The following is a 57671-nucleotide window of genomic DNA, read 5'->3' as shown; positions in this document are numbered from 1 at the left end:
GGTTCGAGTCGATCCATCGCACGCAAATGCGCGTCGGCGAGATCTTCCACGTGAATATAGTCGCGAATGCATGTCCCATCGGGTGTGGGATAATCGTCGCCGAAAATCGTGATGCTTTCACGTTGGCCCAAGGCGACTTGCAGGACGATCGGGATCAGGTGCGATTCGGGGTCATGATGCTCGCCAATGTGGCCATCGGGGTGAGCCCCAGCCGCGTTGAAGTATCGCAGTGCCGCGTAGGCGAATCCATAGGCGTGTGCGTAGTCGGCGAGTGCTCGCTCGATCACAAGTTTGGTGAACCCGTAGGGATTGATCGGATTTTGCGGGGTCGATTCCGCGATCGGCACCGTGTCGGGTTGCCCATAGGTCGCGGTCGTGCTGCTGAAAACAATCTTTTTGACGTCGGCCCGCCGCATCGCTTCAAGCAGTGACAGTGCAGCGACCACATTGTTTTGATAGTACGCAGCGGGGTCTTTGACGGATTCCCCGACTTCGGCAAAGGCTGCAAAGTGCATGACAACATCGATCGAATGGTCGCGCAGCGTATTTTCGACGAAATCGGTGTCGTTCAAGTCGCCGCGAATGAGCGCCCCGTCAGGTACCGCTGCGGCATGACCACGTGAAAGATTGTCCAACACAACGACTTTGTGGCCGGCGGCGATGAGCCGTGCAACGGCGTGCGAGCCAATGTATCCAGCACCACCTACTACCAAAACGTTCATCTACTTCATTCCAAGCAAAAGTTGGGTCGATAAGAAGTAGCAGAGGATAGCGAAATCACACGCGAGGGACTACTGATGGCCAAACGAATCACGAAGCTGCAGCAGCTCCAAAACGGTGGCTCGGCCCCCAAAAAAGTCGATGCGAGCGACTCGATTTGCGCCGATTTTCTGACCTATCTGAAACGCGAGTGCCATCTGGCTAAGAACACCATCGCTGCGTACAGCCGCGATATGAAACAATTTGTCGCATGGTTGGGGGGGCGTAAACCGGCCGAAGTGAACGTAACCGAATTGTCGGACTTCGTCGGTTTTCTTCACGACCGCGATCTCGCGCCAGCGTCGATTTCGCGCAACATCGTCGCGGTGCGAATGTTTTACAAGTATCTCCAGCTCGAGGGTCTGGCGACCGAGAATCCCGCCGAATTGATTGCCACCCAAAAGGCTTGGCAGCGGATGCCAGGCGTGATGTCGCCGTCAGAAGTCGATGCATTCCTATTCGCGGTTAAGAAGAGCGACTCGTTCTGGGAACGTGATCGAGCCTTGCTCGAAGTACTCTATGCCACGGGGTGCCGCGCCTCCGAGGTCTGTTCATTGCGAGTTCGAGATCTTTCGCTGGGTGAGAAGCATTTACGCTGCCACGGGAAAGGGGATAAACAGCGGATGGTACCGATCGGCGGGCGGGCGATCGCTGCGATCGAACTGTATCTGTCGCAGTCGCGTGGAATGCTCGCTGCACGGGCTCCTGCGCTCTGCGACGAGTTGTTTCTCTCTCGGGGTGGCCGCCCCTTAGATCGCATCCAATTGTGGAGACTGGTGAAACGATATTCCCAGCGCGCCGGAATTCTCTCGGAGATCAGCCCACATTCACTGCGGCACAGTTTTGCCACACATCTCCTCGCTGGCGGTGCGGACCTCCGTCAGGTCCAAGAGATGCTTGGCCACGCCAGCATCCAGACCACTCAAATCTATACCCACGTCGAACATAGCCGCCTGCAGCGTGTCCACCGCGAATTTCACCCGCGGGCGTGAAGGCCGTCTAGCGACAATTTCCTGGCAGCGAAACATTTCGCCGGTGGCGTGCGCAGAGGCCGAGAATTGCGTACTATTGTGAAATCATTCAATCCACAACGTCTTTTTTACTGGACCATGAGCAGTACCTCGAACCTCGATGCCGCGTTTTCATTGGCGACTGAGCACTACCAAACGATCGGCGTCGATGTGGACGCAGCATTGAAAACGCTCGCCCAAACCGCAGTTTCGATGCACTGCTGGCAAGGCGACGATGTCGCGGGATTTGACCATGTTGGAGAGCTGGGCAGCGGTCTGGCGGTCACTGGAAACTATCGTGGTCGCGCCCGCACGGCGGAGGAGCTTCGCGGCGACCTGGAGATGGCTTATTCGCTGATTCCGGGGCAGCAGCGTTTGAATTTGCACGCCATGTATGGCGAATTCGATAGGCCTGTTGATCGTGACGAAATCGGCGTTGAACACTTCCAAGGCTGGATGGATTGGGCACGCGACCAGCACGTGTCACTGGACTTTAACCCAAGCTTCTTCTCTCACCCCCAGGCCGCCGATGGCCTCACGCTCGCCCATCCCGATAAGGGCATTCGCCAGTTCTGGATTGATCACGGGATCGCCTGTCGCCAGATCGCGGCTGCGATGGGCGATGCACAGGGCAACGCCTGCATCAACAACGTGTGGGTCCCCGATGGTTATAAAGACACTCCTGCCGACCGGACGGCACCGCGGCAACGTTTGACTGACTCGCTTGACAAGATGTTCGCCGATCCGATCGACAGTTCACGCATGCTCGACGCCGTTGAATGCAAACTGTTCGGAATCGGATCGGAGAGTTACGTCGTCGGCTCACATGAGTTCTACATGGGCTACGCGATCACACGCAACAAAGTCTTGTGTCTCGATGCAGGACATTTCCATCCTACTGAAGTCATCTCGGACAAGATTTCAGCGACGCTGCTGTATGTTCCCGAGCTGCTGCTGCATGTCAGCCGCGGCGTTCGATGGGACAGCGATCACGTTGTGACCATGACGGATGAGTTACAAGCGATCATGCAGGAGATCGTTCGCGGTCAATACCTTGATCGGGTTCATATCGGGCTGGACTTCTTTGACGCGAGCATCAACCGAATCGCTGCTTGGGTGATCGGTACCCGGAATACTCTCAAGGCGATTTTGATGGCGCTCCTCGAACCGACCGCAGACCTCCAACAACTCGAGCGAGAAGGTGACTTTACCGCTCGCCTCGCATTGATGGAAGAACAGCGAACGATGCCGTTTGGTGCCGTCTGGGACTACTACTGTGACGCGTCGGGTGTCCCCGTCGGACGTCAATGGCTGACGGCTGTCCGGCAATACGATGCGGATGTATTAGCCAAACGCTAGGATAGATGCCTCGCGAACGAGTGAAGCAAGTCCCGGGAAGCTGTTCGGCATGTGCCGGGACGCCAAGCAACCATACCGTGTGATCCATCAATTGAACTGCCACGAAGTGCCTACTACCAGAGCGAACCCCGTCATGCCCCAGTCTACCACCACCCCCTGTCTCCAGTGGACGCATCCTCGCGACGAGATTATCGCCACAATGCAGCGGATCTATCGCTCGCGGATGACAACGACGTCAGGTGGTAACCTGTCGATTCGTGATACCAACGGAGATATTTGGATCACGCCAGCTCGGGTTGATAAAGGCCGTCTGAAACGCGAGGACATCGTATGTGTCAGGGCGGATGGTTCGCTCGATGGGAAACATCCGCCGTCCTCAGAGTTTCCGTTTCACAAAGCGATCTACGACGTGCGCCCGGACATCGGGGCCATCGTCCACGCCCATCCGGTCGCCTTGGTGGCCTTCAGTATTTGTGGTCGTACACCAGACACACGAATATTTCATCAGGCCAACGCGGTCTGCGGTACGACCGGGTTTGCGCCCTATGCCTTGCCTGGCAGTGACCGACTCGGCCAATCCATCGCGACACAATTCAAGACAGGTTGCGATAGCGTGATTCTAGAAAACCACGGTGTGGTCGTGGGTGGTGAAACGTTGTCGCAGTCGTTCGAGCGTTTCGAGGCCTTTGAGTTCTGTGCCAAAACACTGATCCACGCTGGGCAGATCGGAAAGATCAACTACCTCGACGAAGCGCAATTGAAACTAGCCCGCGAGCGCAGCGTCCAGCTTGAATCTCTCGACAACCATCAGCCGACATCCGAAGAACTCGAGCTTCGCCGCACGCTGCGTGAGTTCGTTCGCAGGGGTTGCCGGCAGGGACTGTTAATCAGTACCGAGGGGAGCTTTTCCGCCCGGGTCGCCGACGATGCCTTCGTGATCACGCCGACGCAGCGTGATCGGGAAACCTTGGTGGCTGGTGATCTGGTCTATGTGGCGGGTGGGGCACGCGAGGCAGGCAAGAAAGCCAGTCGCGCCGTGCTGGCGCACCAAGCAATTTACCAAAAACATCCCGATGTTCACGCCATTGCGTTTGCTCATCCTGTTGCTGCGACAGCGTTCAGTGTCACCGACGCCATCTTTGACTCGAAAACAATCCCGGAAAGCTACGTGTTTTTACGAGATGTCAGCCGCGTGCCGTACGGCATTCAGTATCGCAGCGATGGCTCGATAGCTGATCATATTTCCTCGTCATCGCCCACCGCGGTGTTGGAAAACGATGGCGTCTTGATAACAGGATCGAGCATTTTGGCGACGTTCGATCGCTTGGAAGTCTTTGAGTCGACGGCGGAGGCGCTTGTTCAATCCCGGGCCATCGGACCACTTTCGGCGATGCCCAACGATGTGATCAGCGAACTGCGAGAAGCGTTCGGATTGAACGATTAGGCCCGCGCTGCTTCACACGCGAAGCCGTGGAAGTCATCGACAATAAGTGAAGACTCTCGTTCCCATTAAAATCGGCAGGCGAAACTCCCGGCGAGTTCCGCCTCACGAAAACTCAGATTGAATCGAATGATTCAAATTCTTTTAGCGACCAACACGCGGAAGAGCGAAAGTGGATTGTTCTTGTGGCAACTTTCGACTTCGATGGGTAGTTCCGTCAGCAGTTCATTGACTTCCAGATCGGTGCGCCAACCCAAGCGGCGGGTGATTCCGCCGGCCGAATCGACGACACGTGCGATCAGGGGGTTTCCGCTACGGAAGTGATTGATGACGAGGATTCGCCCGCCAGGTTTGCATACTCGCACCATCTCGCGCATCATTTTGTCTGGCCGCGAGACCACGCTGATCGTGTGAAACGAGGTGACCAAATCAAAGCTGGCGTCGTCAAACTCGAGTTCCTCGGCGTTCATCGGCCGCACCTGGACGTGGTTCCACTGATTTTTTTTAATCAGGACTTCGGCCTCGGCCAGCATCGACTCCGATAGATCCACTCCGAGAACGTCCGCATGACGCGGGTAGGAGTCGAGGGACAAACCCGTCCCCACACCAACTTCAAGCACTTTTGCCCCCGATGGGATATTGAGGGCGGTCAAATTCGTCTGGATGCGTCGCTTCGCCACCGCTGGCCATACCGCTTGGTAGGCAGGGACCAAGTTATGATAAAAGTGACTTTCGTGAGGCTGCGGTGCAGTCTCCTCCGTAGTTGATTCCATTTTCAGCATGAATGCCCTTTTCCCGATGCGTTGATCGGTGAGCGACCGGCTCACGGATGTACTTGTTGAGTTACCAAGTTTTTAATCGAAATCGAGGCCCGTGTCCTCGGCTCGAGAGCCATTTCTTAGCGAATATTGCGCCACGATTACACTCCGGCTACCATTCCGTCCCACCACGCGATCGAGACTGTCATCGAAAGCAGTATTTTTAGCCGCTCTTCACAGGGGATCCGCCCGTTTTGCCTGTGTGAGTGTGTCCTCAATGTGGATCCGATAAAGCAGGGCACCTGACTACCGTTCCACGCCGCAGAACACGAAAAACCGCATCGGCAGGTACCTTCGGGTACGTGTCGATGCGGTTAATCAGTGTCCGCCAATCAGTGTCCGCCAATCGGTGCCAGACATGCAGGTGCTCCGTGGCGTATGGTGGACGGCCACCGACTGCGCCTCAGCATGAGATTCTTCGGCCCCTCAGCTTTCACCTAGTGCTTGTGGTCCGCATGATCTTGATCGCCACCGTTGCGAGTTCCCGCCGTATTCAGCTCCTTCACCTTGGCCAGCGTCGCGACGGGGTTGGACTGTGCCCTGTTGGTGCACCCGCTGCAACACAGGTACACGGGGGTGCCGTCAATTTCTAGCTTGATCGGTTCCCCCATCGCACCGAGTAGACTGTGGCTGGCAACGGCACAATACTTCTGTGCTTCGATTGCTTTGCGTTCTGCCACTGGCAATTTCGCCAGCGTGTGTGTCGAGTCGCGCAGCTTCGCGACTGTTTTAACCGTTGCGGCGCCACCGGCAACAGCTTTATCGACGCAACCCTTGCAGCATACGAACACCGGCTTGCCTTCGATCGTCAGTTTCTGCGGTGTACCCATCGCACCGAGACGATCGTGCGTCCTAATCGGACAGAATCGCTGACTCATCGCCAGTTTCTTGTCTTCCGGTGTCAAGCCGGACAAGGCTGCCGAAATTTGCTTTTCGGCCTTTGACACCGTCGCATGTTCGTGGCTCGCAGGATGTTCGTGGCCGTCATCGGCGGAACTCGACGTCGCTGTGAATCCGCCCGCGAATACGGCCAAGGCGAGGGCGATGTTAGGGAATCGTGCTACTTTCATCTGTGATTTGTCCTTCCATTGGGGAACTTAAGAGGTGCAATGCAGGCGATCCGGTATCCCGCGTGAGATCCCGCATCCCTGAGTCGCACTTAGCGTTGAACGTTGCTCTTGAGAGGCTTCGGCAGCACCGTTTCTTCACGGAAAGTCAGTGCTTTCCGGTAATAGGCTTTCTGCCCTTCCAATGATTGTTGGGGACCGCTCCCTCGATCCGTTGTCCTGGGGCGAGCTCATCGTGCAAATGCAGTGCTCGCGTCGGTCGGTGGGGCGATCAACGACTGCTTGCAGATGCGGCTATGTTTTTGTGGCCGCGTTTTAGTTGGCTGCTAACAAACGATCCATCTCATTGAGATCGCGCAGGCCGATGGCAATTTTCCGCGTTTGATTGGCGGTCCATGCCACAGCCAGCCCCTGTTCATTGCCGGTTACATGCAGCTCATGATCGCCATGCTGGACCAGCCGCACAGGCAGTTCGCCAAAATCCACACTCTGTCCACTGCACTGTTCGATGACTAGAAACGTTGATCCGTCAGGACGTTCGCAGACGCACGCGACGCAGTTGCAATCGCCAGGCCCACACATACACTCGCCTGCAACGCAAGCGCATTGCGGCAGCGTCAGCAATTGCGTTGAAATCAGCTTGGCCCCGCTAGGCAGAGGCGACTGCACCAAGGTTCGGAAGCCGACCTGTTTGACCACTTCATCAGCCGAGGCTTCGCGACCCGCATACTTTTTTGCTAATGCTCTCATCGCCAGTTCCGTGTCTTCCTGTTGCAGCGAAACAGTGTCTTGAAAACTGATGGAGGTCGCATGTAGCGGCCGTTCCGCCAAGTGCCGATGGCCCGCATCGGCGACCTGTTCAGGTGCTGGGGAGGCTCGCCACGACCAGGTGAAGATTGCGATCGATGCCGCCAACGACGCGGCGATAATTAGAATATCCTTGACCATCGACTGCCGTTTCCGAGCAGCAGGCGAATTGCCTGACACGTTCTCTGTCATCGCATGCTCGGTCTGCAACTTCGCCGCGAACGCCGCCCACGGCGGTGGCTGCGATCCATTCCAATCCTGACCGACCAATCTACTGATTCGAGCGTAACTATCGAGCTCCTCGCGACACGTCGTGCACTGTCCAACGTGCAAGTCGATCTCGTGAGACAGGGTCTGCGAAAGCTCGCCGTCGAAGTGCGCGGAAAGCTGTTCTGAAACGGATTCGCAACGCATCGCAGTTATCTAATTCTGAGTAAACATCGGTCGTGGGACGGGGTTTGCGTTCAATGTGGAAACGCGTCAAAGAGGGCCAGGAAGCGATCGCCATTACGCCTAAACTCATCACGTCGGTACTCATCGGTCCTGCCGACGTTCAATTTGATGCCTGACGACGCCGTGCTCTTCACGAAAACCTTACTATCTCAACTAAATATGAGCGTGGGGCCTCTCCGTGTCAGCACCAATGGATTCACTGACCGAGAAATTCTCCCACATCCCACCTGGTTGGCAAGTCGGAAGTCGCGAGGTAATGGCTCGCACTCGTCCCAGCCGCGATCTGCTGCCGTCAAAACTTCCGTGAGCGGGGGGCTGTGCAGCGGCTTTTCCAACACGCCCGAGAGACGCGAGCATCTTTTTCTCAGAATTGTGCATGATTTCGCGAAGGACCACTGCTCAGTATGCATCCAAGCTAGCCAGACCAGCCCGGGGAATCGGGCGTTGAGCGATTCACGATCACGGACGATCCAATGAACCCAATGTTCGATAGCCTGATGAAACTCGCCACACTGATCGCCGTCGCTCTGTTCTCCGCTGGGGCACCGCGGTCAGCGAACTGCGTTTGTGCACATCACCCGTCACCACTGGATTTTTCGGTAGCCGGTACTGGGCCCACTGCGGGTACATGGGGTGCGGTCGAGTCGTGCTGCTCGCCTGAGCGTTGCTGTGCAGCGGAGTCTTTGCCCCGCGGTGAATCCTGTCCCTGGGGGTGCCAGCAGGGCTCTCCCGACCAAGGTGTAGAGCCCCAGCAAAAGTCATACGCGCAAATCTTGGCGAGCGAACCGGCTTGCCGCTGGCATATCAGCAGTCGTGCTCGATCTCGCTTGGCCGCGGAGGGGGCACCCAATGTGCTCGCTGGTGCATCTCTTTGCGTGTTCTTGTGTCGTTTTCGTTTGTAGGGGATGTCCTTTGGATATTCGCCCCACCCAATCAAACCAAACGACATTCTCCACCGGAACGTGATTTCTAAATGATCATGCAAGAACTATTTGCGCCCGTCGCGACACCGAGATACCAGCGCACCTCGACAGATCCATTCGTGATGAACTGTCCCGTTTGCGGGCACCCGGCGCAGGTACCGCAGCAATTCGATCGCGAAAGCGTCGCGTGTGTTCACTGCAACGGCACATTCGTCGTGACCGAGCAATCCAACGGAATCAGGACTGCGCGATCCATTTCGACCGTCATTCAAGGAATGCAAAGGGCTGCATCGCGCCGTCCACCGAGGCAGACCGACGAGTCGCTTCCCGAGGCATATCGACGTCGCTCACCGTACGGACGTCCCATTGCATTTGTGATTGAACCCCGTGATGAGGTATTCGCTCGGTTGACCGGTGACTTGCGGGAGTTAGACCATCGCGTGGTGCGAGCCACCTCCGCTGCTGAGACGCTCAGAGCCTGTGGGACACATCATCCTCGATTGGTCGTCGCATCACTTCACTCTCCCGATGTAGATGCATGGAAGCTATCGCCGAAGCTTGCCGCGTTCAGTGGAGACACGCAAGTCATCCTTTATGGTGCTGAAGTCGCGGTCTATGACTACGCGATGGCCGACTTTCTAGGTGTTACTCAATTGATCGAGTATGGTGGCGACGTCTTTCGACTGTCCACTCGCATTCGTCAAACGCTTGGTTGTCAAGCTGCGACGCTAGAAGCGAAGCACCGGCATGTCGCGTAACGGTTCAGTCGCCAGGACTTGATACCCTTAATGGGTATGCCTAGACTGGTCCACCGTACTGCTCCTTGTGCCCTCGAGGACGCACACTCTTGTCAGCCCAAAAGTGCCACTTGTTGAGCCACCCACGCGAATCGAGCGATGACGAATTGAGTGGAGTTTCGGATGATTCTGTCGCTACCGACTACATGGTTCGGCAGTGTCTGGCGGGTGACCGCAATGCGATGGCGCGGCTGTACGATCAATGTAGCGGCCGCGTCTACGCCTTGATGGTTCGCATGGTGGGGCGACAGGACGCGGACGATGCATTGCAGTTGGCATTCATGCAGATTTTTCGCAAGCTAGATTGCTTCCGTGGTGAGTCAAGCCTCGATACATGGATTTATCGAGTCGCGACGAACGAGGCATTGCAATTACTGCGACGTCGCAAGCGACGTGACGTTGACACACTTAGCGTTGAGCCTGAGTCCAAGATCAGTGATCTCGGACTCCGGCTGGAGGACGCTGAAATCTTGGAGGCTGGACTCGCCAAGCTCGAACCGGAGTTGCGTGTGGTGCTGACGTTGAAAGAGGTGCAGGACCTCTCCTACGCCGAGATTGCGGAGGTCATGAACATCCCGGAGGGCACAGTCGGCTCGCGATTGAATCGGGCCAGACGTGAGTTAAAAGCACACCTGGAGCGGCTTGGATGGGGGTGAGGGACGGGAGAACAAAAAGAGGAGTGAGGCGTGGAGAACGCGAGCTTTCGCTCCCTCCGTCTTCATGTCTCAGTAAGGGCAGCCAACAGTGCGGTCGATCTGCGCGATTGTGCCCGCAAGTGTGGCGTGAATGCGAGCCAGTTGTGTTTCGAACATGAGGAGCTCTCGGTAGGTTTCGATGAGCGTGTAGAAGTCGGTGCGTTCTCCCCGATAGTCCGCGACCGCCAACCTCAGCGTGTCTTCCGTCCGCGGTACGAGGCGCGTTCGGTAAAGTTCATCCTGCTCGACGAGCGCATCGGCTTGAGAGAGAAGTCGGCGAAGACGCCCATAAATCTCATTTCGCTCGGCTTCGAGACGTTGTTGAGTGCTGCTGGTGCGGCGACTCGCTTCACGGATTCCAGCATCGATCTTTTCACGCCAGATTGGCAGTGTGGTGCCGAATGTCAGGCTGAGTTGATCATTGCCGTTGGCAACTGGGCTAAGCACATCGTGGTTGTCGCTGACGATGCCCCAGTTCAACCCCACCATAAAATCAGGATACTGTTGCAAACAAGCTAATTTTTGCTGTTGGCGATCACGCTGAATTTCAGCTGCGAGCCCCCGGAGACTGGGGTTGCAATGCTCAGCTTGCGCTATCAACGCCGCTAACTGAATGGGTGCGTCAGCAATGTCGAGTTCTTCGGTTGCTTCGGCCATCAATGCGATCGGCTGCTGCATGAGGGCGGCCAGGTCGGCCTGGGAGACCTCCTTTTGTCTGCGAAGCTGGATCAATTGGTCATCCAACCGATCGATTTCAAGTTGAGCACGGAGGACGTCTTGCTGAGTTCCGCCGGCGCGATAGCGGGCTTCAGCGACCCTATTGAGGTCGTCGACGAGCTCTCGCGTCTGTTCGATCACTTGCATCGCCCGGGTGGCGTACCACACCTCATAATATGCAAGACGAACGGATTCGGTGACCTGTCGTTCGATGCGTTCGAGTTCCGCCTGGGCCATTTGCGCTTCGCGGCTGACAATTGCTCCTCGGGTGCGAAGTTTGTCTGGAAACGGCACTCCCTGTTGCAGCGACATCTGGTTGGCGACTCGGCCGGCGGCGGTTTGCGTCGCGTTGTTTTCCAATGGCCAGAAGGTGTTGTTGAACTGCGGATCGGGGAGAGCGGTTACCTGTGGGATTCGATCCTGTTCCGCATAGACGCGCTGCCGGGCCGCTTGAATGCTGGGGTGCGTGGCGAGTGCCTGCTGCACAAAATAGCCGACTGGTTGGCTGGTGTATGAGCGGGCGGGAGCGAGAGAGTCTGCGGTTCCTAATCCCGGCCTGTCTCCTGGTTGCACCAGCTCGCCGTCAGACTCATCTCGATCTCTCTGATTGCCGTTGTCGAAATCGATCGCAAGGAGTCTGTTAAATGGTTTCGCTGTGGCCTCTTCGTTCAGATCAAGTTGAGTGGGTGTTTCGGGCGCATCAAGAACTGCAGCATCTCGGTCGCTGCGGTTCACCATCTGGACGTCTTCGTAACCGACCGAGCGCAGGTCGGATGCCTCCTCACTGGAGTGTTCAAGGGCGATCGTTCCGGACGTTTCCGGCCCGGCGTGGGTGACCGCTGGGGGCAACACCGCGTGCGTCCCCCATGTGGATTTTGGTCGCCTGGTAGCACAACCAGCTGTGCAGGACGCGATGATCGATAGCGCTAACAAATGACGCGCTCGCCGGCTGGAATTGTCCCGATTTTGAGTTCGCGCCATGACAAACTGGCTCCATCCAGTTACTCTGTGAGTGGATCGTTCAAAGCGAGTTTCTGACTTGCCTTGAACTTTCCGGCCCGATTTGCGATATACTTCGTATACCGGGTCTAGGTATCAGTTTCGGAAGGGGAACGTGTTTCGCTCGCGTCTAATTCGTACCGTCGTTAATCTTTCACTGATCGTCGCAATGATGATTCAGCCGGGGATGGCGTTGGCTCGGGCGAGTGAATGTGGTGCGAAGGATTGCGGTGCAACATGTGCATCCACTGACACGTGTGATGGCTGTGGATGCTGCCAAGTCGCCACGCCAGAGCTGAAGTGTTCCTGCTGCGACGTTGGCGAGCGTTCAGCAGACAAGAATGATTGCTGCAGGGAAGAAGCCGACTCGGATACACCGGAACGGATTTCACTGTCCGGTGGAACGCTGGAACTGAAAACCATCGTGATCAGTACAGCCGAACCCTCTCTAGATACTCGCCTGGGGATCGCAATTCCCAACTCGACGGGCGATGTTGACATCAGCTCCACCTGTCACTGCGGAGTCGAGAGCTCTCCTCTGGGTGAACCTGCGCCGACCCGCCCAACCATTCCTCCTCGGGATGCGGTTGCGATTCGGCACTCCGACTTGGCCGACCTGTTTGGTGGTCAGCACCTTCCACGGCGCCCTCGCAACGATCGTGGTGTGGATTGCGTACGACCTCACTTCTCTCAGATCCAGCTCTGCATGTGGCGGCTGTGATGGGGGCTGCTTCGGCAGTTTTCTTTTCGCTGCATAGTGATTCTCGCAGCTGCGTGGACTGACCAAGTCGACGACGCCAGCAGTATGTTTCTGTATACGCTTCGACGCACATCGGCGTAGTTTAGCCCCGTGGGCAGGCATCAAGATACGTAACACCGCGGCACCGATGCGGTTTGCGCGAGTAGGAACGAGTGTCCCTGCATCCAATTCGAGAAGAACGAGGTCTCTATCATGAAAGACGAAATACCCCACGGCGATATCGAGCCTGATCACATTTGTAGATCGCAATCATCTCAGTCGAGCTTGAACGTAGCGATCAACGCTCAAATTGATGAGGAAGCTGAGGCGACAGAGTCGGAGAGTAAATTGACGGCCGAAGCTCCGGCGGCCGGGGCCGAACCAGCGGAGAAACCCCTGGTTCCTGATCCATCTGCGGAGTCGTTAGCAGCTGGTTTCCGATGGCTGCTAGGTGTCGGGGTGAATGCGGGCGTGGTCGTCGCGGTTGCCGCTTTGATTCTGTTTCTGATCGGCGTGGCTCAGCGGTCTGAATGGGTCACGGCAACTGGGTTTTCAGGTAGCGACAATCTCGAAGCCGTGGGCTCTGCCATCAATGGTGAAAAAAAACGCTACATCTGCCCCATGATGTGCACGCCACCATCGCACGAGCCAGGACGATGTCCGGTGTGCGGAATGGAATTGGTCGAAGCGGCTAGCGGCGGCGGTGGCGACGGGATCTCGGTTACGATCGAATCCGCGGCACGCCGTGTAGTAGGAATTCAAACTGCAACCAGCAGATTGGGGGAAGTGAATCGGACGATTCGCACGATTGGTTCAATCGATTTTGATGAGAGCCGGTTGTCGACGATCTCCGCCTACATCGACGGACGCTTAGAAGAGTTGTACGCGGACTATGTGGGGGTCAAAGTCACTGAGGGTGATGACCTCGCACTCATCTATAGCCCCAGACTCTACTCAGCACAGACCGAGTACACCACCAGCCTCGAAAGCAGATCCGTGGGGCGTTTCAGCGCGAATAGCCCGGACATGCAGGCGATGGCCCGTGAGAATCTGAGTGAACTTGGAATGACCGCTGATCAAATCGATGATCTGCGTGAAACCAGAAAGGCCCAGTCTCGCATCCGTATCAAGTCACCCCAGACCGGAACGGTGCTGGAGAAAGCAGCTGTCGAGGGCGACTATCTGAAAACGGGGCAGAAAATATACCGCATCGCTGACCTCACATCCGTTTGGATGATGCTGGATTTATTCCCGGACGACGCCGCATCGGTGCGATTTGGCCAGCAAGTCGAAGCTGAGATCCAGTCAATGCCCGGCGAAGTGTTTACTGGCCGGGTCGCGTTCATCGATCCGACAGTGGATCCCAATACCCGCACCGTTCAAGTACGCGTGGAAGTGCTGAATCTCGATGGCAAGCTGCGGCCCGGAGATTTTGCGACAGCGCGCATCCGTGTGCCCGCCATTCCGACCGATACCGTCTACGACCCTGCGTTGGCAGGCAAGTTCATCAGCCCCATGCACCCTCAGATCATCCGTGACGAACCGGGCGAGTGCCCGCTATGCGGAATGAAGCTTATCGCGACGTCACAACTGGGCTATGCATCCAAGCCAGTGGAGGCGCAACGGGTGGTTACGGTGCCTCGTGAAGCGGTGCTGTTAACCGGGCAATACGGCGTCGTCTATGTCGAAACGGAACCGGGTAGGTTTGAGATCCGCCGAGTCACCGTGGGCGCGATGAATGACCACGACGCGATCATGGTCGAAGGATTGGCGGTGGGTGAGACCGTTGCCACGAACGGTAATTTCCTCATCGACTCTCAGATGCAGCTCACGGGCAATCCGTCTTTGCTGGACCCCAGCCGAGCGCCGAGCTATTCGCCTGGTCCGCTCCGCCTCACCAGTCGCGAACCCGTTTCGCTAGCGGGCGAGGCCGGTAAGCAGTTCGATCGAGCCTACGAGGCTTATTTTGAGATCCAACGCTCCCTGGCGGCCGACTCAACACCGCCACCGGTCACGCTCAACACGTTGCTGGATTCACTGCACGAATTGGAGTTGCTGGGGAATGTTCCCGATGATGCCCAGTTGCAGTTTGCCGCAGCCAGACGTGGTGTTCGTCGCATGGGCGGCTCCTTGGAATCAGATCGCATGGCCTTTCGGAGCGTCAGTCAAGCGCTGTTGCGAGCCACCGTATCAGCGATGGGGCCACAATCCAGAGATAGTATTTATCACATGTATTGTCCCATGGTGCCCGGAGGAGGTGGGGACTGGATGCAGTCGAACGTGGAACTTCGCAATCCCTATTGGGGCAGTGAGATGCTCGAGTGCGGGGAAGTTGTGGGAGGGTTGAGCGAGACAAGGTAATAGGGAGTAAGGGCGGAGGTTTTTCTTGAAAGGGACTTGGACCAAAAGGGTTTGAAATGAGTGACCGGATTTATAGCTATTGTGATCTGATCGTTTACCAGAAGACATTTTCTGCGGGTGAGCGGAGTTTTGAATTGTCGAAAGAAGTTCCACAGGAGGAGATGTACTCGCTGACGGACCAGGTGCGACGCTCATCGCGACGCGTGAGTGCGAACCTGGCTGAGATATGGCGAAAGCGACGCTACGAAAAGTTTTTCTGCAGCACGCTCAATATCGCCAACGCGGAAGCTGACGAGACGCAGGTTTGGATTGACGATGCCGCTGCGCATGGGGACCCGGACGCAAGCACCCTTAAGAAGGCGTGCGAATACTACGACGAGATCCTGCGAACGATCGTGCAGATGATTGCATCACCCAAAACGTGGTGTATCCGGAAGAGCCCACGAGACGAAGACGCTGAGAGTAGGAGGCAAGGTGTGCAGGGGAGTTTTGACCGGCATGAAGCGGAGGAAGCCCCCATCATCAACCAACCAGAACTGCTCCTCTAGCTCCCTTCGTGTTTCCCTATTTCCTTGTCTCCCCGTCGCTCTGTCCACATGCTTAACTTGCTCATCCGCTTCTGCGTGAAAGAACCATGGCTAGTCGTATTGCTAGCCATTGCCGCGTCGGTCGGTGGGTACTTCGCGTTCCAAGCCGTTCCCATCGATGCGATACCTAACGTTGGCGAAAACCAGGTCATCGTGCTGACACCGTGGCCCGGCCGTTCGCCGAAAGATATTGAAGATCAAGTCACCTATCCCCTGAGTGTGTCTTTGCTGGCGGTTCCCGGCGCAGAATCGGTTCGGGGTAAGAGCATGTTCGGTTACAGCTTCGTTCAGGTGACCTTCAAAGACGAGATTGACTTCTACTGGGCTCGCAGTCGCGTTTCCGAGCAAATCGGCTCGGCCGCGTCGCAGTTACCCGATGGCGTCGTTCCGCAGCTTGGGCCAGACGCCACTGGATTGGGGCAGATTTATTACTACACGCTCCAGCCGCCAAAAGACGGGATGAGTTTGGCGGAGCTTCGCAGCATGCAAGACTTCGTTATCAAATTCGAACTGCAGGCCGTCGAGGGAGTGAGCGAGGTGGCGTCGATCGGCGGCTACATCCGCCAATACCAAGTCGAAGTGGATCCCGACAAATTGCGGTATCACAATGTTCCCCTCGATAAGCTGGCAACGGCGATCAAGGCGTCCAACGTCGACGTGGGAGCCAAAACGGTCGAAACGACGGGTATGGAGTTCATCGTCCGCGGTAAGGGCTTTCTAGGTACCGGCGGAGAAAAAGAGAAAGCAATTTCCGATATCGAAGACACGGTGATCCTGCAGCGCGGCGGAGTTCCCATTCGCGTCCGTGACGTCGCACGAGTGCAACTCGGCCCCGACTTCCGTCGTGGTGCACTTGATTACAACGGATCCGAAGCGGTCGGCGGTGTGGTCGTGATGCGATACGGCGAGAATCCTCGCGTCGTGATTGAGCGGATCAAGGACAAGATTGCGGCAATTACACCGGCACTCAATGGTGTTCGAATCCACGGAGTCTACGATCGCAGCGGTTTAATCGACGAGACCATGGCGACTCTCACTCACGCTTTGCGAGACGAGATCATCATCACGGCTATCATCATTTTGCTTTTCTTAATGCATATCCGCACGAGCTTTGTAGTCGCGATTTGCTTACCTGCCGCCGTATTAATGTCTTTCATCGCCATGCATTTGGTCGGCGTGGGCTCCAACATCATGTCGTTGGCTGGCATTGCGATCGCGATCGGTACCATGGTCGATATGGGGATCATCGTGTCGGAGAACATTTATCAGCATCTGGCTGACTGGGAGCGGGAAGAAACCGAGCGGGGCAGCCCAGCGGACATGGCACGTGAGAGACAAGGAGACGCTGAGAGCAGCGGTTCCTCGATTTCTGATCTCCCGGTCTCCTGTGCTCCTCCACTCTCTGCTCCTCCACTCTCTGCTCCTCGGTCGCGAAGCGACGTGGTCTACGAAGCAACGATCGAAGTGGCGCCTGCGGTGGTGACGGCCGTGGCAACAACGATTGTGAGCTTCCTGCCCGTTTTTTTCCTGACCGGGCGCGACTACCGGCTATTCTCTCCGCTGGCGTACACGAAGACGTTCGCGATTGCTGCCGCAATGATTACAGCAGTCACGATCGTGCCCGCGCTCAGTCGACTCTTGCTCAAGAGTGCAAGCTATCGAAAGCGGACTGCCTTCGCTGCAGGAGTTTCGTTCGGCTGTCTGTTGACCGCGACGTCGTACTTCATGTGGGGAGACGATGTGGCAGCTTACCTGGGTGTCGCCCCTTGGGTCATCACTGCCGCGACAGGGCCGCTGGCATTCTTTCTCGGTTGGCAACTGCTTCGTGAACGCATCCGGCCCATCGAAGAGATTCCCTCGAGTCGATTCGTCCACTGGCTGTACGCAGCACGATTGAAGCATGCCCTCCACCACAAGGTACTTGCCCTTTCATTCCCGGCGATCTTGCTATTGATCGGCGTTGGCGCCTTTTTTGGTCTGCCGACGGTCTTGCAACCCGTGGAGCGACTTGCTCGCGTGTTGGGTGCCGAATTGAATGAATTCCCAGGATACGTCGATGCCAAGCATGTCTTTACTGGCTTGCAGAGCGATGATTGGATCGCCCTTGATGAAGGGAGTTGGTTCTACATGCCCACCCTCTATCCTGCCGCCAGTTTTTCTCAGGCGATGCAGGTGCTGCAGACACAGGACGTCCTGATTGGACAGATTCCCGAGGTCAAAGATGTGCTCGGTAAGATTGGTAGAGTTGAGTCGGCTCTGGATCCCGCACCCGCGGCGATGGTGGAGACCTATGTGATGCTGAAGCCGGAAAGCGAGTGGCGAGAGGGAGTCACGTCGCGGGACATCTGGGACGAGATCAATCGTGTGGCAACGCTTCCTGGCGTCACGCCCGCATCTGCCTTGCAGCCGATCGAAGGTCGCGTGGTGATGCTGCAGTCCGGGATCAAGGCATCGATGGCGATTCGTATTTACGGCGACGATCTGAGTGAGTTGGCGTCCGCAGCGATTGATGTCGCGGCGATCTTGAAAAAGTTACCACTGGTGAATGCAGGTACGGTAAATCCAGACATCGTCATGGGAAAGCCTTACATTGAATTCACCGTCGATCGAAATGCCGCATCCCGTTATGGCATGAGTGCGGAGATGGTCAATGAAGTGATCGAGACAGCCCTCGGTGGCATGAACCTGATCAAGACCGTGGAAGGCCGTGAACGCTACCCAGTTCGATTGCGGTATAACCGCGAGCTGAGGGAGCGAGTTGATCAATTAACCCGGCTACCCGTTGTCACCAACAGCGGCGCAGTCGTCCCGCTCGAAGAGCTCGCCCAACTTGAAACGACCTGGGGACCCGGTGCCATCAATAGCGAGAATGGACGGCTGGTCGCGCATGTCGCTTTCATGACCAGTGGAGCAAAGGGCGATCTGGAGTCCGTCGCTGCAATCGAGGAACAGTTGCGTCTAGCACAGTTGGCAAGCACGGACGAAGGGAGGAAGGAGAGAGGGGGGGAACGTCAGAGCACGAGACGAGGCGATCGGGGGACACGGTTTTCTGGAGACACGGAGACACGCGAAACATCTCCCGTGCGTCCCCTCTCCCTGTCTGCGACTTCCCCGGTCGCGGAACCTCTCTCTCTCGACTTACCGGCCGGTTATTCCCTGGAAGCGGTCGGAAGTTTCCGGAACCAGATTGAAGCGAACCTGCGGCTCATGTGGATCATTCCATTAGTGATTCTAATCAACCTTCTTTTGATCTACTTCGAATTCAGAAATTTGCCGATCGCGATGGCGGTGTTCACAGGAATTCCAGTGGCCTTTGCCGGCGGGATGGTGTTGGTCGCTTGGATGCAGGTGGAACTGAATACCGCGGTGTGGGTTGGGTTCATCGCATTGTTTGGTTTGGCGGTCGACGACGGCGTGGTGATGGCAACGTACATCCACCAACTCTTGCGGAAACGCCGGATCACCAATGTGCAGGACATTCGGGAGACGGTTTATGAAGCCGGTCTGAAACGAATTCGTCCCTGCATGATGACGACCGTGACCACGCTCGCGGCCCTGATTCCCGTGCTGCTCGCTACTGGTCGCGGTGCCGATGTCGCCCGCGCTATGGCGATTCCGGTGTTCGGTGGCATGCTCGCCGAACCCTTCACATCATTCATCGTTCCCACGCTCTATAGCGGATATCTGGAGATGAAAATGCGGTTCGGCATGCACGACGAACTTTGGGAGGGTACGGAGGAAATGCCTCAGGAGGGACTCACCCAAGCAGCTTGAATTGTCAAAAACTTCGTGAAGAAATCAACCGATCGAAGCATCGAACCCCCAATCAATGAACCCTGCGACCGAACGGATTGGCCGCGAAAAAACTAACGGAGTCTCAATCATGAAACGCAAAATTCTACTCTCCCTCGCCCTGCTCGCCTCCATGTCGGTGTCAACCGCCATGGCCCAACATATTCATGCCGAGCGGAATCACGAGATGCCTGGTGATGCGGCAGTCTCGCAAATAAGTGAAATCTCGACGGGGCCACACGGGGGCTCGCTCAAGCAATCGGAAACCATCCAGCTTGAGACGGTAGTGTCTCAGTCTGGCATCGAGGTGTTCGTCTTTGATCTCGACGGGCAACCCGTGGCGGTCGATGGTGGTCGTGGTGCAGCGTCATTGCGAGTGGAGGGCAATGCGAAACGCTATCGCTATGACCTGCTGCCGGACGGCAAGGGTGGCTTGATCGCGCCCGTCGACCTGTCTGAAATCGCGGGACTTCAAATTGAAATCCAGATACAGTTGGTTGGCCTCCATGCGGTTGGTAGCCGAGCAGTTCGACTGAACGAAGTCGCGACGGTGCCCATCGGTGCTCTGCAGCTGGCATCCGCAGCGATCACTCGCCAGAAAATTTGCCCAGTCACTGGTAAACCGCTTGGTAGCATGGGTGATCCTGTCGCAGTGGATGTGAATGATCAGCGTGTTTTTGTTTGCTGTGCTGGCTGTGTTGGTGCCCTAGAGTCGGAGCCAGCAAAATACGTAGGGGGACGTCCGCAGATCAAGATTGAGACTGCAACTGCCGCTGACGTCGACGCGATCGAACGCCAACAGGTTTGTCCCGTGATGGACGAGCCACTCGGCGGCATGGGCACGCCGGTCAAGGTGCTCATTGGCGACAAGCCCATCTTCTTATGTTGCCGGGGCTGCATCAAGAAACTCGAAGCCGAACCCGCGAAGTATCTAGCCATGATTCAAGGAACTAGGAGCGTATCTATGGACGATGCGGATAGTGGGAGTGTGCCAGCAGGAACAGAGCAAGTCCGGGCAGGGGTCTTCAGAATTACCGCAGCCGACGAGCCCTTCGTCGCTGCTCAGAAACAGTGCCCAGTCATGAATGAGCCGCTCGACGCGATGGGCGGACCTTACAAGGTGCATGCAGGCGGCAAGGCAATTTATATCTGTTGCCCCGGCTGTGCCAAGAAAATTATTGCGGAGCCTCAAAAGTGGCTTGCCGAACTTGCCCGGCAGGGCGTCGACGCGCCGCGGCTTCGATAGGAGCAGCGACGACCGCGAGACATTCGAATCTGAACACAATTTACGTTCGGTCGCTATGTCTCGGCACTTGAAACAGCGCGGGGGCGGTGTCACCGGAAAAACGCGGCTTGTCCGCGGCGGAAGGTCACGCCGTCCCTGCCCTTTTCTATCTTCCGTGATGGTGATGATCGAGTGTCTTTGCCTGTGCTCAGTCAATCACACTGGCGTACTTGCGAAAGAGGGTTAAGAGTTCTTCGAGTTTTTGGTCTCGGTCTGCCGACGGGCCGGATTCCATCGCCTCGGCCACGCACGTTTTGAGATGGTTTTCCAGAACAATCTGACCTACTTTTCCGAGCGCGCCTGTCGCGGCTGATAGTTGCATCAGAATGTCCACGCAGTACGCATCCTCCTCGATCATTCGGTTGACTGCCTCGACTTGCCCAACAACACGCCGCAAACGGTGATTCAGCTTTTTCTTGTCGTCTTCGGAGTGCATAGCAATTCGTTCGTGAATAATCAAACGCCTTTCGCCTAGCGTTTTGACAGCGGGAAAACGGTAATGTAGCGAGTTTTTACCATCGTGCAGCGGCCTGGAGAACGACGCGGGCGGGCTGACTCCCCGATGTCCTACATCTTCATTCCCGGCATGCCGCCCATTTTTGCGGGCTGGTAGTCGGCTGGATTGCCGAATCGGTTGACAATTTCCTCAAAAATACTTCCGGGGGGGATCTCTGCGTCAGTCTCCATCACGCGGTGGTAAAGATCGTCCGGTAGGACCCGCAGCGTTGTCATCAGCCCCATGACCGACATCGGCCACGTCGCGCGCATGCCTTGGACTTCGCGACGATTCCAGATCGTTTTCATCATCGCTTCGGGCATCTTCATCGATTTCATTTCTTGCGGGTACCCCGGTGTCGCAAAACCTGGATCCGTTCGCACCGCATCGACCGCAGGCCGGCTCGCGAGGTTTGCAAGGTAGCTGTCCACCGAGGAGTCTTGACGGATCCTGGGGCCGACTTGCCGAGTCATGTGGTTCATCATGTGATGGACCATGTGACAATGAAACATCCAGTCGCCGGGATTATTTGCGATGAATTCGAAGTCTGTGGCTTGCGCGATCCCAATCAACTCGGTATTGCGAGGGACCCATGCCGATTTAGGAATACGAGCACCCTCGTGCCCGGTCACCCAGAATGTGTGCCCATGTAGATGAACCGGGTGATGCTGCATGGGGGAGAAATCCATGATGCGAACACGCACCCGTTCTCCATGCTTGACAACCAGCGGCGTGGTATAGGGGCCGCTGCGTCCGTTGATCGTATGCCAGTTCCAGTCCATCTGCCAACTATCAGCGATGTTTTGGTTACTGTCGATGAAGAAGTTTTGGAAGATCAGCCCGAAGTCTCGATCAACTGGTGGATCAAATACTTTTTTGGGATGGACAATGAACCATCCGACGCTCCCGAATGCTTCCTGCATCGGAACGTGGGAGTGATAGAAGTACGTTCCTTCCTCGTGTACATCAAACTCGTAGACGAAAGACGCACCCGGTTCGATCGGGTTCTGAGTCAGCGTTTCGCTGCCGTCGTACTGCACAGGCAACTCGAATCCGTGCCAGTGCGTTGTCGTTTGCTCGGGAAGCTCGTTGGTGACGACGATGCGAACACGGTCTCCTTGAGTGACTTCGATCGTGGGGCCTGGCATACTACCGTTGAAGCCGTACACATTCATTTTATAGCCAGGCAGAAACTCGCGTTCGACTGCCATCGGGACGAGGTGAAACTCCTTCGCGCCACGGACCATTTTCCATGGCAGTCTCTCTAGGTCAGGTGCTTCGAGGGGGGCTGGTCCGTCTGCGGTACTGCGAAAGCCCGGGATCATTTTGCCGAGGTAGTAGTCGCTGTCAGGATCGTTCCCTCGTGAAGGCTTGAATCGGGAGAAGCCGTCGTATTCGTCTCGTACGGGCGGGTGGGAAGTGCGAGCTGGTGCTTGGGCGGCGGCATCGCTGCGCATCCAGTTTCCAACCAAGCCCGCGGCTGCGGCAATCGAACCGGCTTTCAAAAAATGACGGCGTCTTTCTGGCTGAGACATGATTGTTGGAACTCCCCCTGAATAATTGAAAATTGTTGTCCGCGGAGAGTCAGGAGAGGTCGAGTCCTCCGCGTTCCCTTTCGGACGCCATCCCCGGCTCGCCACCTGCCCCACGCTCTCCCTATCTCCCTACCCGCTGCCCTCCCCTACCTCGGTTTCGCTACCGCGTCGATGTGGCCGGGAGGTGTCGGGCCCTTGGCCGCCATCAATCCGCCTTCAAGTAGGAAGCCGTCGATCATCACCTCTTGGATCCGTACATCACGGAACTGGTCCACCTGCTGTAGTCGCGCTGCAAAGTACTCACCTTGGGCGTGCAGTACGTCAGGCCAGTCGACGCGATTGTCGCGATAGCCTTCCAGCAGCTCTCGATAGGCGACCTCGCGTTCTGGAATGATTACGCGTTCGTATTCCGTCGCGTGTTGCAAGGCGGTTGCATACATGCGATAGGCCATTGCTAGCCGTTCACGCAGTTGCAATTCGACGCGGTGGATCTCTGCCTGTTGACGTTGCAGGTCTCGCCGGGCTTGCAGAATCGTGCCTTGGTTTCGATCATAGATGGGTAACTCCATCTGGACGGCAGCGTTGTAGACTGGGTCGTTATTGGTAAAGTTGTATCCGGGACCGCCGGTGACCACGATGTCTGGTACCCACTGTACCGACTCTCTTTGCAGTGTTGTTTGATCGGCCACGAGCTTTGCTCTGGCGGCGAGCACCTCGGGACTATCCTGTATCAAGCCGGCGTAGACTGTTTCAAACGATGGGATGGTCTCGTCAGGACGCAGGCTGCCCTCGACTCGTCCCATTGGCAACGTACAGCCAACGATCGATGTGAGTTGCCGGAAAGCTTCTGCAAACTCATTCTGGGCGTTGAGGAGGGCAAGTCGCCGTTGCTGCAGTTCGACGTTTGCACGATGGATGCCTGGCAGATTCGTTTGCCCTTGGTTGTAGAGTTCTCGAGAGGTGACACTGCCATCTTCGGCGGTTTTTAATAATTCCGATTGCAGATTCACTCGCTCCATGGCTGCGAGGACCTGATAGAAGTGTCGCTGGATATCGTTGCTCACGCGAAATTGCTGCGCGACTGCTAAGTGTTCAGAGACCCGAGCGCGTTGGCAGTATTTTAAACGGCTGAGTTGCAGTTTGTGGGCTGTCACAAAACGCTGCTGAACTTCAAAACCTTGGAATTCGCCCGCAGTCCCATCACTATTGATCTTCTCGCCCACGTACATCAAGACTGGGTTGGGATACAATCCGGCCTGCAATGCTTTCGCCGTTTCACCTCCAATTTGCAGTCGTGCCTGCCGAATCGTGGGGTTATTCGCGGCCGCTAAACATAGTAACTCATCGAGCGTATAGCTCGCTATCGCGTGCGGACTCGAGTCGGCAGCCGCCAGATCGTTGTCGATGAAACCCGATGGCATTTCGGGAAGTGGGGGCAAGTCGCGTGGAGGTAGTACGTGACGCCCGGCACTGTTTCCCATCGAATCTTGACGAATTGACAGGTCCTGGGCGGAAGCATGCGTACCACCGACAACCAGCACGACAGCCGCTAGCAGTTTTGATCTTGCGAAGCTTCGTTTCATTCTCGTTCGCTCCTGCTTGGATTGGGAACCTGCGATCAAACGAGTAGCGATGTTATTACGAACATGTTTCACTCCATGTCGCGACGATAGGGGCCACCGCTTCGACGAGTTATCCGAGCTCGCTGACGCACAAGTCTTTTCGGCTGGATACCCTCTAGGGGTACATTGAACCTATCTGGAATCAGGCGAGCCTCCCATTGGAATTACGGTTATTCTGACTGGGCAATCTGTGCTAGTTGGTCAGCTTTGCTGCTCGGAGTCGCAGTGCGTTCGCGATAACGGACACGCTGCTGAAGCTCATTGCCGCAGCGGCGATCATAGGACTCAGTAGCACACCCAAAAACGGATACAGCAGTCCGGCAGCGACCGGGATTCCCAAGGCGTTGTAGACGAATGCAAAGAATAAATTCTGCCGAATGTTACTCATGGTCTTGCGGCTGAGGTTTGCTGCCGCCGCAACACCGCGCAGATCACCTCCGACCAGCGTCACTCCCGCTGATTCGATAGCGACCCCCGTTCCCGTACCCATGGCGATCCCGACGTCTGCGGCCGCCAACGCTGGTGCATCATTGATTCCGTCACCACACATCGCCACTGTTTTGCCACTACTCTTCAGCTTTCGCACAAATTCATGCTTTTCTTCGGGGGAAACGCCCGCATGAAATTCGTCGATCCCAAGTTTCGCCGCGACAGCCTTGGCTGTGGGCTCGGCGTCGCCCGTCAACATCACGACACGCAGGCCCAGTTCGTGAAGCGTAAGCAATGCGGCGGGGGTCGACTCTTTTATTGGATCGGTAATCGCCAGGGTGGCTGCTAAGGCATTATCAATGGCAACGAATACGACTGTCGCGCCTTCTGACTGTTGAGCTGCTGCTTGCTCGCGTCCTGCGTCCACTCCATCTATTTTTCGATCTGCCAATAAGTCAGCTTTGCCGATCAGGACCTGGCGCCCGTCCACCGATGCGTGCACACCACCGCCCGTGATACTGTCGAAATTAGTAGCTTCGCAAACGCTGAGGCCATCGTGTTTAGCGCGTCGAACGATCGCCTGTGCTAATGGATGCTCGCTCTGAGCCTCCACCGCAGCGGCGAACTTTATGATATCCGCCTCCTGCCAGTCACCGTAAACTTTGATGGCGGTCAGTTCGGGACGCCCCTGCGTCAGAGTTCCGGTTTTGTCGACGACTATCGTGTCAACGTTCTCCATCACCTCGAGTACTTCGGCGTTCTTGATCAGTACGCCCTCCTGGGCTCCCCGTCCCACACCCACCATCACGGACATGGGTGTTGCCAGTCCCAATGCACACGGGCAGGCGATGATGAGTACCGCAACGGCGGCGACAAACGCGTGGGCGAGTTGCGGTTCGGGTCCAAAAACGGCCCAGCCGATGAAGGCTGCCATGGAGCACGCGATCACGGTCGGAACAAAATACCGAGCGACCTGATCGACTAGTTTTTGGATGGGAGCCCGACTTCGCTGCGCATCTGCGACCATTTGAACGATGCGGCTAAGCACCGTGTCGCCCCCGACTCCCACCGCTTCAATCACCAAGGCGCCGGTTTGATTCAGCGTGCCGCCAGTGACGTCATCACCTTCAGCCTTTTTTATCGGGAGCGGTTCGCCAGTGAGCATGGACTCATCCACACTGCTCGAACCACTGAGTACCCGTCCGTCGACAGGTACTTTTTCACCGGGTCGAACACGCAATTGATCGCCTTTGTCAACCGCATCGAGCGACACCTCTTCTTCGCCGTTTTCCGTAATCCGGTGCGCAGTGTCGGGCGTGAGCTGCATCAATTCGCGAATCGCGCCGCCTGTCTGTTGGCGCGCTCTCAGCTCGAGCACCTGGCCCAGCAGTACCAGCGTAATGATCACAGCGGCAGCTTCGAAGTAAAGCGGCGGAACCCCATTTTCAAAAAAAGCTTCAGGGATCGCAGCGGGGAACAAAACAACCGCCAAACTAAATAGATACGCAGCAAGCGACCCCACCGCAATCAAGGAGAACATGTTGAGGTTCATGCTGCGAAACGATTTCACACCCCGGACCAATAGCGGCCAACCGCACCAGAACACCACTGGCGTCGCCATCGCCAGCTGTAACCAACCCACAGCGGAATGGCTGATCTGGTCGGCAACATGCAGCCCCACCATCGGCCCCATCGCGATGATGAGAAGTGGTACAGAGAATGCCACACCGAACCAAAATCGTCGCCGCATATCCGTGTATTGCCCGTCATCACCCTGGTCGGAAACGTTGACGATCTTGGGCTCTAAGTCCATGCCGCAAATTGGACAGTCTCCCGGACCGATTTGTTCGATCTCTGGGTGCATGGGGCAGGTGTAGACGGCCTGCGGGTCGGCAGAGGCGGAGGTGGGAGCCCGAGAGCTGGAGCTGCAGCAGCTGGAGTCGTTATCATTCGTTGTGCTCGTTGATCCGCCACAACACGAATGCCCCTCAGCTCCGCCTGCCGCCGCCTTCCTGTCTTTCTTTTCTCTCGCCGCCAACACAGCCTGGGGAGCGTCTGCGAACTTCCTCAGGCAACTATCGCTGCAGAAAACGTAGGTCGTACCGTCAAAATTTGTCGTCCGCGGACTGTCCGCGGGTACCGTCATCCCGCAGACGGGGTCGATTTTTGACTGCAAATCGGCGACCGGCAACGAGCTACTACGTCGGTCATGGTCCATGTTGGCTTCCTCAGCTGTCAATTAGGCATTTTGCAGTATACCCTATGGTGGTATGCAATTCGCATTCCAATTAACGTGGCTCGTCCCCCACACTCTAGCGGGCGTCGAGTTGGGCTGCCGCGGGTTCATCGAGCACAAACAGGACGTCCGCGTGCGACTGTAGGTATGACGCTGGATTGTCCGCGGTAATTGGGCCTTGGATCGCTCCGGCGACCGCGGCAGCCTTGGCCGCACCTGTCGCTAACAGCACGACTTTCTTAGCTCGCAGGATACTGGCGATGCCCATGGTGATTGCCTGCCGCGGTACCTGCTCCGCGGACTCAAAGAACCTTGTGTTGCTACGAATCGTGCTGGGCGCCAAGTCGACAACTCGGGTCAAAGACTCCAGCGTTGTGCCGGGTTCATTGAAGCCAATGTGTCCGTTAGTGCCGATGCCGAGTAATTGCAGGTCGATACCTCCCGATTCGGACAGCTGATGTTCGTAGTGCTCTGATGCCTGCTGCACGTCATCGGCATGCACGTCCGGAAAGTGTGTTCGCGGTATGTCGATATCGACCTGGTCAAAGAGTTGTGTCTGCATGAAATGTCGATAGCTCTGCGGATGCCCCACCTTCAGACCCAAGTATTCATCGAGGTTGAACGTGGTGACGTCACCAAAGGACAAGCCATCTTCGCGGTGTCGCCGACACAGTTCGCTGTAGACCTGCAGCGGCGTCGAACCGGTCGCGAGACCAAGGACGCAGGAGGGGTGGGAAGCCACCGCCTCCGCCATGAGGCTGGCCACTTGGTGAGATGCCGCTAAGTGATCTGGATAAACGCTGTACGCAATGCTCACGCAGTCAACCTTTTCTAGGAATATGTTTTGCTAGGCTTTCCAAGCCGCGTGCGGGTGTTTCGTCGCGACGTCTCAGAGCCCCCAGCGAGACTAATGGTCCATGATGGTCCTCAGTGATACCAGATGCCGGCGGTATCGAGGAGAGTGCCGGGTACATCTCGAGTTGCTCTGGTTGTAAAATGCCCCGCTATTCCCTTCCACGACCGCTATGGGCCGTCCAGCATGACTATCAGCACTACGCCTTTCGGCCAGACCAGCGACGGATCGCCCGTCACCAAGATCACCCTCACGAACCGACACGGCAACCGCGTTAGCCTGATGAGTTGGGGGGCCTCACTGTTCGAGGTAGAAGTGCCCGACCGCGCGGGCAAACGCGCAAACGTGAATCTCGTCTTTGATTCACTCGAACCCTATCTGGGGAAACATCCCGGTTTCGGCAGTACGATTGGTCGATTTTGTAACCGTCTCGCGTACGGCAAGTTCACGATCGATGGTGAGCCTTACCAAGTCACCGTCAATAGTGGTAAACACTGCCTACATGGTGGCGCGGTGAATTTTTCACATCGTAACTGGAGCACGGAATTGATCCCTGGCGATCCAGCGGCTAGCGAGACCGATGCGCGTGCCGATCGTGTGCGTTACACCCTCGTCAGCCCCGACGGAGACGAAGGTTTTCCTGGCGAGCTAACCGTAACTACCGAGTATCGTTGGAACGACGACAACGAATTGGCAATCACCTACACGGCGTCAACAACGGCTGTGACGCCAATCAATTTAACCAACCATAGTTATTGGAACTTGGGCGGAGTCGATTCGGGGACGGCTCTCGATCATGTCGCCATCGTCCATGCCGATGAGGTTTTGCAGGTGGATGATGATTTGATTCCCACTGGGACACTCGTCAACGTTACTGGCACACCGTTTGATTTTCGCGAGCCCACTGCGTTTGCAAAACGGATTGCTTCGTTGGCAGCGACGAAGGGCTACGACCACTGTTACGTCATCGCTGGAGAGAGCGGGGAGCTGCGACCGACTGCACGCGTTACTGACCCGGGGTCCGGCCGCGTGCTTGAGATTGAAACGACTCAACCCGGAGTCCAGCTCTATACCGCCAATCATTTACGCGGCAACGAGAGTTCGAATGATCATGGGCCGCATGATGCATTTTGCTTGGAAACTCAGCACTTCCCGGATTCCCCGAATCACGCGAACTTCCCGTCCACGCTGCTTCGTCCGGACGAGGATTTTCAGGAAATCACTGTCCTGCGGTTTTCCTGCTAAGCCGACAGGGGACAAACCGTGGGAGGATATCGATGGGACCGCACGGGATGTACCGCGCGATGACGGTACCGCGCGATGACGGTACCGCGCGATGACGGTACCGCGCGATGACGGTACCGCGCGATGACGGTACCGCGCGATGACGGTACCGCGCGATGACGGTACCGGCGCGGCCGGTCCAGCTCGGTGGGATAGAAATCATTTGTCATTGACGATTCACCTCACACGCGTCCCCCAAATAGCGTAGAACTACGCAGCTATCAGCCAGTAATAATCACTTTGTCTCGTGTCGTTGTCAGCAAGCTATGAACATTCTTGAAGTCGTGTTGTTTCTCGGATCCGTCATTGGCGTGATCGCGTTAGGGATATGGATGGCGAAGGAACCCGATGATGGGGATCCGAGTGATGACGCGTCGGATTATTTCTTGGCTGGCCGTGGGCTGACATGGTGGCTGGTGGGCTTTTCACTGATCGCGGCCAACATTTCGACCGAGCAGTTCGTGGGCATGTCGGGGTCGGCAGCCAACTGGCTCGGAATGGCGATCGCGTCATATGAATGGATGGCGGCCGTGACATTGGTGCTGGTCGGTTTCTTCTTTCTGCCTCGCTTTCTCAAAGCGGGCTTGTTCACGATCCCAGAGTTTCTGGAATACCGTTTTGACTGGATCGCCCGCCTTGTCATGGCAATCCCGGCTGTCGTCACCCTCGTCTTCGTGGCCACATCGTCAGTGATCTATTCGGGGGCAAAGTTCATCTCGGAGTACTATCACCAAGTCCCTGTGCTCAACAATCTGACCGCGATGTGCTGGCTGATCGCGATGTTCGCAGCCGCTTACGTATTTGTGGGCGGCCTCAAGGCTTGTGCTTGGACGGACTTGGTGTGGGGGTCGGCCCTGATTCTCGGCGGCGTGATCGTGATGGTGATGGCATTCGTTCAACTCAGTGAACGACCAGCCGACGATTTGATCAAGACGAAGGTCGCCAACTCGAATGCCACGGTCGAGGATCTAGAGAATGCAGGATTTTGGCGAAGATTCATATTGCTCAACGATGGTGTTGATAACGAAGCCGTCGCTGTCAATGGAGAGAACGGCAGCGGTGGCAAGACTCACATGGTTCGCCCAAAAGAAGACTCAGACATCCCCTGGACCGCGTTGCTCGTCGGGTTGTGGATTCCCAATTTCTTTTATTGGGGACTCAATCAGTACATCGTGCAGCGAACGCTGGGTTCCAAATCACTGGCCGAGGGACAGAAGGGGATTGTATTCGCAGCGTCCATGAAATTGATCATTCCCTTTTTAGTCGTGATCCCGGGGATCATGGCGTTCAACCTATTCAGCGGCGATCTGCATCAATCAGCATCTCAGCGCAATATCAACACGGTAGAGACAGCCGGTGCGTCGACAGTCTTCACGGTGGACAATTCATTTGTGGAGTTGCAACCGGACCTGGCGTGGCAGGCATTGCAGCAGAACGCGGGTCTGGCCGGTGAGAGCCTTGACGTCACCCCCACCGACCCGCCTGAGAAAATAGGCGACCAGATTAATGACTACGCCAAGATCGCTGTGGTGAAGAATGCTGAGCTGCAGCAGGCTAACAAGTTGGTGGGATATGACTATGACTCCGCGTTCCCCGTGTTGGTGCGGAACCTGATCAAACCCTACCCCATGATTTCGTGGTTTATCTTGGCTGCGTTGTCTGGTGCCGTGATCAGTTCGCTGGCATCAATGCTGAACTCTGCCTCCACCCTGGCGACGATGGATCTCTATGCCAAGGTTACCAAGGAAACCAACCAACAGCGTCTGGTGGTGGTAGGCCGTGTCTTCGTGGTGCTGTTCGTGCTGTTATCGGCGACGGTGGCTCCCTATCTCGATAGCTTCGAAAGCATCTTCAAGTTCATCCAAGAATTTCAAGGTTTCATCTCACCAGGAATCCTGGCAGTATTCTTGCTCGGGTTTTTCTCACCTCGCACGCCACGCTACTTCGGTTGGCTGGGCATTCTGATCAATGTGATTGCCTATGGAGCATTGATGCTGTTTCTGGGAGACTGGATTGTGCAGGGCGGGTGGTGGTATGGCGACCAGATTGCGTTTCTCGACCGCATGGCAATTTGCTTCTTTACGGTGCTGCTGACCGGAGCGATTGTGACCTTGGCCAACCCCTTGAAAACACCCGTGAAGATGCCTGTCAACGAAGCGATGAACATGACTTCCTCGCGGGGAGCTCAGATCGCCGGCGTGGGCGTCATTCTCGTAACTGCATGTATGTACTACTATTTTTGGTAAGGAATTTCCATGGACTGGATCACAATAGACGCTTGTCGACGCCATCAGCAATTGCCCGCTGCAACGGAAATCCGTGGCTGGGTACGGACGCGGCGCGATAGCAAGGGTGGATTTAGTTTCCTCGAAATCAACGATGGAACCTGTCTAGGTAATCTGCAGGTCGTCGTACCGGCAGAACTCGAAAACTACGCCAGCGAAGTGCAGAAGCTCACCGCTGGATGCAGCGTGATCATTCACGGACAATTGTGCGAGTCACCCGCCAAAGGTCAGGCAACCGAACTGCATGCGGAGTCTGTGCGGGTCATTGGATGGTGCGATGGTGAAACCTATCCGCTGCAGAAAAAGCGACACTCGTTTGAAAAGCTTCGCGAGTGGTCCCACCTGCGGGCGCGCACCAACACGCTCGGCGCGGTCATGCGGGTTCGCAATCGGCTGAGTCAGTCGATCCATCGCTTTTTTGATGAATCCGGTTTTTACTATCTGCACACACCTATCGTAACGGGGAGTGATTGCGAGGGTGCAGGCGAGATGTTTCGCGTGACCACGCTAAACCTAGAAAAGCTCGCTGGCTCGAACCGACCCTTTGATGCCTCGCAAGACTTCTTTGGCAAACCCACGCACCTAACCGTCAGCGGACAACTCGAAGGTGAGACGTACGCATCTGCGATGTCGAAAATCTACACCTTTGGTCCGACCTTTCGTGCCGAGAATAGCAATACCTCGCGGCATCTGGCAGAGTTTTGGATGGTAGAGCCCGAAGCTGCCTTTTTTGACCTACGCGATAACATGCAACTCGCCGAACGGTTTTTAAAGCGCATCTTCGCGGACTGTCTCGAACACTGCGCCGAGGACATGGCGTTCATCGATGAACGCATCGAAAAAGGAAAACTCGCTCAGCTGCAAGGCGTTGTCGACAAGCCTTTCGAACACATGACTTACACGGAGGCGGTCACACGGCTGACATCCTGCGGCGAGTCGTTTGAGTATCCCGTGAAGTGGGGGATTGATCTGCAGGCTGAGCACGAAAAATACTTGACGCAGTTTGTGGGAGGCCCACTGATCCTCACCGACTACCCCGCTGGGATTAAACCGTTTTACATGCGCGTCAGTGATGATGAGAGTACGGTGGCAGCAATGGATGTGCTCGTACCCGGTGTGGGCGAGATCATCGGTGGCAGCCAGCGGGAGGAACGCCTTGACGTTCTGCAGCGAAGAATGGGCGAGGCGGGACTGGATGAACAGGAGTACTGGTGGTACGTCGATTTACGGCGGTATGGAACGGTGCCCCACGCGGGGTTCGGCTTGGGTTTAGAACGAGCGGTCCAGTATGCCACTGGCATGACAAATATCCGCGACGTGATCCCCTTCCCACGCACGCCAGGCAATGCCGATTTTTGAGCTCCGGCGCGAGCCCTCTTTGCCACCCCACAAATCCCAGCTATCAAACCGGTGAGGTACCGTCACCGGGGGGCAACGTCACCGGGGGGCTAGATAACGCGGTCGGCATCTTTAGAATTCATCGGCTTTTGAAGCGATATCGCTACCGACCAGGGATCGAGCGAAAGGCTCGAATTCGGGCCCGAGGAGCCAACCCTTGTGTATCGATTGGTTCCTCAAGCACGTAGCTGCCGACATTGTCGGCTCGATCGAGGGCATCAATTCGCAAGTAGATTTGACGAGGTAGTTGTGGGTCGGCTGGCCAAACGTAGTCGCCTGTATTGCGAAGACCAGCGGCGATGGTAGTCCAGGGTCCACTCACCGAGTCGCTAAAAGACAACGTAATCGGTCGTGACACAAGGTATTCGTCTTCGCAGTGGAAAGCGATCACGAGCGATCCGGCACGATCTCCCGTTCCGTACTTTGCGCCCGATATGCCGACCTCAGGAAGCGTTTCATCGACGACGACGACGATATCTGGTGCATCTCCTGGTAACGGTCTCGGACTGGATAATCCGTTGGTGGCAACGACCACAATTTGAAATCCGAAAATGCCTTCACCACTGGTTTCGATATCAAATGGGCTTTGCTTGTCGGGATCATCGCCCCATTTTTTCCAGACTTGCCCTCCGTCGGTTGTGCCATAGAGTTCAATCTCATCAACTCCGCGACCGCCGATGGCTTCAATCTCATAATCCAGACTGAACTGGTGGCTGAGGCTATAACGGACGACGGCCCGCTGGGACAGACGCTCGAGGTCGAGCGCGTTGTTGTCCGCAACCGGCTCGCGTCGTGCCCGTCGCGGCAAGTCGGGGGCGTCTTCCGCAGGACGCAATGATCCTCTCTCGACGGGCCGTAGGCTCGGCTCGGAACTGAACTGGCGACTTGGATTGCGGTTGGTGTCGATGGGCGTCCACGGAGACGACGCCACGTCGTCTGATGCTGCCAAGTCCGCAACTTCTGTTCTAGCGGGTTGATTGAGCTGAGTCGGAGCGGGACGCTCTCCGGTGGGCGCGGGAATGGACTCCGTGAAAAATGGCGTCTGGGGTTGCACCTCTGACGAATTAGGTTGGCTTGCTTGCCCGCCCGAAGGTTCCGATGAACCGCCACGGGGCTGGGTAGGCGACTGCGGTTGGGCAAACTGCGGAGCCGCACCGCTCGAATTGGCTGGTGGGGCAAACGGGCGCATTGCCTGCATCGGCGTTTCTGGTTTGCCCGTTGGAGCTGCCAACATTTCGGGCGCTGTTGCCGTTGCCTCAGCACTCGAAGTGAGATTGTCGATGGTCGGAGATGATCGTCCAAAGTCGTTGCTGATTTGGTCAGCGGTCGACGGTGGCGGTAGGGCGGGAGAATTTCCTGCTAGGGAAGACACCTGCGGGCCCCCTGGCTGCGCAAAATTAGGGAAGGTGGTTGGCCCTACCCCCAGGCCCCCTGTCCCCGGGCCTTGTGGACCTCCCCCCAGTCCGAATGCATTGCCCAAACCGAGAGGACTGGAGGCGAAACGCGCCGATGCCGTGGTCGCCACACGCGGTTTTTGAATTCGATCTTTTGCAACGATCGTTTCGTTGCCCGCACCATCGATTACCCGCAGACGCAGAGATAGCTCGCGCCATGGCTCGGAAGGTTCGAATGCAAATTTACCTCCCCCTTGGGTCCGCTCCACTGGAATGGAACGCCACTTCTGAGCGGTATCGGTGAAATAGTACGCAGTCATCTTTGACGTCTCGGTAGCATCATCCACCGAGAAACTAGCGGTCATCTTGCCATCGGCATCCGCGTCTGCAGTCAACTCCACGACTGGGTTGGTCGTATCGACAATAACCTTCAATTCCGGTTCGATCGGCCCTGCTGGATGCGGTCGACCGCTCGCGTCGATCGTACGAATCGCGAACCAAAACGTACCATCTGGGGTCTTGGAAACCTGAAACTGACCTGCCGCCGGAGACTGCCGATCAAGCAGCCGCCAGTTTTTGGTTGCCGCCTCGCCCTCCAGTGCACGCTCAGCTGGCCCCACGTTGTCAGCGGCCGACGCCATGTACAGGTGAACTTCTCGCGGCGGGGCCCCATCGGCACCAATGTTGAAGGGGATCAGGAAGGAGCCCGATTTGAGCACCACATCGGTGACGGTTTGCCCTTCAGCCCGCTGTGGGGTGACTGAGCATACCGCCAGCATCAGGGGAATGAGCTTGCCAGTAAGCTTACCAATGCCCGCTCGCCACATTTGATTTGCAGTTCCTGAACTTCGGTGCTGTTCAAATCGCATGGTTTGGTCAAAATCAGAGAATTACGGTCATTCGATGCGTTGCTCGAAAATACACCTTGTCTTGCTCTATCGGCATTCTCTCTCTGCGGACTTCAACTTTTGAATCGCGACCATTTTCAGAATCGTTATGACTACGATGTCGTTGTCATTGGTGCCGGCCATGCAGGTACCGAAGCTGCGGCAGCTGCCGCGAGACTGGGCGCACGTACAGCGTTATTGACCACAAATATCGACACGGTGGGGCAAATGTCCTGCAATCCGGCGATCGGCGGCGTCGCCAAAGGACAAATCGTCCGTGAAGTCGATGCGCTCGGCGGGCTGATGGGAGTGGCCATCGATGCCACAGCGATCCAGTTTCGCATGCTCAATCGCCGCAAGGGCCCGGCGATGCACAGTCCACGCGCGCAGGCAGACAAGAAGGCCTATCAAAACCACATCAAGTGGCAAATTGAATCCCAACCCAATCTCGATTTGCGTCAAGAAACGGTCGAAGATCTACTTACCGAGCCGGTCTCTGCCGGACGCAGCGATGGCATCGCGACTGATCGGGTCGTCGGAGTGAAGGTGCGCGGGGACGCGATCTATCGTGCCCAAACCGTGATTTTGACCACGGGTACGTTCTTACAAGCGATCATGCACACGGGCGAAGCCCAAAGTGCGGGCGGACGGGCAGGCGAGGGCACAACGGCTGGTATCAGCGGCTCACTGCAGCGACTGAATTTCGAGTTGGACCGTTTTAAAACCGGTACTCCTCCCCGTCTGAATGCCCGTACGATCGACTTTGCCCAAGTGGAAGTCCAACCAGGGGACGATGATCCTCAGCCGTTCAGTTATCTCACCGATGCGGTCACTGCCGAGCAGATGCCCTGCCATATCGCGCACACTAACGAGGCTGTGCATGACCTGATTCGCCAAAATCTCTCGCGAGCGCCGATGTACAGCGGTCAGATTGATTCTCGGGGACCTCGCTATTGCCCGTCGATCGAAGACAAGGTCGTCCGTTTCGCCGACAAGTCCAGCCATCAACTGTTTCTGGAACCGGAAGGTCGCCAAACCCAGGAAATTTATGTTAACGGGATTTCCACCAGCCTACCCCGGGATGTCCAAGACGCCATGTTCCGCTTAATTCCTGGTCTCGAAAGGGCTTCGATCATGCGGTACGGCTACGCGGTGGAGTACGATTACTGTCCGCCAACGCAGCTGTGGCCGCATTTGGAGTCGAAACGGGTCGCAGGCCTGTTTCTCGCCGGGCAAATCAACGGTACGACGGGTTACGAGGAGGCTGCCGGCCAAGGCTTGATCGCGGGACTCAATGCTGCTCGGAGTGTGGCCGGACAATCCACTTGGGTACCCTCGCGGCAGGACGCCTATCTCGGCGTGCTCGTGGATGATCTGGTGACAATGGGAACGGACGAACCCTACCGGATGTTCACCAGCCGCGCTGAATATCGGCTGCTGCTACGTCAAGACAACGCCGACCGTCGTTTGACGGCTCAAGCCGACCAACTTGGGTTGATCGACGCGCAGCGACGCGAGCGTCTTGCTGACAAGCTCGAACAAATCCGCCTCGGTCGCGATATTCTCAACAGGGCTCGCATTGATAAGACGCCTGCAGACGTGTATCTGCGTCGTCCCGAAGTGACTTGGGCGATGATGTGCCAGTCGATTCCAGAGTTGAATCAAATCGCTCCTGAGGCCGCTGAACAGTGCTGCATCGATATCAAGTATGCAGGTTATCTGGAACGGCAGCAGATGGATGTCGATAAGCAGCAGCGAATGAGTGAGAAGCGGATTCCAGTCACGTTTGACTACGGACGGATTGGATCGTTGCGAACCGAAGCACGGGAAAAACTCACCAAAGTGCGCCCACTGAACCTAGGTCAGGCCAAGCGGATTAGCGGGATTACGCCAGCGGATATCGCGTTGGTCCTGGCGCATTTGGAGCACTAGAGCTGCCCGTCTCGGCGTGCCGAGACGGATTCTATTGGGAGCCGAGTGCCGACAGGCACCGGTCAGCGTCAGGCAACCTAACCCTGGCGTTTGGCGACTTCCGATTTCATGAACGCCAATCCTTCTGTCGCAAGGGTCATTTCATCGGTGAACATCCGCCGCCAGATCTTGGTCGCTGCGGCGATTTCAGGCAGCGCCAATCCGAAGGCTTCGATTACCAACCAGCCGTCGTATCCGCAGTCGGTGATCGCGTCAAAATTCTCTTTCCAGTTGATCCCGCCGGTTCCCGGAGTGCTGCGGTCGTTCTCGCTGATGTGGATGTGGAATAGCTTATCGCCCCCTGCGTTGACGGCATCGGTGACGCTCTTTTCCTCGATGTTGCTGTGGAAGGTGTCGTACATGATGCCGCATGCAGGATGGTCAACTTCGCGAGCGAACCGCGTCGAGTCAGCATGTGTGTTGAGGAAGTAACACTCAAAGCGGTTGAGCGCTTCAACGCCCAGTTTCACGCCCACCGAGCCCGCATGCTCGGCCGTCGCCCGCATGCTTTCGACTCCCCATTTCCACTCATCCTCGGTCGGACCATTTCCACTGAAGATTCCAATTGCGGAATGGTAGGGGCCGACAATCGTTTCAACGCCAGCGGCAGCGGCGCAGTCGAGCGTCCGTTTGTTGAGCTCAACACCTCGCTTTCGAATTGCTGGGTCAGGGGAAATTGGATTGTCCTCTTCGTTTCGGATCGTCACTGCGGTGCGTTGGAGGCCCAACGAGTCGAGTTGTTTGCCAAGCGCTGCGTAGTCGAGATCGAGATTGAACATCGGTAGCTCCACCCCGTCGAAGCCAGCCGCCTTGAGTTGTTCACATACAGGCAGCATTTCCTCGGTGACTTCGCCCGACCATAACAACAGATTCATGCCATACTTCATCGAATTCTTTTCAACCTTGACTCAGGAGGGGGAAACAGGACGTACGTAACTTCGCGATGTAGCTTACCCTAGCTCGAACTATCGGGCCACTGTCGTAACTGGGGCGTCGCTCCATCACTGGGTAGCCGCTCCGTCGGCGAATGATCGATATTGGACAGAGCCGTCGGCCGTGCCTGTGATCTTACAAGGGCGGATAGGCTGACGGTTTCTCTGAACCGCTGAGCAATTGGTCGTGATTCTGCCGCACTTCCGCCCGCGCCTCCGGTAGCCATCGCTGGACCGCCTCGGGCAGTTGATCCAAGCCTACTCTCGCCATCACTTGATTGAGACGCATCAATAACTTCGTATCGTCGGTGTAGTCGTACAAGAATTGCGTCGTGGCGAATCGCCTCAATGTATCGGCGATCCGGTCGCTCGGCTTGCCTGTGATCCGGTTGACACAAGCCTCAATTTCATCCAACGGTGCCTGTTGGAATAGATGGTAGTAGCGATCGACCCAACATCGTTGCGCAATCGCGTAGTTCGCATCCAGCAGCATTTCGATCAGAATGTGACCCACGAACGAAGGTCGAAATCCCGCGTCTCCAGGCAGACGATCTCGCAACTGAACCGCGAATTCCAAGTTCAACCGCGCGAACGTTGCGCCACCGTGGAACCAGCGGTCATCGGCGACGTGGGTGACGATACCTGCCGCGACATTCCGCATCACCGGATCGGGTGAATCTAAGAACGGCTCTGCGGTTCGTCGGCGAACGCGTATGCGGCGATCAATGACAGACAGAAAATCAGGCATACCGGTGCAGATCGCGAGCACGGGCACATCCTGCGGAGGTGACCGGTTCATCGTCGGTAGCGCGTGACAGAGAAAATTCATGGCGCCAGTTGAGCAAGCCAATCGGCCATCGACCACCGGAGAGAGTCTTGATTCTCACCGATGGCCTTGTTCAGTCGGCTGACCAATCGCGAGTTTTCTTTGCGAATCCAAACTTTGCCGATCGTGTGTTCGGCCAAGTCACCGATTTCTTCGGCCGCGTCGCCGCCCAATTTACTGATCCGTTCCACTTCGAACTTGCTCACCACGAGGGACGCCTGCTCGACTGCCACATCCAGCTGCATTGCCGGAGGAACTTCGCCGAAGTCCGCCGACATCCCCATCGTCAGCGTCGTCCTCATCGCGAGGTCCATTTTTCCGGAGATCTCCACGCTATACCACTTCGCCCCCAAATTCCAGCGTTCCACGCGAATCGAAAACCGGGCTGGCGTGGACACCGTCGCATCAGCCCGCCAGCTCTGAAGTCCGTCTTGGGAAGAGACTGGCGTCACGCTATGGATTTTGACAAGGTCGGTGGCTTTATACGGTTGCAGAAGCGTCGCAACGTCTCCGGCGGGGAGCTCCTCTCTTAGAATTTCCGCTTGGGAGTTTCCTGGCCCCGAGATCGCGGGTGCGGTTAGGTTTCGTTCAGGCAGCTCGATTTCGTACCGCACCCACCGGCCATGCCGCAGTTCTTGCCAACGTCGTTTGGTCTTCAGTTCCCAACCATCGCGACGGACCTTGACCCCCGCCCACACTTTCTTCGTATCACCCCAATCATCGTCGCCGGTGATTTGGCGGGGTACGTGCTGCATCAGCTGATCAGCCAACCACTGGACTGATTGTCGAGTTTGATCGGGCGTCATCGATACACCCGAGGTCGGTGGCATCATTCCCGATGGAGATAACGATGGAGCAGCCAGCAACGGTAACTGCGCCCACAGCCTACTCGTTCCGCACAGCATCCACACGCCAGCCAACGCCAACGCAAAAACGTTCCGCATGGGTGGGTATGGCGATCGTTGATGAAGCATGCGTGCACTCCGTCCAATACAAGGAAGGGTGGATCGCGAGGCCGATTGAGTTGTGAACCCTACGTGCCTGCGAGGCCGTTGAAATCATTTCTCGCGAGCATCTGGGGGGCGTACCGGCACAGTTGAACCGCGAGAGTGCCCCTCCAACCGGTCGCTCGGAACGAAATGGTCTGAACGGCTGGAATGAACCGCCTTCGATCATAGCTCAGCGTCCCCTGTCGCTGTCGAGGGCGATCTGCGGGTAGCGGGCGATAAACAGCCACACATTTACTTAATTACTGACCCGGTGACCAAACGTGTCACCCCTTGGAGCGATGATACCACTATCCCAACAAAATCACCTTTCAATTCGCGAAACCATGACTACGCTCACCCTCGACCCCGTCAATTCCACTACGCCTGCAATGGTCACGTCTCCGCGGCGCCGGAAAGCACCGACGCCACAGCAGATGTTACGAATCGCGATGCTCGACTCCGATCAGTGGGCCGTTGAGCTGGATTATGCAGATAGCAAAGGGAAAAGAACTCGCCGCACCGTTAGCCCGATTCGCTTTTCGACCCCGGATCGCTTTCTCGGTTTGTGCTTGTGCCGAGAACAGCCTCGTCAGTTTTATCTCGACCGCTGTAGTAACATCCGCATCGTCCGCAGCGACGACATCATCATGCCGGTGGCAATGGTGCAACTCGACGACTGATCGTCACACGAACATCTCCCAGTTCGTAGGCTCGCCGCGGGTGAGTTTTCGCTTCGCAGTGCGTCCACAGACAAGCACCCAATCTTTGGGGGTCAACCCATGTCCTGGGCGAACGATGCGGAGGCAATGCGGGCCTACCGATTCACCTTCCTCGACGTCCTCGCTGATGAATATGGAGCGACGAAACATAAGTGATTTTTGTTGGGGGCCGTCGCTACCGTAGCGGATCTCTCCAAGCGCCTGCCACGCTCGCTCGGTCTCGACGACGAGGCTATTTAGTTCCTCCGGTTCGAGTGAGAACGCAGAGTCCACCCCGCCATCGGCGCGGCGGAGGGTAAAGTGCTTTTCGATAACCGTCGCACCCAACGCGACAGCAGCGACTGCCGCACCAATCCCTCCGGTGTGGTCCGAAAGTCCCACCTGAGTGCCAAAGCTGTCTCGAAGGTGTGGAATCGTATGAAGATTTGTAGATTCCGGCGTTGCTGGATAGTTGCTTGTGCACTTGAGTAGCACCAGTTCACCGCTACCGTGCTCGCGGGCGCACTCCACTGCCTGATGGATCTCGGCGAGCGTTGCCATGCCTGTTGACATGATCAACGGCTTGCCCGTCGCAGCTGTCTTAGCGATCAAGGGCAGGTCGGTCAGTTCGAACGACGCGATTTTGTAAGCAGGCGCATCGAGCGTTTCGAGAAAATCAACTGCGGTTTCATCGAACGGCGAACTAAATGCAATGATCCCTCGCTTCTTCGCATGGTCGAAAATCGCTTGATGCCAATCCCAGGGGGTCGCTGCTTCCTGATAGAGTTCGTGCAATCGACGCCCAAACCACAGGCTCTCCGGGTCCAGTATTTTAAACTCGTCTCGATCAACGTCGAGCGTCATCGTATCGGCGGTGTATGTCTGCAGTTTGATCGCGTGTGCGCCTGCATCCGCAGCGGCGTCAACAATCGCGAGGGCGCGATCGAGCGATTGATTGTGATTGCCCGACATTTCTGCAATGACGAACGGTGGTTGTTTCTCACCGATTGAGGTCGTGGCGATTTGCACGCTTGGCATACTCATGCAGCTTTCAACGCTTTCTGCTTCACGGTCGCATTGATACGGCTGAGTTCAGGTTGACGGGCGAGCAAGCCCAGTACTTGATCGGTCGTGATGAACTCATCGCGGCGAAAATTTCGGAACACGGCCTGGAAGAATACGAAGTCGGTGGGTTCGTCGAGCGTCCAACGCATCGACGATTGATCGATTGACTGAGTGATATTATCAATCACAAATCGATCGGGGTGCTGATAGAAAAATGGCGTCACATGTTCACGCTCGTACTTCTTCGTCGCTGCTTCATGAGCGATCTGCAATGCCCGCATGCTGAACATCTCCATGTCGAGGCCATGCGGATAGGTCCGCGGTTGTGTGTTGGAGATGTAATCCACGGGGCAACCGCTGTTCTGCCTTTCCTGGTACCGCAAAACCAGTTCATCGACTAACAAGGGGTCAATCAATGGGCAATCCGCTGTGATGCGAATGATTTCAGTAGCACGAGAAACGAGTGCCGCTTGATGGTAGCGAGCGAGCACGTCGTGCTCGCTGCCACGAATCACACGCACCTTGCATCGTCGGCATTCGTCGACGATGGCATCGTCGGCGTCGCCGGTCGTCGTTGCGACAACCACTTCGTCGACCCGTTCGCAATGCCGCATCCGAGCGACGATTCTGCTGAGTACGGTTTCATTGCCCAGACGAAGGAGAACCTTGCGTGGCAATCGCGTCGAGCCAACACGCGCTTGGATGATGACGACAGTTTTCATTGGTTTCACCTAGGATCCGAAAAATGGAACAGAGCCCTACTTCATTTGCGGACGGGCATCGGCCCCGATCCGTTCAATCAATTGTGCTTTCGTAGCGACACCGGTCGGAGCGCCGTTGCGGTCGCCAGGGCATCAGCCACTTCGCCCCACCCCTACCCGCTGTATCTCAAAGCACGTTCTCGTGCCGTCATGCGATTGCGAGCGTCAAGCGGCAATGGATCGAGCGACTTGAGCACCAGCGAAGGTGTGGCGAATGGATGAGATGACCTGCTTCACCTCACCATCCGTCATCGCGGGAAAGACCGGTATGCTCAAGGCACGCTCGTAGTGATTCATCGCACCCGGGAACTGGGCAGCGGTGTGGCCATATCGATCGGCATAAAATGGCTGCAAGGAAACGGGATAGTAATGGACCTGCGTGCCAATCCCCGTGCCGGCGAGACTCTCCATCACCTCGATTCGAGTGCGCCCGAGTGCATGAAAGTCCACATGAAGACAAAACAGATGCCAGGCCGAGGTTTTGAGCACGTTCGCTGGCGGCAAACTCACGCCAGGAATATCCGCCAGTTCGTGTAGATAGTGATCCGCAATCTCTCGCCGCCGGGCGACAAAACGATCCAGTTTTTTCAACTGTGAGGACGCCAAGGCGCAGGACATTTCTGGGATGCGGTAATTGAACCCGGGGGCATGCATCTCATAGTACCACGGACCTTCGGTGGGGCGGCGCAGCTCGTTGGTCTGTTTCGTCATACCATGACAGCGAAAACTACTTAAACGCTTTTGGAGGTCAGGGCAATCAGTGGTTACGGCGCCACCTTCGCCGGCGGCAATGTGTTTGACTGGATGGAAACTGAATGTCACCATCGAAGAGTGGCCCAGCGAACCGACGGGACTTCCATCGCGATGGACGCCGCCAATTGCATGGCTAGCGTCTTCAATCAGCGTCGCCCGAGGGCACAAACGCTGGACAGTCTCGCTGATTGCAGCCATCTCGCAGGGCTGGCCAGCAAAGTGCACCGGAGCGACCGCACGTACCCGTCTGCCAATGTCAGTTCGGAGCGCAGCGGCAAGCGTAGCGCTGGTCATTAGCCCCGTTTCAGAATCCACGTCGCAGAATCGAACTTCAGCACCTAGATAGATCGCGGCGTTGGCCGTTGCCAAGAATGTGTTGGTGGGAACGACTACGACGGAGCCTGGGCCAACCCCCGCAGCGGCATAGGCCATGTGCAATGCGGCGGTGCCGGAATTGCATGCGACGGCGTAGCGTGATCGGCAATGCTGGGCCAGCGACGCTTCGAACGCCTCGATTGCCGGGCCTTGCGTCAACCAGTCCGAACGCAGTGCTGCTGCGACCGCTTCGATGTCCGCCTCGTCAATCGATTGACGACCGTATGGAATCACTTGAAGGCCCTCCTTGGCCAAAACGATATTCGTCGTGCTAACTTGTCAGAACACCTCGTTTTCCGCCGCATCCAATGTGTTGTTGGATAGCACGTTCGTTTTGAATGTGAGCCGCAACACTGGTACGGACTGTCAAATCATTCGACGGTGACAACGAGGTCGCGGGGCGCAGTCGCTAGGCGGCGACTCGTAAGCGATGAGGCGCAACTGGGCCACAATGCTTCGCGATCGTGTCTCGCAGTTCTTGCACAGTCAACCAGTGAGGATTGTTGTCGCTGGCATAGCAGAATCCGTCCGCACATTGTTTGCCCGAGGCAACGTAACTTGGTTCCTCTTTGGACCAAGGGCGAGCGGACGGTTGAACGATGTAATGATCTTCGAATTCCAAAGTCATCCGTGCTTCGTCAGCAGGAATCATGCACTCGTGCATCTTCTCACCAGGACGAACACCGATGACCTTTGTTTTGCATTCTGGAGCGACGGCGTTGGCGATATCCATAATGGATACACTCGGGATTTTCGGTACGAAGATCTCCCCACCTTCCATCCGTTCAAACGATTTGAGAACGAACTCAACGCCTTCCTCGAGCGTGATCACAAATCGCGTCATGTCGGGGCTCGTGATCGGCAGCACACCTTCGCTGCGTTTGCTCTCGAAGAATGGCACTACGGAGCCGTTGGATCCGAGGACATTGCCGTAACGGACGGCACAGAACCGAGTTCCCCCGACGCCCGAAAGTGAGTTGGCAGCTGCGAATAGCTTATCACTACAGAGTTTCGTCGCACCGTAGAGATTCACTGGTGCGGCGGCTTTATCCGTGGACAACGCGACGAGCTTCTTCACACCTGTGTCAATACACGCGTCAATCAGGTTTTCGGCACCACCGATATTGGTGCTGATGCACTCCTGTGGATTGTATTCTGCAATGTCGACGTGCTTCATCGCGGCTGCGTGAATCACGTAATCGATTCCACGAAGAGCGCGTTGGAGACGATTTTTGTCACGAACATCGCCGACAAAGTAACGGACTTCGGGAAACTCCGCAGCGGGGAAATGATTCCGCGCCATGTCGACGTGTTTCTGCTCATCACGGCTGAACACGACCAAACGCTTAGGGCGATGTTCGCGCAGCAGCGTCTCAACACATTTTTTTCCAAAGGAACCGGTGCCACCGGTAATGAGAACATGGCTTCCTGCTAGCGACGACATTCGAAATCCTTTCGAGAGTTGGGTATCACGCCCGCAGTCTAGTGATTTGCCAATTCCCCACCAAGATCAATCTGAATGAAATTAATGGTGCAAGAATTTCGCCATGCGGGGCCCCTCGAAACAGGCCGATCGTTGCTAGCTCGCAGTCCCCCGGGATATCGGATACCAAACCTCGCCGATTCCGCCGATGCTTCGGTCTCCACGGCTGGTGTACCATTTTAGCGAGTCGCTTTGACACTCCGCCGGCGGCCAACTCGTCGCCATTTCGGGCCGTTTCAGCAACAACGCGTAAAAGGGTGTTTGCAGCTCGACCGGTGAGGTAAAACGAGCCGCTGGCAATCGAGTCGGCGTGGCGAGAACCAGCGTCCCGCGACGCATTCCATAACCGACGTGGTCGCCGATCACCCCTCCCACCCCGATCGTGCCGGCGACCTGCCAAGACGCTAGCCCTGAGCCAGCATCGCCTGCGACCCAAATTTCGCCACGCCGCATACGATTCCCCGCGAAATCGCCCACGCTGCCCGAAACCATGATCCGGCCACCGTTCATACCCACACCCCGCGATCCTGTCGGCGCTCCCACATACGCTCCGGCATTTCCAGCGACATCAATCGTGCCACCACTCATGCAGGCACCGCAGTAATCACCAACGTTCCCCTCGACGATGATCTGACCGACTCGGTGCTGCTGACCGACTCGATGGACACCGCCACAATCTCCTTGGAAAATCAGTATCGGTTGCCCGGTATCAGTCTCTCGGCAATCAATCTCAAACAGATCCCCCAGCTCCACCTCAACGGACAGCGCCGGGACAGATTGGCGGGCGATTTGGTCGGCGGACATTTCCATGAGTCGATCGAGTCGCACGCTCGACGCGTCGATCGATCTGACATTGTCTGCTCGCCGACGAAGCGTGATCGACTTCATGATCTTGTCTCCGCCAGAACGTCATGCAAGCGAAAGTGATGGCGGCCGAGCTTGCCACCATAGTTCCCCGCTGTTACGCCGACGAGTCCACCATTACCCACCGCGTTGCAGGCCGCTGAAATGCCCACCGATATAGCACTGGCGATCTCGCCGAAACTCATGCCGTCAATCACGACCTCGAGCACGGCCGTGGTCTCGGCGGGCAGCTCCGTTTGCGCTAGTTCACGCAGCGCAGGACAGAACGCTTCGTTGGTCGATGCGAATAAAGCTGCATACTTCGATCCCACCTTCGAGCCGCTGCGGGTTGCTCCGCCGGGAAAAGGTGTGATGACGCCATGCATTGGCGAAATCGCCGCAATCGCGGCCCGACAGGCGACCGACACCGCCTCGATGGATCGACCGAGCAGAATAAAGTTGCCCCCGCCAATCGCCTCAGTACGCCCGCAATCGTGCTGACAGACAAACTCACCGTCCATCACTGGAATTCGCCAATATCGAACGGCATTTTCCGTGGTGGGATTGTCGCCGCTCGCCTGCGGTGGCTGAAGCTGCTTACTAATCTGATATCCATCGCCAAAGTAACGGAGCGTTTTGCCGAGCGGCACGCGATTCGGATATACCGTCGGACCACCATCCAAGCCCGCATAGAGCGCTGTCGTGGGGCACGTCAGAACGCACTGCCCTGCGCGGCGGGGAATCTGTTTCTCGAGTTCCTTTCCGGAAACCGCGAACGCCAAAATCGCGACTCCTGGTCGCCCGTCAGGAGTTTCGGAGGCTAACAATCGGCGTTCGACTGCGATCTCGACACCGCATGCGATCACGCTCGTGCCAAATCCCACCATCGCTGCAGCCGCTGCGTCACACCACTCTTGATCTGCCGCCGTGATGATCAACCGTGTCATCTTCATGTCGAAGGCCTCAGCAAACGTCGCGTGAATCGGGACGTCTGCAATCCGCAGCGGAGAGTCAGTGACCCAGCGGTGAGTGTCCGCCGACACCACCTCATCTGCACTATTCACGATGCAACTCCCGACTGATCCGGGGGCATCTCTTGTCGCAAACCAGTACCAAGCAGTCGACTGCCGAGCACCTCTTCCATCTCGCCATCATCAATCCATAATCGATCAAGTGCAAAGGTGCCGTTCTTGGCATACCTCGATCGGAAATCAGCTAGCTGAGGTCGGTCGATAAAGTCCCCTGCCGCAGTCAAATCCGCGGCCAGCGTACGGTCCATTACGGCGTTTTCGTCAGTATGCATGTCATTGCCATCTTGGCGAATCAATCTCCCGCATTTGAAGACAAATCGTGGGGTCGCGAACATTTTTTCAATGCTCTCCTGCTGACGGTAAACCACGATGTCTGCGACGCTGCCTGCCGCCAGCGTGCCGCGATCGGCGAGACCCAAGATGCGAGCTGGCGCGGTCCGCGTCATCGTGGCAATGTCGGTGAGCGAGTACTCACGCGAGATCCCCGCTAGCGAGCTGGCGCCTGCCGCCTCTGAATGAATTTCTGCCAGCGCCGTTTCGCGGAGCGAGCGATCAGCTAGGAGGCCAAGCAGGTGGGGGTATGCCGTAAACGGGCCGCCGTTGGGGTGATCCGTTGTCAAAAAAACACGTGAAGGATCATCGATCATTAAGAACAATTCCAGTCCGATCGCCCACTGCAGTGAGTGGACGAATTCCCGGCGACGATAGCGAAAGGGTACGACGCCGCACCCTGCTTCGCATTCCACGTCCACCAATATCGATTTGCGTGGTTTTGCATACGCCGCGTTCTCGTGCTGATGCATCGAGTCGGCGCTGATAGTGACGGTTTGCCCAAACTGAATTTGGCCGACATCGATGGTTACGTTGGGATGTCTGGACATCGCTTCAACCAGCTGCGGTGCAGCCGATGAGAAGTGATAGGGGCCATCCGTTCCGTAACAATGAAACTGTGCGTGCGTCAGATGAATCGGGTACCCGTCAGCTGCGGCAATGGTAGCCAGCGTGGAGGAAATGTTACCGGGCACACCTAAATTGCTGCAGTGGACATGGAGAGGATGAGCCAACCCAATTTCGTACACTGCGCGGCAGAGTGTGCGGATGATCTGCCCTGGGGTGATCCCGAGGTGTGGGTGCGGCGTGTCGACATCGAAAGACCGCTGATTGAACTTGAAGGCGTGAATGCCTCCCGGATTGACGACCTTGACGGCGATGCAACGCGTCGCCATCACCATCCACGCGACATAAGCATTGATGGTTTCTTGCGGTGACTTCTCTGCGATCAACTGTAACAGCACATCATCGTTGCCGAGCAGACAGTAGCCGCCGGTGTCGATGCCTCGCACGTCGGCCATTTCCGCATGGGCCGAGCGTGCGTTGCAGGGAATCACGGCGGGCTCAAGGCAGGTTGTGTAGCCCATGTCGAGATATCGCGACGCCGTGGTGCTGGCCGACGGAAGAAAGTGCGACTGTGCCGGTTCAGTCGCCCCCGCAGGCTGTGCGTTCCGCCAGGGCGGCATTTGATCACGTAACAGCAGCCGAGCCAGCGAAATTTTTCCACCTCCGATATGCGTATGCAAATCGATGCCGCCGGCCATTGTCACGCATCCGGTCGCATTGATTTCAACGTCGGGGGCAATTGGGTCTTGGGGCGCGTCGATGATCAAACCACCTTGCATCCAAAGATCACGCTGTTCGGTTGTACTGCGCACCACCCCGTCCACCGACCGGCTGGGGTCGATCAATCGGCTGCCGCGAATACAAGTGAGCATGAGTGCGAAACTACCGGGCTGGAATCGTGGTGGGCTGGGGACGTGACGTGCTGAGGCCGAGGTGGGCTGCGAACGAGGCCTGCGATTCTCTCACAATTCAATGAGTTTTAGTAGACCGCCACGCCCGTCGCATTCATTGCCGGATGTTAAGCGACCCGTAGATTCACTAGGTTAGGGTTTCTCATCAACCTTTCACGCAAGAATACTTTCATGAGCGAACTGATTATCAGTGTCAGCGGACTGCGCGGCATTGTCGGCGAAACCTTGACTCCGGACGTCGCCTGCCGATACATCGCGAGCTTCGCTGCTTCGATTGGTCCCGGCCCCATTGTGATCGGACGTGATGGACGTACCACGGGGCCAATGTTGAAGGCCGCCATCATCGCGGCGATCAACGCCTGCGGCCGCGATGTGATCGACGCGGACGTCGCCGCAACCCCAACGATCGGCATACTCGTCCGCGAGATGTCTGCGGCAGGTGGCGTGCAGATTTCTGCCAGTCACAATCCACCCCCGTACAACGGCATTAAATTATTTGGCAGTGATGGGCGCGTGCTCGACTCCGACGCGGGCGCTCGAATTCGTCAAGGCTACTTCGCTGGCACTGCGGGATGGTGTCGCTACGACGCTATCGGATCGACGCAAACGGAAGCGGACCCACATGCCCCGCACCTTGAGAAAGTGCTCGCGACTGTAGATGTGGGTGAGATTCGAAAACGAGAATTTAGGGTGCTGTTAGACAGCAACCATGGCGCCGGCGGATTGCTTGGCGTGCGATTGCTCGAGTCTCTCGGATGCGAAGTCGAAGCGGTCGGCCAGCAACCCACCGGCATCTTTGAGCATGTGCCCGAGCCGACCGCTGACAACCTCACCGGGATCGCAGCACGCGTTGCCGGCAGCGGGTGCGCGATTGGGTTTTGCCAAGACCCCGATGCTGATCGATTGGCGCTGATCGACGAGAACGGACGCTACATTGGCGAAGAAGCCACGCTGGCACTCTGTGTCCAGCGCGCTATGATGGTCGGACGCACTAACGGGCCCATCGTGATTAATGGAGCGACGAGTTCGATGAGTGGACTCGTTGCCCAACAGTTTGGTGTGGAAACCTTACGCAGCGCCGTCGGCGAGGCAAACGTCGCCGACAAGATGATCGCTCATGCTGCCGCGTATGGGGGGGAAGGCAACGGCGGCCCCATCGACCCTACGGTAGGGTATGTTCGCGATAGCTTTGTCGGCATGGCCCAAGTACTCGATTTGCTAACTCGAACCGGCAAACCACTCAGCCAGCTCGCTGACGAACTTCCCCAGCTTGCCATCTATAAAGACAAAGCCGAAATCAATGTGAGCCAGCTGCCGGCAATCTTCGCAAGACTCCAAAGCCGATTTCAAGACGCACAAGCTGACACCGGCGATGGACTGCGCCTACAATGGAACGATTGCTGGCTGCTCGTCCGCGGTAGCAACACCGAGCCAATCGTGCGAATGATCGCGGAAGCAGAGACAGCCGAACAGGCCAAGTCGCTCTGTGACCAAGCCGCTGCGATGATCAACCCGTAGCGGCATCGCTCGACAGTGCTGTCAATCGATCACTCAGCGACTTTGAAAGTACCCCGGGACTTCGAAAGCAAACGCTATGCTCGACAGGGAAACGTCCACGCCATCGGCTCCACTGCGGGTTTTCGTCGCCGAATATCTCTGCGGTGGCGGTATGCTCGACACGCCTCTGGACACGGTATCGAAATCCCTGTTGCGTGAAGGGATGGCGATGTGGCAAGCCCTGGTCACTGATTTGGCTGGTTGGGCGAGCGTGCGAACACCCGTCGACCCTCGGCTGCCGCAGCTATCTGGCGACATCAGTGCCCTCGCGGGGCAGCTCGAAACCGTGCCGATGCAGCCCTGCGCTGAGCTTTGGGGGGGGTGGATTGAGATTGCACGTGAGTGCGACGTCGCAATCGTCATCATCCCCGAAACCGACGGGTTGCTCACCAAAGGCATCACGCTCTTACGGGCTGCAGGAATCCAGGTGCTCGCGCCGACGGGTACCGCCATTGGTCTGACGGCAGATAAATGGGCGACGGCTAAGTGGCTGCATCAAAACAATATCGCTCATCCCGATACGTGGTCGTTGGAGCGACGCCGCAATGGAATTGCGGAGCGACATTATACCCGCTCGCGGCCACTCGCTGCCGGCCGACTCGATCCGATCTTCAGTGACTTCCCCAGTTCTGGCTACCTCGTCAAGCCGCGCGACGGTTGCGGCGCCGCTCGCATTCGTCGCTACGATGAACTGAAGCCAGCTCTGGCGTCGATGAAGCCCGATGAGATCACGCAGCAGTACTGGCCGGGACGCTCCGCCTCAGTATCGGTGATTGCCAGTAGTGAACACGCTCGCGTCAGCATTCTGCCCGCCGTTTGGCAAAATCTGGAGATGGTGCCGCATACGGCTGCACGCGACAGCGTCTCTACCAGTCACCTAAGTTACCAAGGTGGCAGTGGGCCGTTGTCCACCGAACTGCAGCAGCGCGCTCACGCGCTGACCTCACGAGTGCTCCAGGCCCTGCCCGGCAGGCTGGCGGGCTTCGTCGGCATCGACTTGATGCTGGGCGAGAACGCCAATTGTGATGCTGTGATCGAGATCAATCCAAGGCTCACGACGTCGTATATCGGCTTGCGAAAAATGACTGACGAAAACCTCACACAGCGTTTATGGGGTAATCCTGATCAAGCCACTGCTATTAACGTGCCTGCTGAATCAGTCCATTGGAACCTGCATGCGGTCGTGACTTGACGACTGCCCATATTACTGACGGTACGACAAGGTGCATGGGATCTGAGTTGGAGTCTGAGCAGGGGGCCAGACAGGTTACAAGAGCAGGGTCATGCCCAACACAAGACTGTTCTGAATGACGTCCCGGTCACTGACGGTCGTGATGTCGATCAAGGGTGCGAACCCGGTGCTCCGAACGTATTCCGCAGAGACCCGGAAATTGGGGCCAAGGCGTTTGCCATAGCCGAGAACGAGTTGATCGTTGAACTCGTACTCGCTACCCGCTGGCCCTTGGATTCCGCTGCTCCAACTCACGCTTAGATTCGACCCGCGTGACCCGCGATCAAACCAGTAGGCGGCTTCCGTGCGGTATGCCGAAACTCGGTGAGACGTCACCGGCCAGTCTCCTGTGGTCGTCACATATTCACCTGCCAACGTCAGCCGATCGATGTCCAACCTCGCGTTGATATCCCACGCACTGTTGTAGTGCTCGCCGTAGATCATGGGATTGACGTGCTCAGCGACGTTGCTGTCATAGATCGTGCCCAGCAGGAACCCGCCACCGACTCGCAAGTGATAATCGGGAGTGTCGCCTACGCGAAAACTGACGTTCGCAGCAAGGTTGTTCAGTTTTCCCAGTTCGGGTGAGTCCACAGTACGAATCCCACGTCCGCCATTAATGCCAGCCAAAGTGAAATCCCAGTGGTCGTCGTGATAGCCCGCTCCAATGCCCTCGGCGAGCGAGGCGAAATAGTGCCAAGGCACGGCTTGCGTGAAGGGGCTGAGAGTGCTGAGGTCACCGAACCCTACGTTTTTCTTGCCGATGAAAAGATAGAGTGGGGAGACGCGTAGATCACCAACGATGGCGTATGCCTGGCGCACCTGCAGGCTGCCCTGTTTGGGGGCTGCGAAGGAGAACACGTCGGAAAATAAGAGCTCTGTGTAGACACTCGCGTAGGACGTGAACTGTGCAGTGGCCTGCGAGTTGGCCTGCAACATTCGTGCATCAGTCGCCGAATCGCCCCGGAAGTCTGTGGGGAATCGTCCCAAATATGGGAACTTGTTCGTGCGATTCGTAGACGCGGCCAGCAACGACAGACGCGATTGACCACCGACGATGACCTGCGGGCCTTCGAAATGATGCGCGGCGTAATACTCCAGAATGAAAAGCTCCTTATCGGTCTGGCGATTCTGGAAATCCAGCATCGCATCGGTCAGCGGCGTGTTGAGCCGTAGCCAGTTCCGTGAGGATAACTCTTCGTATCCAGGGAGGCGATCTTGAGGGGGGCAATCATAGCTGACAAAATTGCCGTCGCTGGCGTAGTTGCCTAGATGCCCAGTGGCACCTTGCGCCGCGCTACTATCGTGACTTCCATCGTCATCACAGCTGCCGCTGATTTCACCGTCTACAGATCCTGCCATGGCATCGCAGGCGATCGTGCCTGTGTCGTCGCAGACCTGGTAGAGCGTGCGATCGCTCAGCGATGGAGGCAGCCCACCGGGCGTTTGGGACCAAACACGGTCGCCCACTGCCGCGATGATGGTACACGCTGCGAGTAGACGCACCGAGGTACAAAATGGGGTCATCGAGTATCAACGGTTGGGAACGAAAGGGCCGAAAGAACGAAAGGGCCAGCCACTGGTCGGGGACGCTCGTTTTCAGCGAAGTGGTTTGCCGGACTTCGCCGCTGAGAGCACGACTTCTTCATCGATCAGCTCCTCGTCCATCTTGGCGCGATACTCCATCATGCTGCCGGGGCCTTGAAAGCCCACGACCGTCTCGTCCCACTCCAATTCTTTGCTAAGCAGGCACCCGTTGTCGATGTCGAAGCGAACCGCACCGTTGCTGAGTTGCTGAATAACCTGGGCGCGGAGTGCTTCGGAATGAATCGGGGTTAGCGTTTGGCTTTTGATGGCAATGGTGGCCACACCCGCGCTGACTTTTTTCAACGTGAAAACCTGACGGGTTTTAATGGTTTTGACCTGTTGGTCCTCCGTCCGAACTTTGACCTCCGAGGGCACCATCCACCGGTCGCCGATGGCGATTGGTTCGGAGGGCAGAGTCAGGGTGAGCGATCCCATGCCGAGGGACGCCTGTGAACCGGCGTGGACTTCTCGATTCAATTCAGTGCCCTGTGGGTCAATCGTGACGGTCGACAACGGCGTACCGATTTGTTCAGCCACAATGCTGAACACGGCCGGCGGCTTCTCTCCGGTCAGGCTGCTCCACTGGATCTCGTCCTGGTCGCCATTTTGCTGAGTCATTTCGACCGAGTCAATTTGGTGGTCAAAGGTGATTTGGTTCTCACTGACGTCCTGCACTTTCCATGAGCGGACGCTTGTGGTGTACACGTTGGCAATTTCCTCGGTGCCATTCATCCGAGTTTTTGTTTTGGCAACGTGGGTGACTTTGTAGCGAATCGTCTGATCGGGCGTGAGTTGATGTCGCAGCTGGTATTTTTCCGCCGCCGATGGGGTCAACACGGATTCACCCAGGCCGTCGGCGGCCAGAGCGAGTGGAGCGGCCGCGAGGATTGAGCCGAAAAAGAAGGCCGTGCAGGTGGCCAGTGAGTGGATTGGTAAGATAGGGCGGCGTGACATGATGTCTGAGGCTCCGGAAACGGGGGCGGTCAAATGGAGACGCTCTCGCGTGTATCAAACCCGGGAAGCCGCCCGCTAGGGATAAATTTCAATCTGGCGGATGGGATTCTCTCCAACTACCTTGACGCTAACAGTTTAGAGACCATGGGGATTTATGAATTCGAAATGAAGATTAGGTTATCGACAGATTATCCACGAGTGTGCAAAGTCAAATTGTTGCTTGAACCGGCGTGGACGTGGGTGGGCATGATCCCATAGAACTCGTTTTTTGCGACCGCTTCGGAGGCGCCGCGGGACGTGTCGGCACGCGAGCACAAAAACTTGAGTCAATCGGTTTGACTTGTTTGCTAGCAAACCTAGAATCTGCCTCACTCGCTGTAGGAGAGCCAACGGGCGGAAACGGCAGAGTCACATTTTGGATCCGAGCGAATTTCAAAAAACTTCGTTTTTTGCTAGGTCCATCACACCCTGGGGTGTGTTTGGAGGCGGCCTGGAATCTGGCCGGAATCTGTTTGAATTTAGAGTGACCACGCTAACGTGTGGTCGCTTCCGTCATCATCATCCACGAGGGAGTTGTCGCTACCGGTATGTCGTCGACGCAAGGCAGCATCGAGACGCAGGAGGCCATCGAGCGATTCGCCGATGCCTTGCGACAACGCATCGGTACCGATCGGTTCCGACTGTGGTTCACCCACGGGATCGAGTTTGATCTAGAGGCCTCTCACGATGAGTCTGGCGACGAAGTTGCTGTTGATGCAGATGCAGTGATCGTGCTGCGGGTGAGCGGGCCGTTCGCGGCCGACCGGATTGCGAAGAACTTTACCGCTGATCTTCGCGCCGCCTCCGCAATGGCCCTGGGAGACCATGGTCGATTTCGCATGGTGACCGCGGCGGCGACAACTCAACCAGAGTTGATCGCTGATGCTGTGGAGACACCATCGGGCAGCCCGCAGCGAGGGAAGGTTGCTCGCTCGTCAGGGAAATCGCATGACGGGAAATCGAATTCGGGGAATTTGAATCGAAACGAACCGCCCGCCCATCAAGCGGGCAAGTCGTCACGTGGTCGAAGTCCTGCGCGGAAATCCGCAGGCAAGCTGTCGAGTCTCTTGGCCGATTCGAAATTGACCCGCTCTGCCGACGAGATCGCCGCTGAAAGTGACGCCAGCTCCGTCGGCGTGGACCGGCGCGGCACACGATCGCCCTCGCGAGCAGAGTCGACGACTGCGGTGACCGCGCCGCTGCCAGAGTCATTGCCTACGGCGGGACGCACGCTCGATAGTTTCATCACCGGTCCCTGCAACGAGTTCGCATTTTCCGCAGCGACGATGGCCATGTCCACGCCCGAAGTGGCGACCCCCCTGTTCCTGCATGGCCCGACCGGGACCGGGAAATCACATTTGCTCGCGGCAATTGCCGAGGAGTTCCGTCGGCGGAGACGGATGCGACGCGTGATTCTATTGACGGCCGAGCAGTTCACCAACGATTTTGTGGGCTCGGTCAATTCCACAGGCCTGCCGAGTTTTCGACGCAAGTATCGTGAGGTCGACGCGTTGTTAATCGACGACGTGCATTTCCTCGCGTCCAAGACCGCCACCCTCCGCGAAGCCCTCTACACGCTCGAAACCCTGGCATCGGCCGGCAAACCGCTTGTATTTACAGCGAACTTACCGCCTGCTGATATTCGTGGACTGACCGGCGAAGTGGCGGGGCGGATGTCCTCCGGACTGGTCTGTCCGCTGCTGGCACTCGATGCCGCGACGCGCATGAATCTGCTCACGCGGTTAGTAAAAACACGCTGTGTTTTAGATTGCGATCCCGGCCTATTGGCAGAGGTCAGTGAGTCGATTAGCGGCGATGCCCGCGCGGTGACGGGCGTGGCGAACTTGATTGGCATGCTGCAACGCATGTTCCGTCGCGAACCAACAATCGAAGAAATTCGCCAGTTTGGTGGTGATTTAATGCGGAATACGCGTTCGGCGCCGACTCTTCGCTCGATCGAACGGGCGGTCTGTGACGCATTTGGGCTTGAACGCGACGGCCTTCGCGGCAAAGCTCAGACACGCCGGGTCAGTGAGCCGCGAACATTAGCGATGTATCTCGCTCGGACGCATACCGGTAGCGCGTATACTGAAATCGCTCAGCATTTTGGACGTCGCAGTCATACCGGTGCGATCGCGGCCCAGCAGAAAGTTGAGCAGTGGCTAGCCAGCGGAAAACAGATCGGAGGTGGCGATGCTGCGATGGCGGCAGCGGACGCGATCGCTCGTGTCGAAGCCCGTCTGCGAGCATAGGCCTCCATTGCCCTGCGGCAACGCGTCAACGGGATGTCGATACTGGGAGCCGCCACGCGTAAGCGGCCGGCCGCGGGACGCTGCCTGCGGGGACGCGGGGCACCGCTCCACTACCAATGTCGAGTGAATCAGCAGTCCGCCAACCGTTTCGAGCCTCATCGACCACAACTCCTCCAACCCATGTCACACGGATGATCAAAGACGACAAGTTTTCAGGCTCTGGATTTCGCGATAAGAAGAAGAAGGAGATCTCTGCGAGCGAAATTCTTCAGCGGCAACCACCCTTCGAACTCGAAGCTGAAATGGGGGTGATCGGCAGTATCTTGATCATGCCCGACATCTGTGACGAGATTGCTTCGCTGCGTGCGGAGGACTTCTACGATGATGCCAATCGTATCATCTATGGGCACCTGCGCGACATGTACGATACCGGGGAGAAAATTGACATCACGTTGTTGGTGTCCCGCATGCGTACCGCTGGAGAATTTGAGAAGGTGGGAGGTGCCGCTTATCTGGCGAGGTTGTCGGGCAGTGTCGCCAATGCCGCCCACGCTGTGTTCTACGCGGAGATCGTGACTGAGAAAGCGGTGTTTCGACGGCTCATCGAATCAAGTACCGAGATCCTGCGTGAAGCCTACGAACAATCCAGTACGGCCAAAGAGCTCTGTGCGCAGGCGGAGCAAAAAGTGTTTGCGATCATGGATGGTCGGAGCAGCAACTCGGTCTCGGCGATCAGCGATGTCCTGCACCAAGCGATGGATCGCATGGAAGCCCGGATGCGAGATGACTACGTCGAAGGCGGTGCTGAAACGGGCTTGACCGATTTCGATCAGATGACCGGTGGGCTGCACTCGGGCGAGTTGATTATTCTGGCCGCACGTCCTTCGATGGGCAAAACCGCGCTGGCGATGAACATGGCTGAGCATGTGGCCTGCGTGCAGCGCGAACCTGTGTTGTTCGTCAGCTTGGAAATGTCGGCCATTGAGCTGGCGGATCGATTGCTCTGTTCGATGGCCAGGGTCAATGGTCACCGCCTCCGCAACGGTACAATATCGTCAGATGATCGCGACCGGCTCGTGGGCAAGGCCAACGAAGTCAGCCAAGCACCGCTATTCGTAGATGACTCGCCTAGCCGGACGGTTAGCGAAATTGCGGCAGCAGCTCGACGGATCAAACGACGTGAAGATGGTCTGGGAATGATCGTGATCGATTATTTGCAGTTGATCGAGCCCGACAACTCGCGTGATCCACGCCAGGAACAGGTTGCTAAAATCGCGCGACGACTCAAAGGGATGGCGCGGGAACTCGAAGTCCCGCTGTTGTGCTTGTCCCAACTCAATCGGCAAGCGGAAGAGGGCAAAGATCACCGCCCCAAACTGAGCCATCTGCGAGAATCGGGGGCTATCGAACAGGATGCCGACGTCGTCATGTTCGTTCACCGCGAGGAGTATTATCACCGTGGTGATGAGAAGGCCCAATATGCTGGCC

The 57671-nt window shown here is 56.8% G+C and carries 43 protein-coding genes (2 of these 43 cut by a window edge); 20 read left to right on the top strand and 23 right to left on the bottom strand.

The genetic code is table 11. The features are described 5' to 3' along the window. A protein-coding gene (galE, locus tag Poly21_RS10900) for a UDP-glucose 4-epimerase GalE (protein WP_146407094.1) crosses the window boundary here: on the bottom strand, positions 1-722 show its 5' portion. It extends 262 nt beyond the left edge of the window; 722 of the gene's 984 nt are visible here — the first part of the coding sequence; it begins with the start codon at positions 720-722; its stop codon lies off the left edge, out of view. 75 nt (positions 723-797) lie between these two features. On the opposite strand from galE, the gene xerD reads away from it, so the two are divergent. From xerD to Poly21_RS10885, 3 genes are all read left to right on the top strand, one after another. Further along, on the top strand, positions 798-1751 hold the full coding sequence (gene xerD, locus Poly21_RS10895; RefSeq protein WP_146407093.1) for a site-specific tyrosine recombinase XerD: 954 nt from the start codon (positions 798-800) through the stop codon (positions 1749-1751). Positions 1752-1868: 117 nt separating this feature from the next. Beyond that, positions 1869-3128: an L-rhamnose isomerase gene (locus Poly21_RS10890; RefSeq protein ID WP_146407092.1), complete on the top strand. Its 1260-nt coding sequence runs from the start codon at positions 1869-1871 to the stop codon at positions 3126-3128. A 133-nt stretch (positions 3129-3261) separates the two neighbouring features. After that, a complete protein-coding gene (locus Poly21_RS10885) occupies positions 3262-4572 on the top strand; it encodes a class II aldolase/adducin family protein (protein ID WP_146407091.1) in 1311 nt (436 codons plus the stop codon). A gap of 131 nt (positions 4573-4703) precedes the next feature. Here Poly21_RS10885 and Poly21_RS10880 read toward each other — a convergent pair whose 3' ends face one another. The 3 genes from Poly21_RS10880 to Poly21_RS10870 all read right to left on the bottom strand — a co-directional run bounded on the left by Poly21_RS10880 (position 4704) and on the right by Poly21_RS10870 (position 7675). After that, positions 4704-5351: a class I SAM-dependent methyltransferase gene (locus tag Poly21_RS10880; RefSeq protein WP_146407090.1), complete on the bottom strand. Its 648-nt coding sequence runs from the start codon at positions 5349-5351 to the stop codon at positions 4704-4706. Positions 5352-5824: 473 nt separating this feature from the next. Continuing rightward, positions 5825-6457 carry a hypothetical protein gene (locus tag Poly21_RS10875; protein WP_146407089.1) on the bottom strand — a complete coding sequence of 211 codons (633 nt, stop codon included), beginning with the start codon at positions 6455-6457 and terminating at the stop codon, positions 5825-5827. Positions 6458-6769: 312 nt separating this feature from the next. Continuing rightward, complete coding sequence (locus Poly21_RS10870; RefSeq protein ID WP_146407088.1) at positions 6770-7675, bottom strand: zf-HC2 domain-containing protein; 906 nt, start codon at positions 7673-7675, stop codon at positions 6770-6772. 512 nt (positions 7676-8187) lie between these two features. Between Poly21_RS10870 and Poly21_RS27420 the strand changes: the two genes are divergently transcribed. The 3 genes from Poly21_RS27420 to Poly21_RS10860 all read left to right on the top strand — a co-directional run bounded on the left by Poly21_RS27420 (position 8188) and on the right by Poly21_RS10860 (position 10090). Beyond that, complete coding sequence (locus tag Poly21_RS27420; RefSeq protein WP_302118635.1) at positions 8188-8616, top strand: hypothetical protein; 429 nt, start codon at positions 8188-8190, stop codon at positions 8614-8616. A gap of 71 nt (positions 8617-8687) precedes the next feature. Then, a complete protein-coding gene (locus Poly21_RS10865; RefSeq protein ID WP_146407087.1) occupies positions 8688-9395 on the top strand; it encodes a response regulator in 708 nt (235 codons plus the stop codon). A gap of 113 nt (positions 9396-9508) precedes the next feature. Next, positions 9509-10090 (top strand): RNA polymerase sigma factor, encoded by a 582-nt coding sequence (locus tag Poly21_RS10860; RefSeq protein WP_302118634.1) that lies wholly within the window; start codon positions 9509-9511, stop codon positions 10088-10090. A 69-nt stretch (positions 10091-10159) separates the two neighbouring features. Here Poly21_RS10860 and Poly21_RS10855 read toward each other — a convergent pair whose 3' ends face one another. Beyond that, positions 10160-11698, bottom strand: a complete 1539-nt coding sequence (locus tag Poly21_RS10855; protein ID WP_367302548.1) for a TolC family protein — start codon at positions 11696-11698, stop codon at positions 10160-10162. Positions 11699-12014: 316 nt separating this feature from the next. Here Poly21_RS10855 and Poly21_RS10850 point away from each other — a divergent pair, with 316 nt between their 5' ends. The 5 genes from Poly21_RS10850 to Poly21_RS27415 all read left to right on the top strand — a co-directional run bounded on the left by Poly21_RS10850 (position 12015) and on the right by Poly21_RS27415 (position 20570). Beyond that, positions 12015-12566 carry a membrane or secreted protein gene (locus Poly21_RS10850; RefSeq protein ID WP_302118633.1) on the top strand — a complete coding sequence of 184 codons (552 nt, stop codon included), beginning with the start codon at positions 12015-12017 and terminating at the stop codon, positions 12564-12566. Positions 12567-13043: 477 nt separating this feature from the next. After that, on the top strand, positions 13044-14945 hold the full coding sequence (locus tag Poly21_RS10845) for a heavy metal-binding domain-containing protein (protein ID WP_302119742.1): 1902 nt from the start codon (positions 13044-13046) through the stop codon (positions 14943-14945). A gap of 56 nt (positions 14946-15001) precedes the next feature. Beyond that, positions 15002-15493 carry a four helix bundle protein gene (locus Poly21_RS10840; protein ID WP_146407084.1) on the top strand — a complete coding sequence of 164 codons (492 nt, stop codon included), beginning with the start codon at positions 15002-15004 and terminating at the stop codon, positions 15491-15493. 48 nt (positions 15494-15541) lie between these two features. Beyond that, complete coding sequence (locus Poly21_RS10835; RefSeq protein ID WP_146407083.1) at positions 15542-19306, top strand: efflux RND transporter permease subunit; 3765 nt, start codon at positions 15542-15544, stop codon at positions 19304-19306. A gap of 109 nt (positions 19307-19415) precedes the next feature. Then, complete coding sequence (locus Poly21_RS27415; protein ID WP_302118630.1) at positions 19416-20570, top strand: hypothetical protein; 1155 nt, start codon at positions 19416-19418, stop codon at positions 20568-20570. Between the two features lie 187 nt (positions 20571-20757). On the opposite strand, the gene Poly21_RS10825 is transcribed toward Poly21_RS27415, so the two are convergent. The 5 genes from Poly21_RS10825 to nagB form a co-directional block, all read right to left on the bottom strand. Continuing rightward, positions 20758-21045 carry a metal-sensitive transcriptional regulator gene (locus tag Poly21_RS10825; protein WP_146407082.1) on the bottom strand — a complete coding sequence of 96 codons (288 nt, stop codon included), beginning with the start codon at positions 21043-21045 and terminating at the stop codon, positions 20758-20760. Between the two features lie 131 nt (positions 21046-21176). Next, positions 21177-22640: a multicopper oxidase domain-containing protein gene (locus tag Poly21_RS10820; RefSeq protein WP_146407081.1), complete on the bottom strand. Its 1464-nt coding sequence runs from the start codon at positions 22638-22640 to the stop codon at positions 21177-21179. 146 nt (positions 22641-22786) lie between these two features. Continuing rightward, a complete protein-coding gene (locus Poly21_RS10815) occupies positions 22787-24223 on the bottom strand; it encodes a TolC family protein (RefSeq protein WP_146407080.1) in 1437 nt (478 codons plus the stop codon). A gap of 232 nt (positions 24224-24455) precedes the next feature. After that, positions 24456-26909: a heavy metal translocating P-type ATPase gene (locus Poly21_RS10810; RefSeq protein WP_146407079.1), complete on the bottom strand. Its 2454-nt coding sequence runs from the start codon at positions 26907-26909 to the stop codon at positions 24456-24458. Positions 26910-27003: 94 nt separating this feature from the next. After that, complete coding sequence (nagB, locus tag Poly21_RS10805; RefSeq protein ID WP_146407078.1) at positions 27004-27744, bottom strand: glucosamine-6-phosphate deaminase; 741 nt, start codon at positions 27742-27744, stop codon at positions 27004-27006. A 222-nt stretch (positions 27745-27966) separates the two neighbouring features. On the opposite strand from nagB, the gene Poly21_RS10800 reads away from it, so the two are divergent. The 3 genes from Poly21_RS10800 to asnS all read left to right on the top strand — a co-directional run bounded on the left by Poly21_RS10800 (position 27967) and on the right by asnS (position 32708). Beyond that, positions 27967-29025 carry an aldose epimerase family protein gene (locus Poly21_RS10800; RefSeq protein ID WP_146407077.1) on the top strand — a complete coding sequence of 353 codons (1059 nt, stop codon included), beginning with the start codon at positions 27967-27969 and terminating at the stop codon, positions 29023-29025. A 305-nt stretch (positions 29026-29330) separates the two neighbouring features. Continuing rightward, positions 29331-31310 carry a sodium:solute symporter family transporter gene (locus Poly21_RS27410; RefSeq protein ID WP_302118626.1) on the top strand — a complete coding sequence of 660 codons (1980 nt, stop codon included), beginning with the start codon at positions 29331-29333 and terminating at the stop codon, positions 31308-31310. Positions 31311-31319: 9 nt separating this feature from the next. Then, positions 31320-32708, top strand: a complete 1389-nt coding sequence (gene asnS / locus Poly21_RS10790) for an asparagine--tRNA ligase (RefSeq protein ID WP_146407076.1) — start codon at positions 31320-31322, stop codon at positions 32706-32708. A gap of 142 nt (positions 32709-32850) precedes the next feature. Here the strand turns inward: asnS and Poly21_RS10785 are convergent, their stop codons facing one another. Further along, positions 32851-35010, bottom strand: a complete 2160-nt coding sequence (locus Poly21_RS10785) for a hypothetical protein (protein WP_146407075.1) — start codon at positions 35008-35010, stop codon at positions 32851-32853. A gap of 99 nt (positions 35011-35109) precedes the next feature. Here Poly21_RS10785 and mnmG point away from each other — a divergent pair, with 99 nt between their 5' ends. After that, entirely contained in the window at positions 35110-36960 is a 1851-nt protein-coding gene (gene mnmG, locus Poly21_RS10780) for a tRNA uridine-5-carboxymethylaminomethyl(34) synthesis enzyme MnmG (protein ID WP_146407074.1), read from the top strand. A 77-nt stretch (positions 36961-37037) separates the two neighbouring features. Here mnmG and Poly21_RS10775 read toward each other — a convergent pair whose 3' ends face one another. From Poly21_RS10775 to Poly21_RS10765, 3 genes are all read right to left on the bottom strand, one after another. Continuing rightward, positions 37038-37886 carry a sugar phosphate isomerase/epimerase family protein gene (locus tag Poly21_RS10775; protein WP_146407073.1) on the bottom strand — a complete coding sequence of 283 codons (849 nt, stop codon included), beginning with the start codon at positions 37884-37886 and terminating at the stop codon, positions 37038-37040. Between the two features lie 181 nt (positions 37887-38067). After that, on the bottom strand, positions 38068-38760 hold the full coding sequence (locus Poly21_RS10770; protein WP_146407072.1) for a hypothetical protein: 693 nt from the start codon (positions 38758-38760) through the stop codon (positions 38068-38070). Further along, positions 38757-39731, bottom strand: a complete 975-nt coding sequence (locus Poly21_RS10765) for a hypothetical protein (protein WP_302118621.1) — start codon at positions 39729-39731, stop codon at positions 38757-38759. The genes Poly21_RS10770 and Poly21_RS10765 overlap by 4 nt, the downstream gene beginning before the upstream one ends. A 359-nt stretch (positions 39732-40090) precedes the next feature. Between Poly21_RS10765 and Poly21_RS10760 the strand changes: the two genes are divergently transcribed. Continuing rightward, entirely contained in the window at positions 40091-40426 is a 336-nt protein-coding gene (locus tag Poly21_RS10760) for a hypothetical protein (protein ID WP_302118619.1), read from the top strand. A 3-nt stretch (positions 40427-40429) separates the two neighbouring features. Here the strand turns inward: Poly21_RS10760 and pseI are convergent, their stop codons facing one another. The 7 genes from pseI to Poly21_RS10725 all read right to left on the bottom strand — a co-directional run bounded on the left by pseI (position 40430) and on the right by Poly21_RS10725 (position 48524). Continuing rightward, complete coding sequence (pseI, locus tag Poly21_RS10755) at positions 40430-41488, bottom strand: pseudaminic acid synthase (protein WP_302118617.1); 1059 nt, start codon at positions 41486-41488, stop codon at positions 40430-40432. Further along, complete coding sequence (locus Poly21_RS10750) at positions 41485-42231, bottom strand: cytidylyltransferase domain-containing protein (protein ID WP_146407071.1); 747 nt, start codon at positions 42229-42231, stop codon at positions 41485-41487. Before Poly21_RS10750 ends, pseI begins: the two co-directional genes overlap by 4 nt. A gap of 204 nt (positions 42232-42435) precedes the next feature. Further along, positions 42436-43632, bottom strand: a complete 1197-nt coding sequence (gene pseC / locus Poly21_RS10745) for a UDP-4-amino-4,6-dideoxy-N-acetyl-beta-L-altrosamine transaminase (RefSeq protein ID WP_302118613.1) — start codon at positions 43630-43632, stop codon at positions 42436-42438. A 175-nt stretch (positions 43633-43807) separates the two neighbouring features. Next, complete coding sequence (gene pseB / locus Poly21_RS10740) at positions 43808-44842, bottom strand: UDP-N-acetylglucosamine 4,6-dehydratase (inverting) (protein WP_146407069.1); 1035 nt, start codon at positions 44840-44842, stop codon at positions 43808-43810. 135 nt (positions 44843-44977) lie between these two features. Next, complete coding sequence (locus Poly21_RS10735; RefSeq protein WP_146407068.1) at positions 44978-45769, bottom strand: formylmethanofuran dehydrogenase subunit C; 792 nt, start codon at positions 45767-45769, stop codon at positions 44978-44980. Further along, positions 45766-46788 (bottom strand): formylmethanofuran--tetrahydromethanopterin N-formyltransferase, encoded by a 1023-nt coding sequence (gene fhcD / locus Poly21_RS10730; RefSeq protein WP_436967495.1) that lies wholly within the window; start codon positions 46786-46788, stop codon positions 45766-45768. Before fhcD ends, Poly21_RS10735 begins: the two co-directional genes overlap by 4 nt. Continuing rightward, a complete protein-coding gene (locus Poly21_RS10725; RefSeq protein ID WP_146407067.1) occupies positions 46785-48524 on the bottom strand; it encodes a formylmethanofuran dehydrogenase subunit A in 1740 nt (579 codons plus the stop codon). The genes fhcD and Poly21_RS10725 overlap by 4 nt, the downstream gene beginning before the upstream one ends. 210 nt (positions 48525-48734) lie before the next feature. On the opposite strand from Poly21_RS10725, the gene glmM reads away from it, so the two are divergent. Together glmM and Poly21_RS10715 are read left to right on the top strand one after the other, a co-directional pair. Beyond that, positions 48735-50081: a phosphoglucosamine mutase gene (gene glmM, locus Poly21_RS10720; RefSeq protein ID WP_146407066.1), complete on the top strand. Its 1347-nt coding sequence runs from the start codon at positions 48735-48737 to the stop codon at positions 50079-50081. Between the two features lie 76 nt (positions 50082-50157). Then, on the top strand, positions 50158-51312 hold the full coding sequence (locus Poly21_RS10715; protein ID WP_146407065.1) for an ATP-grasp domain-containing protein: 1155 nt from the start codon (positions 50158-50160) through the stop codon (positions 51310-51312). A gap of 75 nt (positions 51313-51387) precedes the next feature. Here the strand turns inward: Poly21_RS10715 and Poly21_RS10710 are convergent, their stop codons facing one another. After that, positions 51388-52878, bottom strand: a complete 1491-nt coding sequence (locus Poly21_RS10710) for a hypothetical protein (RefSeq protein ID WP_146407064.1) — start codon at positions 52876-52878, stop codon at positions 51388-51390. A 72-nt stretch (positions 52879-52950) separates the two neighbouring features. Next, positions 52951-53892: a hypothetical protein gene (locus tag Poly21_RS10705; RefSeq protein WP_302118607.1), complete on the bottom strand. Its 942-nt coding sequence runs from the start codon at positions 53890-53892 to the stop codon at positions 52951-52953. A 587-nt stretch (positions 53893-54479) separates the two neighbouring features. Between Poly21_RS10705 and Poly21_RS10700 the strand changes: the two genes are divergently transcribed. Together Poly21_RS10700 and dnaB are read left to right on the top strand one after the other, a co-directional pair. Next, positions 54480-56183 (top strand): DnaA/Hda family protein, encoded by a 1704-nt coding sequence (locus tag Poly21_RS10700; RefSeq protein ID WP_146407063.1) that lies wholly within the window; start codon positions 54480-54482, stop codon positions 56181-56183. A gap of 191 nt (positions 56184-56374) precedes the next feature. Next, positions 56375-57671: the 5' portion of a replicative DNA helicase gene (gene dnaB, locus Poly21_RS10695; RefSeq protein WP_146408595.1), read on the top strand. Its footprint extends 155 nt past the window's final position; only the first 1297 of its 1452 coding nucleotides appear in the window; its start codon is at positions 56375-56377; its stop codon lies beyond the right edge, outside the window.

The sequence above is a fragment of the Allorhodopirellula heiligendammensis genome, from assembly GCF_007860105.1.
Taxonomy (GTDB): domain Bacteria; phylum Planctomycetota; class Planctomycetia; order Pirellulales; family Pirellulaceae; genus Rhodopirellula; species Rhodopirellula heiligendammensis.
Note: the sequence above shows the minus strand (reverse complement) of the source record. Positions and strands in the feature narration are given on the sequence as shown.

What these genes read in the sequence shown, in the direction of transcription:
- glmM (WP_146407066.1), top strand. Translation starts at nt 48,735, where the DNA reads ATGAGCGAACTGATTATCAGTGTCAGCGGACTGCGCGGCATTGTCGGC.
- Poly21_RS10865 (WP_146407087.1), top strand. Translation starts at nt 8,688, where the DNA reads ATGATCATGCAAGAACTATTTGCGCCCGTCGCGACACCGAGATACCAG.
- Poly21_RS10725 (WP_146407067.1), bottom strand. Translation starts at nt 48,524, where the DNA reads ATGCTCACTTGTATTCGCGGCAGCCGATTGATCGACCCCAGCCGGTCG.
- Poly21_RS10710 (WP_146407064.1), bottom strand. Translation starts at nt 52,878, where the DNA reads ATGACCCCATTTTGTACCTCGGTGCGTCTACTCGCAGCGTGTACCATC.
- Poly21_RS10840 (WP_146407084.1), top strand. Translation starts at nt 15,002, where the DNA reads ATGAGTGACCGGATTTATAGCTATTGTGATCTGATCGTTTACCAGAAG.
- asnS (WP_146407076.1), top strand. Translation starts at nt 31,320, where the DNA reads ATGGACTGGATCACAATAGACGCTTGTCGACGCCATCAGCAATTGCCC.
- Poly21_RS10715 (WP_146407065.1), top strand. Translation starts at nt 50,158, where the DNA reads ATGCTCGACAGGGAAACGTCCACGCCATCGGCTCCACTGCGGGTTTTC.
- pseI (WP_302118617.1), bottom strand. Translation starts at nt 41,488, where the DNA reads ATGAGTATGCCAAGCGTGCAAATCGCCACGACCTCAATCGGTGAGAAA.
- Poly21_RS10810 (WP_146407079.1), bottom strand. Translation starts at nt 26,909, where the DNA reads ATGGACCATGACCGACGTAGTAGCTCGTTGCCGGTCGCCGATTTGCAG.
- pseB (WP_146407069.1), bottom strand. Translation starts at nt 44,842, where the DNA reads ATGTCGTCGCTAGCAGGAAGCCATGTTCTCATTACCGGTGGCACCGGT.
- Poly21_RS27420 (WP_302118635.1), top strand. Translation starts at nt 8,188, where the DNA reads ATGAACCCAATGTTCGATAGCCTGATGAAACTCGCCACACTGATCGCC.
- Poly21_RS10700 (WP_146407063.1), top strand. Translation starts at nt 54,480, where the DNA reads ATGTCGTCGACGCAAGGCAGCATCGAGACGCAGGAGGCCATCGAGCGA.
- Poly21_RS10875 (WP_146407089.1), bottom strand. Translation starts at nt 6,457, where the DNA reads ATGAAAGTAGCACGATTCCCTAACATCGCCCTCGCCTTGGCCGTATTC.
- Poly21_RS10835 (WP_146407083.1), top strand. Translation starts at nt 15,542, where the DNA reads ATGCTTAACTTGCTCATCCGCTTCTGCGTGAAAGAACCATGGCTAGTC.
- Poly21_RS10705 (WP_302118607.1), bottom strand. Translation starts at nt 53,892, where the DNA reads ATGTCACGCCGCCCTATCTTACCAATCCACTCACTGGCCACCTGCACG.
- Poly21_RS10870 (WP_146407088.1), bottom strand. Translation starts at nt 7,675, where the DNA reads ATGCGTTGCGAATCCGTTTCAGAACAGCTTTCCGCGCACTTCGACGGC.
- Poly21_RS10785 (WP_146407075.1), bottom strand. Translation starts at nt 35,010, where the DNA reads ATGCGATTTGAACAGCACCGAAGTTCAGGAACTGCAAATCAAATGTGG.
- Poly21_RS10765 (WP_302118621.1), bottom strand. Translation starts at nt 39,731, where the DNA reads ATGCTTCATCAACGATCGCCATACCCACCCATGCGGAACGTTTTTGCG.
- Poly21_RS10750 (WP_146407071.1), bottom strand. Translation starts at nt 42,231, where the DNA reads ATGAAAACTGTCGTCATCATCCAAGCGCGTGTTGGCTCGACGCGATTG.
- Poly21_RS10775 (WP_146407073.1), bottom strand. Translation starts at nt 37,886, where the DNA reads ATGAAGTATGGCATGAATCTGTTGTTATGGTCGGGCGAAGTCACCGAG.
- Poly21_RS10850 (WP_302118633.1), top strand. Translation starts at nt 12,015, where the DNA reads ATGATGATTCAGCCGGGGATGGCGTTGGCTCGGGCGAGTGAATGTGGT.
- Poly21_RS10735 (WP_146407068.1), bottom strand. Translation starts at nt 45,769, where the DNA reads ATGAAGTCGATCACGCTTCGTCGGCGAGCAGACAATGTCAGATCGATC.
- Poly21_RS10820 (WP_146407081.1), bottom strand. Translation starts at nt 22,640, where the DNA reads ATGTCTCAGCCAGAAAGACGCCGTCATTTTTTGAAAGCCGGTTCGATT.
- Poly21_RS27410 (WP_302118626.1), top strand. Translation starts at nt 29,331, where the DNA reads ATGAACATTCTTGAAGTCGTGTTGTTTCTCGGATCCGTCATTGGCGTG.
- Poly21_RS10890 (WP_146407092.1), top strand. Translation starts at nt 1,869, where the DNA reads ATGAGCAGTACCTCGAACCTCGATGCCGCGTTTTCATTGGCGACTGAG.
- Poly21_RS10760 (WP_302118619.1), top strand. Translation starts at nt 40,091, where the DNA reads ATGACTACGCTCACCCTCGACCCCGTCAATTCCACTACGCCTGCAATG.
- Poly21_RS10770 (WP_146407072.1), bottom strand. Translation starts at nt 38,760, where the DNA reads ATGAATTTTCTCTGTCACGCGCTACCGACGATGAACCGGTCACCTCCG.
- xerD (WP_146407093.1), top strand. Translation starts at nt 798, where the DNA reads ATGGCCAAACGAATCACGAAGCTGCAGCAGCTCCAAAACGGTGGCTCG.
- Poly21_RS27415 (WP_302118630.1), top strand. Translation starts at nt 19,416, where the DNA reads ATGAAACGCAAAATTCTACTCTCCCTCGCCCTGCTCGCCTCCATGTCG.
- Poly21_RS10800 (WP_146407077.1), top strand. Translation starts at nt 27,967, where the DNA reads ATGACTATCAGCACTACGCCTTTCGGCCAGACCAGCGACGGATCGCCC.
- Poly21_RS10880 (WP_146407090.1), bottom strand. Translation starts at nt 5,351, where the DNA reads ATGCTGAAAATGGAATCAACTACGGAGGAGACTGCACCGCAGCCTCAC.
- Poly21_RS10825 (WP_146407082.1), bottom strand. Translation starts at nt 21,045, where the DNA reads ATGCACTCCGAAGACGACAAGAAAAAGCTGAATCACCGTTTGCGGCGT.
- Poly21_RS10885 (WP_146407091.1), top strand. Translation starts at nt 3,262, where the DNA reads ATGCCCCAGTCTACCACCACCCCCTGTCTCCAGTGGACGCATCCTCGC.
- Poly21_RS10815 (WP_146407080.1), bottom strand. Translation starts at nt 24,223, where the DNA reads ATGAAACGAAGCTTCGCAAGATCAAAACTGCTAGCGGCTGTCGTGCTG.